Genomic DNA, 57,396 nt, shown 5'->3' with positions numbered 1-57,396 from the left:
TACAAAATAATGCGATAGAAGACTTTAAACGCTATTACCGTTCTGTGGATGCACTCTTAATTGATGATATTCAATTTTTCGCCAATAAAGAGCGTTCACAAGAAGAATTTTTTCATACCTTTAATGCATTGTTAGAGGGTAATCAGCAAATTATTTTAACGTCAGACCGTTATCCTAAAGAGATAAATGGTGTTGAAGATAGATTAAAATCGCGCTTTGGTTGGGGATTAACGGTTGCTATTGAGCCACCTGAACTTGAAACCCGAGTCGCGATTTTGATGAAAAAAGCGGATGAAAACCAAATTCAGTTACCTGACGAAGTGGCTTTTTTTATTGCAAAAAGACTTCGTTCTAACGTCCGTGAGCTTGAAGGTGCATTAAACCGAGTGATTGCTAACGCAAACTTTACAGGTCGTGCGATTACTATCGACTTTGTACGTGAAGCATTACGTGATCTGCTGGCCTTACAAGAAAAATTAGTCACTATCGATAATATTCAAAAAACGGTTGCTGAGTATTATAAAATTAAAGTCGCTGATTTACTGTCAAAGCGGCGATCTCGATCGGTTGCCCGTCCGAGGCAAATGGCAATGGCGCTGGCGAAGGAATTAACAAACCACAGCTTGCCTGAAATCGGGGATGCCTTTGGGGGTCGTGATCATACAACTGTACTTCATGCATGCCGAAAGATAGAGCAATTGCGTGAAGAGAGTCATGACATCAAAGAAGATTTTTCTAACCTAATCAGAACATTATCATCCTAGCGCTATGAAATTTATCATTGAACGTGAACAGCTTCTTAAGCCGCTACAACAAGTAAGTGGCCCTTTAGGTGGTCGTCCAACATTACCTATTTTAGGTAACTTATTGCTTAAGGTAACTGAAAATACCTTATCGTTAACGGGGACTGACCTTGAAATGGAGATGGTGGCAAGAGTTAATCTTAGCCAATCTCATGAAATTGGCGCTACAACTGTTCCTGCGCGTAAGTTTTTTGATATTTGGCGTGGGTTACCAGAAGGTGCTGAAATTAGTGTTGAACTCGATGGTGATCGCCTATTAGTGCGTTCTGGTCGTAGCCGTTTCTCCTTATCAACATTACCCGCATCTGATTTTCCTAATTTAGATGACTGGCAAAGTGAGGTTGAATTCACTTTACCTCAAGCAACATTAAAACGTCTAATTGAGTCCACACAATTTTCAATGGCGCATCAAGATGTGCGCTATTACCTCAATGGTATGTTGTTTGAAACTGAAAATACAGAGTTACGCACAGTTGCAACAGATGGACACCGTTTAGCGGTATGTTCAATGGATATTGGACAATCTTTACCAGGGCATTCTGTTATTGTTCCTCGTAAAGGTGTCATTGAATTGATGCGTTTACTCGATGGTGGTGGTGAAAGTTTACTGCAATTGCAAATCGGTAGTAACAATATACGTGCACATGTGGGTGATTTTATTTTCACTTCGAAGTTAGTTGATGGTCGTTTTCCTGACTATCGCCGAGTATTACCGAAAAACCCAACGAAAACAGTAACGGCGGGTTGTGATATTCTTAAACAGGCATTTTCTCGAGCTGCAATTTTATCTAATGAAAAATTCCGTGGTGTGCGTATAAACCTCACTAACGGTCAATTGAAGATTACAGCTAATAATCCTGAGCAAGAAGAAGCAGAAGAGATTGTTGATGTTCAATATCAAGGCGAAGAAATGGAAATTGGCTTTAATGTCAGTTATCTCCTTGATGTACTAAATACATTGAAATGTGAAGAAGTTAAGCTTCTGCTAACAGATGCTGTTTCAAGTGTTCAAGTGGAGAATGTGGCAAGTTCTGCGGCTGCTTATGTTGTTATGCCAATGCGTTTATAATAGTCACTAACATGATTTTATCCCGTTTATTGATCCGTCATTTTAGAAATATTGAACAAGCGGATCTGCCATTAGCGGATGGCTTTAATTTCCTTGTTGGGCCTAACGGGAGTGGTAAAACAAGTATACTTGAAGCGATTTACACGTTAGGCCATGGACGCGCATTTCGTAGTTCTCAAACTAATCGCGTGATCCAGCATGATGAAAATGCATTTACTCTTCATGGCCGTTTAAGTGCTCTAAATGAAGAGAGCCGTGGTTATGCGATTGGATTAAGTAAAGATCGCGAAGGGAATAGTACAGTTCGTATTGATGGTAGCGATGGCCATAAAATTGCAGAGTTAGCAAAATTGTTACCTATGCAATTAATAACACCTGAAGGTTTTACACTACTAAATGGTGGGCCTAAATATCGTCGCGCTTTTATTGATTGGGGTTGTTTTCATAATGAACCTCGATTTTTTGCTGTATGGTCAGATTTAAAACGCGTATTAAAACAACGTAATGCAGCACTGAGGCAAGCAACGTCTTATCGGCAGCTGATGCCTTGGGATAAAGAACTTATCTTATTAACAGAACAAATAAGTGAATGGCGAACTCAATATACCGAAGATATCGCTAAAGACATTGAAGAAACGTGTCGTCTGTTTTTGCCAGAGTTTTCGTTGAAAGTGAGCTTCCAACGGGGATGGGATAAAGAAACAGATTACGGTGAGTTGCTAGCACGTCAATTTGAACGTGATAAAATGTTAGCATATACCTCACTTGGTGCTCATAAAGCGGATTTACGTATTAGAGCAAATGGCACGCCAGTAGAAGATATGTTGTCACGAGGCCAGCTCAAGTTGCTGATGTGTGCATTGAGGCTGGCACAAGGTGAATATTTCACTCGTAAGAATGGGCAAAGATGCCTGTATCTGCTCGATGATTTTGCTTCCGAATTAGATGCAAGTCGGCGTCAGTTGTTAGCCGAGCGTCTAAAGTCTACGCAAGCTCAAGTGTTTGTCAGTGCGATAACACAAGGGCAAGTGAAAGATATGCTAGATGTAAATAGCAGGCTATTTAGCGTAGAACGTGGCAAAATAGAGGTTAAACCATAGGAATAAAGCGAGAAACGTTGATGTCGAATACATATGACTCCTCAAGTATCAAAGTATTAAAAGGGCTGGATGCGGTGCGTAAGCGCCCGGGGATGTATATCGGGGATACAGATGATGGAACCGGTCTGCATCACATGGTCTTCGAGGTGGTCGACAACGCAATCGACGAAGCCCTCGCGGGTTTCTGTGATGAGATAATTGTCACTATCCATTCAGATAACTCCGTCTCTGTTCGAGATGATGGTCGTGGAATTCCAACCGGCATTCACCCAGAAGAGGGTGTCTCAGCGGCAGAGGTTATTATGACCGTTCTGCATGCGGGGGGTAAATTCGATGATAACTCCTATAAAGTCTCTGGTGGACTTCATGGTGTAGGGGTTTCTGTTGTTAATGCGTTGTCTGAAAAACTTGAACTGACAATCCACCGTGATGGAAATATCCATCAGCAAATTTATCGTCATGGTGTGCCTGATGATCGCTTAAAAGTGATTGGCGATACTGAAAAATCAGGGACATTTGTACGCTTCTGGCCAAGCCTTGAAACCTTTAAAGGCGAAACTGAATTCCAGTATGACATTTTAGCAAAACGTCTTCGTGAGTTGTCGTTTCTAAACTCGGGTGTTTCTATCCGTTTAATTGATAAACGTGACAACCGTGAAGATCATTTCCACTATGAAGGCGGTATTAAGGCGTTTGTTGAATACTTAAGCCGTAATAAAACGCCAATTCACCAAAATGTATTCTATTTCTCAACTGAAAAAGATGGTATTGGTGTTGAAGTGGCAATGCTATGGAATGATGGTTTCCAAGAGAATGTTTATTGCTTTACCAACAATATTCCACAGCGTGATGGTGGTACACACTTAGTTGGTTTCCGTACTGCAATGACACGTACGTTAAACAACTATATGGATAAAGAAGGGTTTAATAAGAAATCGAAAATCAGCGCGACGGGTGATGATGCCCGTGAAGGATTGATTGCGGTTATCTCTGTTAAAGTTCCAGATCCTAAATTCTCATCACAAACAAAAGATAAACTGGTTTCTTCAGAAGTGAAAACAGCGGTAGAAACGCTGATGAATGAGAAACTGGTGGAATATCTGTTAGAAAACCCAAACGATGCGAAAATTGTTGTCGGCAAAATTATTGATGCTGCTCGTGCTCGTGAAGCAGCGCGTAAAGCACGTGAGATGACACGTCGTAAAGGAGCATTAGATTTAGGTGGCTTACCAGGTAAGTTAGCGGACTGTTCTGAACGTGATCCCGCTTTCTCTGAACTGTATTTAGTGGAAGGGGACTCTGCGGGTGGCTCTGCAAAACAAGGGCGTAACCGTAAAACACAGGCAATTCTTCCGTTAAAAGGTAAAATCCTCAACGTTGAAAAAGCGCGCTTTGATAAGATGTTGGCTTCTCAAGAAGTTGCAACGTTAATTACTGCATTAGGTTGTGGTATTGGTCGTGATGAATATAACCCAGATAAACTGCGTTACCACAGCATTATCATCATGACGGATGCGGATGTCGATGGTTCTCACATTCGTACGCTGTTACTGACATTCTTCTATCGTCAAATGCCAGAAATTATCGAACGTGGTCATATCTTTATTGCTCAGCCACCACTTTACAAAGTGAAGAAAGGTAAACAAGAGCAATACATCAAAGATGATGATGCAATGGATGAATATCTGATGTCTATCGCGCTTGATGGTGCGGCACTTTATATTAGTGAACATGCGCCAGCAATGCACGGTCAACAACTTGAAAAACTGGTTGTTGATTACCATGCAGCGCACAAGATCATTCGTCGTATGGAGCGTATCTATCCACTTAGCATGTTAAACAGCTTGGTATATCACTCAACGCTGACAGAAGATGCGTTATCTGATAAAGCTCAGGTTGAAGAGTGGATGAGTGGTTTGGTTAACCGCTTAAACGAAGCGGAAGAGCAAGGCAGTACTTATAGCTACACCATTGTTCAAAACGATGAAAATCGTCTGTTCGAACCAGTATTGCGTATTCGTACTTATGGTGTAGATACAGACTACAAATTGGATTATGACTTTATCCACAGTAGCGAATATCAACGTATTACGCATTTAGGTGACATTATCGGTAACCTAATTGAAGAGGGTGCGTTTATTGAGCGTGGAGAGCGTCGTCAGTCAATTTCAAGCTTTGAAGAAGCACTTGAGTGGTTAACAAAAGAATCACGTCGTGGTCTTGCTGTACAGCGTTATAAAGGTCTTGGTGAAATGAACCCAGAACAATTATGGGAAACCACCATGAATCCAGATACACGTCGTATGATGCAAGTCACTGTGAAAGATGCGATCGCAACCGATGAGTTATTTACCACCTTAATGGGTGATTCGGTTGAACCTCGCCGTGCCTTTATCGAAGAGAATGCGTTGAAAGCGGCAAATATTGATATTTAATGATGTGTAATGTCGCTAAGTAAAAAAAGCCAGCTAATTGAATTAGCTGGCTTTTTTATTTATGGGGGATGTTTTAAGATTAACGCAGAATATTCAACATACGACGTAAAGGCTCTGCAGCACCCCATAGTAGTTGGTCACCGACCGTAAAGGCTGAAATAAATTCAGGACCCATATTCAGTTTACGAATACGCCCTACTGGTGTGCTCAATGTACCTGTGACTGCGGCGGGTGTTAATTCACGCATAGTTAATTCACGATCATTAGGAATGACTTTTACCCAATCATTATGGCTTGCGAGTAACTGTTCAATCTCTGCAACGGGTAAGTCTTTCTTCAGTTTTAAGGTGAATGCTTGGCTATGGCAACGTAACGCACCAATACGAACGCAAAGACCATCGACAGGAATGATATTTGAACCTGTATTTAGGATCTTGTTAGTCTCAGCTTGTCCTTTCCACTCTTCACGGCTTTGGCCGTTTTCTAATTGTTTATCAATCCAAGGGATCAAGCTACCAGCAAGAGGAACACCAAATTGTTCAGTCGGCATTGCGCCACTACGTGTAAAGTGAGTGACTTTACGTTCAATATCTAAGATTGCAGATGCTGGGTTTTCTAGCTCTTTAACCACTTGATTATGTAATGAGCCCATCTGTGACAGTAACTCTCTCATATGGCGAGCTCCTGCACCAGAAGCGGCTTGATAAGTCGATACGCTTGCCCATTCCACTAAATTGTTAGCAAACAAGCCACCTAATGACATTAGCATTAAACTCACGGTACAGTTACCGCCAACAAAGGCTTTAATGCCTTTATTTAAGCTATCTTGGATATGCTGTCCATTAACAGGATCGAGAATAATCACTGCATCATCATTCATACGTAGTGCTGATGCGGCATCAATCCAGTAACCTTGCCAACCAGCTTGGCGCAGTTTTGGATAGATTTCATTAGTGTAGTCACCACCTTGGCAACTAATAATAATATCGAGTGATGCTAAGGTATCAATGTCATAAGCATCTTGCAGAGTGCTACGGTGATTACCATAAGCGGGTGCTGCTTCACCTAATTGAGATGTGGTGAAGAAAACAGGGTTTATCCCATCAAAATCGTGTTCTTCAACCATTCTTTGCATTAAAACGGAGCCGACCATACCACGCCAGCCCACAAAACCAACATTTTTCATTGTAATTACCCTGTCTTTATCTGTAGGAATAGTGAGAGACCTCACACTAACCTGACAAAATATAGAGATAGGTGCAAGTTAATTTATTGATTATTTACCAAAGAATTAGAAGAGTTTCTTATAGTCTTCGTAGAGTTAACAAAAGAAAGCTACAGAACGAACAAATATCAATGAGTTGTTAAAAAAGAAAATGAATTCACCATAAAAGTGTAAGAATATTCTGCTATATCTTATTTTCTTTTTTAGGATAAATAAAAATATATTCTTATTTAAGAAAATAGAGTAAAAATAGAAAAATGTAAAATAGTGTAATATATAAGAAAAACGTATTTACTTTGAGGTGACTCCAAGCTTTATACTGAAAGTCAGCATTCAATAGATGATGTATTTTCATAAATAAAAATAATGATGAATGTTCTTCATTTAATCTAATTTTTATTTTACCTTAATTAAAAGGCACTAGGAGGCGAAGATGGATATATCCACATTCATTCCATTATCTACATACTACTCATATTTAAAGCGGTTTGTGATCTCACCAACCACGATGGGTACTATCGCGCCTTCATCTCGTTGGTTATGTTATGAAATGTTAGATAAACTCAATTGGCAACAGGATCTTCAAGTTGCTGAGTTAGGTGCTGGTACAGGTGTTATTACTCAACAAATTTTAAAAAGAATGTCGGTGAATTCATCATTAGATGTATTTGAAATAGAACCCAGTTTTGCAACAGAATTAGATAAAATTAATGATCATCGATTAAGGGTTTATACCGCATCGGCAGAGAAACTAAATAGTCATTATAATATGATTATTTCAGGGCTTCCTTTTTTATCTATTCCTAAAAAAACAGGGTTAAGAGTTTTAAAACGAGTACATAAAGAATTATTAAAAACTCAGGGGTGTTTTGTATTATTCCAATATACAACTCGATATGAAAAAACGTTATCTCGTTATTTTCATTTAGAAAAAAAATTAGTGATGCGGAATGTTCCTCCCGCTTGGGTTTATTATTGTACGCCCAAAAATAAAATAGGTTAAATGCAAAGCTTGCTCGACATTTATATTGTAAATGACAATTAAGAATAGATGTTATTTATTGAGATAATGTTTTTGCCAGCAAAATAATACTCTTTTCAATTTCAAGTGGATCATGAGCTGCATATCCTAATAATACGCCTTGTTTTGGGTAAGTTTGCATGCAGTAACGTGATAAAGGCTGTATGGCTAATCCAATTTCTCGTGATTTCTTCACAATATATTCTTCTGTATAACCAGCCTGTAGCCAGCAGACAATATGGATGCCAGAGTCTGTTGGTTCAACACAGAAAACATGAGATAAATGTGTTTTTATGGCGTGAATTAACATTTGATAGCGTTCATAACAGGCTTTTCGTATTCGCCTAACATGTCGTGCATAATGTCCTTGAGAAATAAACAGCGCTAATGTTGCTTGCTCTAAAAAGCCAGAATGTGAATCGGTGTAGTATTTAGCGACTTTAAATGCATCAACTAAAGGTAGAGGAACCACTAAAAAGCCTAAACGAAATCCGGGATACATCATTTTTGAGAATGTGCCAGCATAAATAACGCGCTGGTATTTATCTAAACCTTGTAGAGATTGAATGGGTTTAGAGTGATAGCGAAATTCGCTATTGTAATCATCTTCGAAGATCCACACATTGTTGGATGATGCCCATTCTAATAATGCAATACGGCGTGAAAGTGAGAGTGTATTACCTAAAGGAAATTGATGTGAAGGCGTTGTAAAAACAAGTTTTGCTTCAGGATACTGCCTTATTCCTTGAGAAATATCCATTCCATCAATATCTGAATTTATTGGGTGTGATTTTATACCATAAGATGTGAAGATCCCTCGTGCGCTATCATAACCAGGATCATCTAACCAAATAGCATCACCTTCTTTTAATAATACTCTAGTAGTGAGATTAATTGCTTGCTGTGTTCCATTTACAATAATGATTTGTTTAGGTTGGCAATAAAGGCCACGAGTTGATTGCATGTATTGGCATATCATCTCTTTTAATGGTGTATAGCCTGTTGGCGAATTAAATGTTGCGAGTGCTCTTTTTGATTGTCGCCAAACTCGCCCTAATAATCTTCCCCAAAGCTCATGTGGAAACAGATCGACACATCCAACACCAACATGAAATATCGGATTACTATTGATATTCGGTTGTGTTTGTTGCCAAAAAGCTTGTGCTTTTTGCATGTTGGGATTTAGCGTTTCTAATGGGTTTTCAAGTGGTGGTGAAGAAGTAGAGCGGGCTGTTTTGATCCACTTATCTGAAATAATGGCATCAGGGATGGTGCTTGCAACAAAAGTACCTGCACCGCGCCGAGTAAATAAATAACCTTCATCAATTAAACGTTCAAATCCTGCAATAACAGAATTACGGGATATTGACATCATTTCAGCTAGGGTACGGCTTGATGGGAGACGACTACCTGATGTTAAGCGCCCATCTAAAATAGCCGCTCTAATCGCGTGATAAACCTGAGAACCAATAGGACCTTCTTCTAAAACAAGGTTAGGAAAATAAGCTGTTTTTTTCTGTTTCATAAAGTGGATCCTATAAAAACACAAAAAGTGTACCTTATTGAGAACCAAAATTAAACGTACTATGACCACGATTAAAGGCAGGTGATACTTTTTTATAGCATTTATGAAAGGAAGTGAAGAGATGAGCACAACACCCATAACTGTTTCAATTCAGTTTGTTGAACAAGAGCATTATGCTCAATGGTTGCCACATTGGTTAAATTACCAAGCATTTTATAAAGTTGAATTATCAGAAGAGATAACATTAAAAACCTGGGCTCGCTTTTTTGATGAAAAAGAGCCAGTTTATTGTGCTGTCGCGATGGAAGGTGAAAAGGTATTGGGTTTTGTTCATTATCTTTTTCATCGCTCAACATGGGCTGAAAGTGATTTTTGTTATTTAGAGGACTTATTTGTTTCACCAGAGACACGTGGTCGCCATGTGGGTAAGCAACTTATTGAGTTTGTGAATCAACAGGCAAAACAGCGCAATTGTGCTCGTTTATATTGGCATACGCAGGAAACTAATTTACGAGGGCAACGCTTATATAACTGGGTGGCAGAAAAACCGGGTGTGATTGAATACCGTATGGCGTTGTAAAAGAGTGCTAGGTAGAACAGATAGGATATAAAAGAGATGGCAAGACTTGCCCTCTCTTTTCTGAGTTAGGGTTATTTATTCGATTTAATTTGGGTTAATTAAATTCCTGTTGGCAATAAAACTCATTGCCAACTTTTTTTGCCTCTTCACAAGCCTGTTTCATTAATTCGTCAGCTTTTTGTTTATTGGGTTCGATAATATGATATTGACCAGAGAACATAAAAGAAGCCATTGCTTGAGCAAAACCTTCAAAAGTCATTTCATTCGCTTTTGCGAACCACTTATTTGCTTTTTCAGTATCTACAGGCACATTACCAACACCACTATAAAGCACACCTAACCAAATCGGAGCATAAACAAGTTCGGGTTGATGAGTTGTAGCTGCTTCTTCTAATAATACAATTGCTTTTTTGTAATCTGTTTCACCAGATAAAGGTGCTATCAGCGTTGTTGCTAGACTTATTTTTCCTCTTATACTTCCTTTATTTGCGGCGATTGTTGCTAACTTTCTCGCTTCAACATAATGGTTTTTAAAATAAGGATCAGCATTAAATAAATAGAGATCAGCAAGTAATGCATAGGCGTCTGCATAGTCGTTTTTTATGGACTCATTTGCCCACAATTGTGCATTAAGTAAGTTTTTTTCTACACCTGTTCCCATTAAATACATTTCGGCCAATTGATATTGAGCTTGTGCATTGTGATTGAGGGCTTCTTTGCGAGTATCTTCAAATTTTCTTTTGTCTTGTTCTTCAAAATTTGCATGCAAAGAGAAGGAGAAAAAAAGAGTCAGTAGGCTGATAAAGGTTGAAATATATTTCATAAATGTCATTTAGGGTACCGTTTGTAATGATTTTGAAAATCTTACCAATAATAATGGTATAAAAGCAGTTTATTTCTTCGAGTTAATCAAATAAATAATAATATTGGGAGCGAGATAATGGCGATTGACCTTAGCAATCTTGTCACTGAAAGTAGAAATCATAACAGTGAAAATATAGACACACTTTCAACATTAGACATGCTAAAAGTCATTAATAATGAAGATAAAAAAGTGCCATTAGCAGTCGAGGAAGTGTTACCTGAAATTGCTCAATTAATTGATAAAGTTGCAATTGCGTTTTCTCAAGGTGGTCGTCTTATTTATTGCGGAGCAGGCACCTCGGGACGATTAGGGATTTTAGATGCTAGTGAATGCCCTCCAACTTATGGTACACCTCATGAAATGGTCATTGGTTTAATTGCGGGTGGACATAAAGCCATTTTACAGGCTGTCGAAAATGCTGAAGATAACCAAGAACTGGGTGAACAAGATCTACGTCAGCTTAAATTTAATCAGAAAGATGTGCTGGTGGGTATTGCGGCAAGTGGTCGAACGCCTTATGTGATTGGTGCTTTAAATTATGCTAAATCATTAGGGGCTACAACGGGTGCCATTAGCTGTAATCCTGAAAGCCCTATTGCACAAATTGCGGATATCGCTATTACACCGATTGTTGGTGCTGAAGTTATTACTGGTTCATCACGTCTGAAAGCAGGCACGGCACAAAAACTTATTCTTAATATGATCACGACAGGTGCGATGATCAAAATCGGCAAAGTGTTTGGTAATTTAATGGTGGATGTTGAAGCTACCAACGCTAAGCTTGTTGAGCGCCAAGTTCGTATTGTGATGCAAGCCACAGAGTGTGAAAGAGCCATTGCTGAACAAGCGTTATCACAATGTCAGCGTCACTGTAAAACGGCAATTTTGATGATTTTAGCAGGGGTAGATGCACGTCAAGCCATGAAGATGCTTAATCAAAATAAAGGGTTTATTAGAAAGGCGTTGGGTGAATGATTAAATAGTTTTAGTTTTTATCACTTAATTTTCTTAGGTGTTGTGCTAACTGTTGGCTATTTTTAGCTCCTGTGGCTGTATCAACGGTTAAATTTTCCAATACATCATCAACATCTATTATTTTTATACCATTGCGATAAAGAAAAACTATAGTGACAAAAAATACAGTTCGTTTATTGCCGTCATTAAAAATACGGCCTCGAGAAATGGCGATCCAATAGGTTACAGCTAGCTCATAACTATCTGTTATTCCTTCATAATGAGTACGATTTTGTACTTGGTAAATAAGTGCCTAGGCTCTTTCTGGATCTGGCATTCCTGCAACACTAGGAAGTTGTTTTAAGATCTTATCATGAAAAGCAATGACTTCTTTTGCACTTATCCAATTCATCGGTTTGTTAATGCCTTTATTGTATGCCCATGACGTTGCATTATTATATCGAATTCAGCATCCAGTTTTGCGTTTTGGTATGCTTCAAATTCAACCTTACTAATAACTACAGCTGATGTACCATCTGTGCGGGGTATTTTTACTGGCTCACCATAAATAGCGGTGCCTAAAACTTCAGAAATATTAGCCCGAGCTTGAGCCGAGGTATAAGTATGCATAATGTTTTCTCACATTATTTAATGTGCATTTGAGTTGTACATTTCAAGTGTACAATTTTCAATTTATAAAAATGAAACTAACTAAAATTAGAAAATTGGTATAACAAAAAAGCCAGCAAATACAAGGTATCTACTGGCTTAATGATGGGCTGTAAACAGCTAAGAAATCTTACTCAATATTTTGGATCTGCTCACGCATTTGTTCAATTAAAACTTTTAATTCAATGGCTGAATTGGTGACTTCAGTATTAATTGATTTTGACGCTAATGTATTAGATTCACGGTTAAATTCTTGCATCATAAAATCAAGACGACGACCTACCGCTTCTTTTTTAACGAGAATTTTGCGCGTTTCTTTAACGTGAGCTTCTAATCTATCCAGCTCTTCAGCAACGTCTAAGCGTTGCGCTAACATCACTAACTCTTGTTCTAAACGATTATTATCAATTTGAACTTGCGCTTCTTCTAATTTGCTTGTTAAGCGTTCACGTTGCCATTGTAAAATTTCTGGCATTTGTGCTCTTACTTTAATGACTTCTTCGCTAACCGCATCTAAACGCTGTTCAATTAGCGCTTTAAGTGCTTGACCTTCGGTTTCACGGCTCGCAATAAAAGCATCAATTGCCAAATCTAATTCCGCTAAAAGCTCTGTACCAATAGCATCTAAATCTTGCTCTTGTGCTGAAATAACACCCGGCCAACGTAAAATATCAAATGGGCTAATAGTGCCTTCATGGCTGTGGCTTTTTACCCAGTTAGCGGAAACAATCAATTTTTTTGCTAGATTTTCATCAAGATTTAGTTCGCCTTGAAAGCGAGCATTAAGATCAAAACGTAAGTTACATTCAATTTTACCACGCGTTAAGCGATTACGTAGACGTTCACGAATAACAGGCTCTAAACTACGTAATTGCTCAGGCAAACGAATATAAGTTTCAAGGTAACGTTGGTTTACGGAACGCAGTTCCCATGCAGCGCTACCCCAGTCTTTTTTAATGTCTCGGCGAGCAAAAGCGGTCATGCTACGGATCATAATAGGGTCTCAATAATGTAAAAGATGATACGATTATAACCCTATGCATCAATACAAGGATAGGCATAAGCCATTTTAGGTCGTATAATGCGCCCCCAATATGTCAGAGAAAGCGGAGATAACACCATGCGTCCAGCAGACAGACAAGCAAACCAAGTACGTCCTATTACCATTACTCGCCACTATACAAAACATGCTGAAGGTTCTGTATTAGTTGAATTTGGTGATACTAAAGTCTTGTGTAATGCCACTGTAGAAGACGGTGTACCACGTTTTCTGAAAGGACAAGGGCAAGGATGGGTGACCGCAGAATACGGCATGCTTCCTCGTGCAACAAATAGTCGTAATGCTCGTGAAGCGGCTCGTGGTAAACAAACGGGGCGTACTATGGAAATCCAGCGTTTAATCGCTCGTTCATTACGTGCCGCGGTTGATTTAAAAGCGTTAGGTGAATTTACCATCACCGTCGATTGTGATGTTATTCAAGCCGATGGTGGTACACGTACTGCTTCTATCTCTGGTGCTTGCGTCGCATTAGTTGATGCTTTAAATAAAATGGTTGAAGAAGGCAAACTGAAAAAGAGTCCTCTTAAATCAATGGTCGCTGCTGTGTCAGTGGGGATTGTTGATGGTGAACCATTATGTGATCTTGAATATGTTGAAGATTCAGCTGCAGAAACAGATATGAATGTGGTGATGATCGATGATGGCCGTATGATTGAAGTTCAAGGTACGGCAGAAGGTGCACCATTTAGTCATGAAGAATTACTTGCTTTACTCGCCCTTGCAAAAGGGGGATTAGAGAAAATATTTGAAGCGCAAAAAGATGCGCTGAAGCAATAAATTTTATTTTTAAGGCGACTGAGAAGTCGCCTTTTTTATGTCTAAAATTTGTCATCAAGTAACGTAGAGAGGAGAAATAAATGAAAGCCTACCAACGCCGCTTTATCGAACTAGCATTAGCAAAAAATGTCCTGAAATTTGGTGAGTTCACACTGAAATCGGGAAGGGTGAGTCCTTATTTTTTTAATGCCGGTTTATTTAATACAGGGCGTGATTTGGCTTTACTGGGGCAGTTCTATGCGCAAACATTATTAGATAATAATGTGTCTTGTGATGTGTTGTTTGGACCCGCTTATAAAGGGATCCCTATTGCAACTACAACGGCAGTCGCATTGGTTGAGCATCATGATATCGATATCCCTTACTGCTTTAACCGTAAAGAGGCTAAAGATCATGGTGAAGGAGGAACATTAGTAGGAAGCCCATTGAAAGGTAATGTTGTGATTGTCGATGATGTTATTACAGCAGGTACTGCAATTCGTGAATCAATGGAAATCATCAAACAGCATGATGCAACGCTTTCTGCCGTATTATTAAGTTTGGATAGACAAGAGAAAGGGCGAGAAGAACTCTCTGCAATACAAGAGTTAAAACGTGACTATCAATGCCAAGTGTATTCGATTATTACTTTGGATGATTTAATTAACTACCTAAGTGAGAGCGAGACTTTGTCTGAGTATTTACCTGCAGTTAAAGCTTATCGTGAGCGCTATGGCGTGAATTAATAAAGTTAATACGCGATAAATGAGTTGGTCGATTATAGATAAAAAAAAGCCCTCGCCCAATTATGGGCGGGGTGAGTAGTACAATGAATCTTCTGTGACAAATATCACAGATATTGAAATATAAAAAGGACTTTTACTGCAGGGGCAAAGCGAGTTGCTAATGCCACAATGTAGGAACTGCACGAGTGCCATTCCTGATAAATACATTTAGGTAACTATGAGCTAGAAGACGCATGTTAACACAAATAAGAAAAAAACGGCATATCTGTAAATTTCAAATTGTTGAGTTAAATCACGAGTCCATCATTTCATTGTAACTGTGCCAAGATTAATGGCCATCGGGCTTCAAATTCTTGAGTGGGCTGATAGCGAAATTCTGTGCGAACAAAGCGCGCTAGCATACCTTCACAAAAAGCGAGTAGTTGCGACGCAAGTAACGCTTCATCATGCAAGAAAGCACTACCTTCACGAATTTTACGCTCTTTAATGACTTGTCGTAGTTGAACCTCAATGCGCTCATAAAGTTGGTTTATTCGCCCTTGCAATCTGTCTTGTTCAAACATCAATGCGTGGCCAGTCAAAATACGAGATAGCCCTGGGTTTTTCTCAGCAAAGCCGAGGATCAAGATAAGAATTAAGCGAATTCTTGCAACAGCGTCTTTTTCGTCTTTTAAAATCAAATTAATACGGGAGACTAAGCTATCTTCGATAAATTCAATTAGGCTATCAAACATTTTGGTTTTACTTGGAAAATGTCGATAGAGAGCAGCTTCGGATACACCAACAGTGGCGGCAAGTTTTGCCGTTGTGATGCGCTGACTACCATCACTTGATTCCAACATTTGGGCAAGTGACTGTAAGATTTCATCCCGTCTATTTCTTTTCTTTTTGGTTTCTTTTTCTTCTGCCATGACTGATAAGGCCCCTGCTAAAAGCAAAACAAATCAGTAAACCTTTGCACTAAGGTTTTTAGTGCAAAGGGAGTGATATCGTCATTGATATAATTAATGCAAGACGTCTTTATTATTGGCGGCCGGAGTGACCAAAGCCACCGCTACCACGTTCCGTTGCGGTAAAATCTTCAACAATATTAAATTCAGCTTGAACTACAGGTACGATAATCATTTGAGCGATACGCTCACCCGGTTCGATAGTGAATGCTGTTTGACCGCGATTCCAAACTGATACCATCAGTTGACCTTGGTAGTCAGAATCTATCAGTCCCACTAAATTACCCAATACAACACCATGTTTATGACCTAATCCTGAACGAGGAAGCACCATTGCTGCCAATCCTTCATCGGCAATATGTACAGCAAGACCTGTAGGTAATAATTCGGTTTGCCCTGGTTCAAGAACCAATGGTGCATCAAGGCAAGCGCGTAAATCTAAACCAGCAGAGCCTGTTGTGGCATAAGCAGGAAGTGGATATTCTTGACCAATACGTGCATCAAGGATTTTAACATCAATTTTTTTCATCATAATGTTTGGCTATCTCGTCAAGTAGGCGATGGCTAAGTTGTGCTTTACTACTGTGTGGTAAGCGCGTTTCTCCATTAGCCCAAATAAGGTGTAATGCATTGTTGTCACTGTTAAAGCCTTGATTTTCTGCTGAAACATCATTGGCACAGATTAAATCGAGCTGCTTTTGTTCTCGTTTTTTGCGGGCATATTCTTCCACATTCTGGGTTTCGGCTGCAAATCCAACAACAAAAGGACGGTGTTCAACCATTTTTCCGACACTCGCGACAATGTCGGGGTTTTTTACCATAGTGATGGTGACTTCATCACCTTGTTTTTTTATTTTTTCAGTCGCGATAAGTTTAGCGCGGTAATCTGCAACTGCAGCACAACCAATAAAAATATCTTGTGAAGGTACAATTAACATCACTTGTTCATACATTTCTTGTGCGCTTTCAACGTCAATACGTTTAACACAAGCGGGTGTCGGTAATGTGACAGGCCCGGCAATAAGCGTGACATCCGCCCCTCGTAATGCGGCTGCGTGTGCAATAGCAAATCCCATTTTTCCTGAGCTATGATTACTGATAAAACGCACGGGATCTAAGGCTTCACGAGTAGGCCCTGCGGTTATCGTGATTTTTTTACCTGCAAAATCTTGTGGTTGTAAAGCAAGTTGTTTTTCAGCTAATGAGACGAGTGCGAGAGGATCTAACATTCGCCCTGGCCCTACATCACCACAAGCTTGGCTACCAGAGTCAGGCCCCCAAATTAAACAGCCTCGCTGCTCTAAAGCTGATAAATTTTCTTGTGTAATGGTGGCTCTGTACATTTGCTGATTCATTGCTGGCGCAATAGCGATAGGTGCGCTACTCGCTAAACAGAGTGTGGTAAGTAAATCATTTGCCATCCCCACCCGTAAACGTGCAATGAGATCGGCGGTAGCGGGTGCAAGTAGAATTAAATCAGCCCATTTGCCTAATTCAATATGCCCCATAGCGGCTTCTGCTGCAGGATCAAGTAAATCATCAGCAACAGGAAAACCAGAAACGGCTTGTAGTGACAATGGCGTCACAAACGCATGAGCGGCGGGTGTCATTACAACTCGTACAATCGCGCCTTTATCACGTAAACGGCGTACAAGTTCAGGTGCTTTATAGGCTGCAATACCACCACTGATACCAAGAAGGATCTTTTTGTCGTGAAGTGTAGTCATGATGAAATGCCTAAGTACATAAATAATTGCCCATAATTTTACCACAAGGTAATCGTGAATTCGGAATTCTATGTAACTTCATGTTTTATAGATTAAATTTATGCGATTTATCTCGCATAAATTTAATATGTGTCTTTTTTATACAAGATTAGCAGTTTATAGTAAGTTAACTGTATAAAACAACAGTTGTTTTGCGATTAGCATTTAATGATGAGTGATACTTCACCTAAATTTTAATATTTATGTGAATAAATAAAATAGATCATTAATACCACTGCTTTTATGTATTAAGGAGTCCACGGATGGAAAATCAATCGGTTAGTGAACTGTTACCCAGAGAAAAATTGTTACTTTATGGCGTGGAATCACTCACTGATATTGAGTTATTGGCGCTCTTTTTACGCACCGGCACTTATGAAAAATCTGTATTAGAATTGGCAGCTTTTCTACTTAAAGAGTGTGGTTCTCTTTATCACGTTATTAATGCTGATTATGAAACATTAGGGCGTTTTAAAGGTGTCGGTGTGGGAAAGTTTACCCAGTTGCAAGCTATCAATGAAATGGCACAGCGTTTTTCCACAACACAATTTATGTATAAAAATGTCTTATCTTCTTCAGAAGATACAAAGTATTACTTACAAAAATTATTGCATTGGCGAGACAGAGAAGTCTTTGTGGTTCTTTTTCTTGATAATCAAAATCAATTGATTGCATTTGAAGAGATGTTTAAAGGAACAATTAACCGAGTAGAGGTTCATCCTAGAGAAATTGTCCGTCAATCAATAAAAAAGAATGCAACATCTATTATTCTTGCCCATAATCACCCTTCTGGTGTTTGCGAACCGAGTCTCGCAGATAAAGAAATAACAGAAAAAATTTTTCTTGCTTGCCAATTAGTGGGCGTAAATGTACTCGATCACCTTGTGATAGGGCATGATGATTGTGTTTCTTTTGCAGAACGGGGTTGGTTATAGCAAATATTTTTGTAATTATTGTCAATCTTTATTTGTACGGGTCTTGAGCGTTGAGGCCATTGGGCGTATACTACGCCACCTTTGAGGATCTTGGGTTTGGCGAGAAGAGCCTATCTCAGCAAGTTTTTTCTGAGGTGTTTACACAGTTTTTCAATCGTTAAAAGTTGCTGAGATGGGCTCCAAAGCCTGACGAGGCGGTCAAACCTGATATTAAAGCTCGAGCTGATTAGATTTTTGGAGAATAGACATGTCCCGAGTCTGCCAAGTTACCGGCAAGCGTCCTGTGAGTGGAAACAACCGCTCTCACGCATTAAACGCGACTAAACGCCGTTTTCTGCCAAACCTGCACTCTCACCGTTTCTGGGTTGAGTCTGAGAAACGTTTCGTAACTCTGCGTGTATCTGCTAAAGGTATGCGTGTGATTGATAAGAAAGGCATCGAATCTGTATTAGCAGATTTACGTGCCCGTGGTGAGAAGTTCTAAGGAGCTGAAAAATGGCTAAAGGTATTCGCGAGAAAATTAAACTCGTTTCTTCTGCTGGTACAGGTCACTTCTATACCACTACGAAGAACAAACGCACTATGCCAGAAAAACTGGAAATGAAAAAATTCGATCCAGTTGTTCGTCAACATGTGCTTTATAAAGAAGCTAAAATTAAATAATTTTAGTTTTCTTAAAAAACCCGACCTTAGTGTCGGGTTTTTTGTTATCTGGAGCCTACTAAGTATAACAAAGTAAAGCTATTGTGATCTTAGCGTGCTCTTTAGTTATACTATGGCTCTTTTTGAATCATCAGGTGAATGGATTGCGGATGAGTAAGTCAGCACTATCAATATTACATACAGAATCATCTTGTGGATGGGGTGGTCAGGAAATTCGTATACTGACGGAATCTCAAGGTATGATCCGCAGAGGACACCGAGTGGTATTGGTGTGTTGCCCCACATCTAAAATTGCTAAAGCAGCACCTGATTATGGTATTGAAGTTTTCACATTACCCATTGAAAAAAAACGTATTTCATCATTAAAAGCACTTCGCCAATGGCTGAAATTACATCATCACCAATTTGATGTTATCAATACTCATAGTTCAACTGATGCATGGCTAGTTGCTGCTTCTTGTGCCACATTACGCCATTCCCCCGTGGTGGTTCGAACTCGTCACGTTTCTACGGATGTTTCACGCTCATTACCAACACGATGGCTTTATCTTTCATCCTGTGCCCATGTTGTGACAACAGGTGAGAAATTACGCCAGACGCTCCATCAGCATAATAAATTTCCATTAGAAAAAATGACATCGGTGCCTACAGGAATCGATTTGCAACGTTTTTTTCCACAAGATAAACAACAAGCTAGAGAGAAAATTGGAATACCGAATAAACCGACATTAGGTATTGTTGCAACCATGCGTGTGTGGAAAGGACATAAATATTTAGTAGAAGCATGGAAATCATTGCATCAGCAGTTTCCGGATTGGCAATTAATTTTTGTTGGTGATGGGCCTCAACGTAAGAATTTAGAACCGATGGTGAAAGAGGCGGGACTAGAACAAAGTATCTTCTTCCTTGGTAATCGTAATGATGTGCCTGATTGTTTAAATGCAATGGATCTCTTTGCGTTACCCTCTTTTGGTAATGAGGGTGTACCGCAAGGTATTATGCAGGCGATGGCATGTGGTTTACCTGTCGTATCGACGACAGTGGGTGCGATTAGTGAAGCCGTTATTGATGGTAAAACCGGTTTTACATTAGTACCGCAAGTACAAGAATTATTGACCAGTCATTTAGCTAAATTAATGAGCTCAGATAAGTTGCGTGAACAGATGGGAAAAGCATCGCTTGAACATGCCGTTTCACGATTTGGTTTAGATAACATGTTAGATAAGATGGAAAGGATCTTTATTCAGGCAATCAACGATAAAAATAAATCAGTATGATTAATGTTGATAATAAAGTCGTGAAACGATTATCTCTATTATTAACTTGGTGTATTCATCTAATTGATGAATATTTGTAATACTTTTTAGTGTATAGTCTGAAAAGTAAATGTATCATTTAAACCAAATAAAAAGCATATGGATCCAAAAAATATATTGGTTATAGCGGTAGCGCGTTTTGGTGATACATTACTTATCACACCCGTTCTTCATGCTTTAAAGCAGCGCTGGCCCAATGCTCATATTCATGTGTTTGCACATAAACGTAGTGCATGCATTCTTGAGCATAATCCTGATATTGATTGTATTAGGCCTTTTTCTAAAAAAAGAGCGGTTTGGTCTGGGTGGTTACCCCATAAGCCTTATGATTTGGCTTTGGTTTACGGTAATGATAGTGAATTGGTGAACTATGCTCGTCGGCAATCTCATCATACCGTTGCTTTTGCTGATATTTCTCAGCAGCAAGGTAATACGACTTGGGTTGCGCGTCCCACGTCGCCGATGGTTGCACAAAAAGAGCGTGCCTTATTAATTAATGCATTAGGGATTTATCCGAGTTGTTGGCAATTACGTTACTTTATCAATGAGGAAGAAACGGCTTTTGCACAACAGTTTTTAAAAGATAATGCCTTAATTAATAAGAATATTGTTGGTTTTCAACTGCAAAGTTTTCCGGCTAAAGCCTATCGAGATTGGCCTGCGGAAAATTTTCTGCAATTAGCAAAACAGATTATTACCCATGACGAGAGTACGTACTTTTTGCTATTAGGTAGTAAGGAAAGCGAACAATTATCCATTGATTTAGCTAAAAAAATCGGTGAAGCGCATTGTTTAGCCTTAGCGGGTCAAGTTTCAATGCGACAAAATGCGGCAATTATGGCAAATTTATCGCTCTATGTCGGGGTAGATACAGGACCCACACATTTAGCTGGGGCTTTAGATATCCCAATGGTGGCGCTATATCATAGCTATCACCCAGGATGTTATTTAGCACCATTACAACATTCTTGTTGTCAGGTTATCCAACATCCAACATCGTTGGAAAATGCTCACCGTGAAGACAATATGGCTGAAATATCAGTCGAAGAAGTGTGGAATGCTGTGCGTAAAATCATGAATGGAATGAAGGTGAAAAAGTAATCCATGAAGATCGGTATAATTGATGTCACAATCACCATGTCTTATGGCGGGATCCAAACAGCTGTTTGGGAGCTCGCTAAGCAATTGCATGATGCTGGGCATGAAGTTCATCTTTATGGTGGCAATGGCGATATTCGGCACAATCTGGCAGGACGCCAAATACAAGTACACACTTACCCTTATACACCGCGAGATAAAGTTATCGATCTTGGTGGACGTTTTCGCCGTATTGTTGAGCGTTACACTTTTGCACGGCATGCTAAAAAAGATGTTATCAACCAACATTTTGATTGGGTGATTTTAACCAAACCGTTTGATTTTTTTTGGCCTTTTATGATGCCTAAATCATCCTCAACGCGTTTTTGCTATATGAGTGGAGGCACCAGCTTCTTTAAAGGTGATCGTCGGTTAGGTAAGAAAATCTCAGCATGGGTTGCATGTAGCCATTTTAATGCTTGGCAAATCCAACACCATTTTAAGCAATTCCCGAGTGTGATTTATAATGGTGTGGATATTGCAAAATTTAAGCCAATGAGTACCTCATTACGTGAGCAATTAGGGATCAGTCAGTCTACATTTTTACTCTCATTTGCAGGTCGATTAGTGGGTTGGAAAGGCTTAAGTGTGGCGATTGACGCCATTGAAAAGCTAAAAGGTGAAGATGTTAAGCTCTTGATTATCGGCACCGGTGATGATTTAGATAGATTGAAAAGTAAAGCGGTGGCGAAAGGTATTGCTGAACAAGTCATTTTTCATCAACCTGTTGAGCATAATCAACTACCTGAATTTTATGCGGCCAGTGATGCAGGCATTTTCCCAAGTACCGGAGATGAAGCCTTCGGTATTACGATTGCAGAAGCAATGGCGTGTGCTAAACCAGTGATTGCGAGCCATATCGGGGGGATCCCTGAAGTTGTCGGTAATGAAGGCACTGCGGGATTGTTGGTAGCCCCTGGCAATGCAGATGAAATTGTAATGGCGATTAATCATCTTCGCCAATTACCCGATAGAGGAAAAGCCATGGGTGAGAATGCACGTTTGCGTATAGAGACGCGTTATACTTGGCAACATTCTGCGCAACGTTTATTACAGGCATTGGCGTCATAATAATGAAGATTGCCTATCTTGATCCTTACCCGGTTCCTGACTTACGTGTTGCTTCCTTGCAAATCTTGCAAAATGTGGATGCATTTGCTCGAGCAGGTGCAGATGTCACTTTAGTCACACCAAAAGGACAATATCAAGATAGCGATATATTAGGTCGTTCAATTCACACTAATGCGAGTTTAGTTGCTTTAAGAGATATTCGACGTAAATGGTATTTTCCATTTAATTCACAAAAGCTTTTCTCATTACAAATTGCTCGTTGGATAAAGCAAAATGATGTGGATGCGTTGTTTACCCGTAACTTAAAGTTAGCGTGTTATCTTTGTGAAAATTATCCAGAAATCCCCCTCTTTTTTGAAAGCCATGAAATTTTTGCTCAATCTTTTGCTGAGTCTCATTCATTTGAGACAAAAAAGAATCGTGCAAAATACCATAAGCTATTAAAAATGGAGAAATTAGTTTATAGCCAAGCGACGGGTATTTTCGTTCTTACTTCATTATTAAGAGATGATATTGTTTCACAGTATCAAGTTGTTACACCAATAACTGTCGTTCCTGATGGTGTGGATTTACATGCAGTGGCGGAGCATCAGGCTGTTTCCTCTAAATTAAATACAACGACTACTGAAGTGCTCTATTTAGGAAGTTTGCATAAATGGAAAGGTATTCCTACCATGATGCGAGCAATGAAATATCTTGATAATGCACGGTTAAATATCGCAGGGGGAACGCCGGAGCAGATTAGCGGATTAACCTTATTAGCTCAAGAAATGGACGTAAAAGATAAGGTCAACTTTTTGGGGTTTGTTGATCCGAAAAAACGCTTTAGAGCGATTGCTCAGCACGATATCTGCGTACTGCCGCTTACGTTAACCAGTATTGGAAGCCGCTATACTTCACCACTTAAGTTATTTGAATATATGGCGATGGAAAAACCTGTGGTAATTTCAGATTTTCCTTCAATCCGTGATGTTGTAGATGAAAAAGCGGTAAGTTTTGCAGATAGTGGCGATGCGCAGAGTTTTGCAAAACAGATAATGCAGTTAAGAGAAAACCCGCAACGAGCTAGAGAAAAAACCTCTCATGCCCGTTCTCTGGTTGAAAATTATTACAACTGGGATAAACGGGCAGAGATTATTCTAAAAACAATAAAGACGTTAATTAAGTAACCCCTATTGTTGTTTACCTGATGGTGTGACGGATTGATTATTGAGTAAAGCGTGGCGCAATGCCAACATTAGCCCGACCAAAATACCCACTTGATTGATATAGGCATTTTCAAATAATCCTCGCAGTACATATACCCCTAAAAATGACATCAGTAGTACTAAAGCCGCTTGGCGAATAATCCCTGAGTTTTTTCTTATTAGTTGAATACCTTGCGCAATAATTGAGGAACAAAAATAGAGAATACCCAATAGCCCTAAAATACCGCCAGCAAACCAAAAAGCTAAAAAGACGTTATGGGGGCCAATGGAATTTTTAAATATCCAATTAGGATGATCTTTAACGCGCTCATTATAAACATTATGGTAAAGCTGATTACCATAACCATAGCCTTTTATCGGCTGTTCAAAAATAAGATCTAACGCTGACTCTTGGGTACCATTATCAAATCGACTGCCACTATTAGTTTGGGTTAATTTATGTTGAAGTAATTTACTGATAACGGGATTTTCCGGTAAATTTGTGGCCCCGATAAATAACAGAACACAGGTTAACGCACTTATTATCATCAGTAGCCATTGACGATTAATGACCAAGATAAGTAGCGTACTAATTGCTAATGCCACCCATGCACCACGTGCTAAGGTTCCTAACATAATAAAAACAAATGCTAAACAAACAATAGCTAACAGTAACCAATTAATAATAGCGTTACGTTTTTTTAGAGCCCATAATGCCAATATAATAGGAAAGAAAAAAAGAAGAGCGTAGGATATTTCCCTATGAATTAACTGACTTTTTATTGTAAAAGGCCAAATACCTTTCTGATACTCCAAATAATACTGCACTAGTTCCTTAGCCATAATCACCAACAATCCAATGGCAAAAGCTACCATTACCATCTTGGCAATATCAGTTGGTTTTTCTTTATATAATACAATCGGAAAGGTAACAGCAAAAAGCAGTAAGCCATTTAAAATGGGTTTATTAATCTCTTTGATGCTGATACTTGGATCAACTGAGATTAGTATGGAATAACCAATAGTCAGTAATAAAAACAGTAGCGAGAAGGCCAGATTATTTTTAAAAATTTTACAGATAGTTTTAAAATCACGTACCAGATACCACAGTGCTGTTGCACCAATCAATCCCATCACAATATTTTTATAACGGGTGATATCCGGTAAGTAGATCAATATAATGTAAAGCCCAATAATGGATAAATTCCATAGGGATTTTTTACTATAGTCTTTAAACAACATCATAATAATCTGCTATCGTCCTTTATACTTTTGGGGATGCTGATCATACAATAAAAATGATGCTATCGCTGTATCTCTTATCTGATAATCATGGAGTCACCTGTGCCAGAATTGCCAGAAGTCGAAACCAGTCGTCGAGGTATTGAGCCTCATCTTGTGGGTAATGTGTTGCACTACGCCATTGTGCGCAATAGCAAATTACGCTGGCCTGTCTCAGAAAAAATAAAAACCTTATTGGATGAACCTATCTTAAGTGTAAAGCGACGCGCTAAATATTTGCTAGTCGAGCTTAATACAGGATGGATCATTATCCATTTAGGGATGTCAGGAAGTGTACGTATTTTATTAGAGGAACAACCTGAAGAAAAACATGATCATATCGATTTGGTTTTTCGTGATGGCAAGGTACTGCGTTATACCGATCCTCGACGCTTTGGTGCTTGGCTATGGTGCGAAGATTTAGCCACAAGCCCAGTATTAGCCCATTTAGGGCCAGAGCCGCTTTCGGATGAATTTAATGCTGAATATCTCTATCAACAATCGAAAAATAAAAAAACAGCCATAAAGCCGTGGTTGATGGATAATAAATTAGTGGTTGGTGTGGGTAATATTTATGCTAATGAAGCCCTATTCTCATCGGGGATTATGCCAGATAGAAAAGCCAATAGTTTGACATCAGAAGAGTGCTCGGTGCTGGTAACGGCGATTAAACGAGTCTTAACCCGCTCCATTGAGCAAGGTGGCACAACGCTAAAAGATTTTCTGCAATCAGATGGTAAACCGGGGTATTTTGCGCAAGAGCTATTTGTTTATGGACGTAAAGATAAACCTTGCTTGATTTGTGGGCAAGCGATAGAAAGTATAAAGCAAGGGCAACGTAGCACATTTTTCTGCCGACATTGCCAACATGGTGAGAACCAGCGTTAAATCTTACCGAGTTTTTTTAGCATGGCGGTGGTGACAACGTCAGGTAAAAACGTAGAGACATCACCGTCATGGCGCGCTACATCTTTAATTAAAGATGAAGAGACAAATGAAAGATTTTGAGAAGGTAGTAAAAATACGCTATCAAGATCGGGTGCGAAATGACGATTCATATTGGCGAGTTGCCATTCATATTCAAAGTCAGAAACACTGCGGACACCGCGAATTAAAATAGTCGCTTGCTGTTGTTTAGCAAAGTTAGCCATTAGTTCACTAAACCCCATCACTTCAACATTAGGTAAGTGACTTGTTACCTCTCTAGCTAAATTTACCCGCTCTTCTAAGGTGAACATAGGATTTTTACGAGCACTATCAGCAATCGCTAATAAAATGGTATCAAACATACCCGCTGCACGAGTTAATATATCGATATGACCATAAGTGATAGGATCAAAGGTTCCGGGGTAGATAGCTTTATTTTTCATGATTGATAGTCTTCTGGCTAAGTTCCCATAAAGAGGCGTATTTATTAAAAGTATATTGTGCGTTAACAAATGCCAATATCAACCCCTGTTTTCCGTCTAGAAATCCCGCTCTTAACAACCAAGTCTTAAAAAAGGCGCCTAACGTATGAGTTAAGATTGAGCCGAAACTGGTTTTTTTACCTTGTTGATGACGCTCTTTTGCCCAGTCGGAGGCATATTTTAGCTGTTTTTGCTGAAATTCTATTAAATCACGGCAAGTAAGGTGTAAGAGATCACCTTGTAGCGTTTTGACCATTGCACCTTGGGTTTCTAATGATTCATGAACTAAATTATTATTATATTGATAATGTTCACGAGCATATAAACGGGTCACTTTATCGGGATACCAACCACTGTGTTTCATAAAGCGTCCCATAAATAAGTTACGGCGAGCACAGTTATAGACCACATTTTCTTCAGGTTGATGTAATACTGCGAGGATACTGGTTTTGAGTTCAGGTGTGACGCGCTCGTCACTATCGATCATAAAAATATAATCGCCAGTGGCATACTGTTGTGCCAGTTGGCGCTGTTTACCAAATCCCGGCCATTCACTGTTGATAAAGACTTTAGCGCCTTTTTCTTTGGCAATATGGCAGGTGTTATCTTGGCTACCTGAATCTAATACAATGATTTCATCAGCCCATTGTACGGAGTCCAAACATTCACCAATAACATCAGCAACATTTTTACTGATTATCACCACAGAAAGGCGCTTACTTTGGCTCATTAGTGACTCCGAGGAGGAAGATAAGGTGAAAGTAAGGTAAGTAAACGCAGTAACGCTCCTTGATTTTCATGAAGCACTTCAACGGCATGGCGACCATAGTAACGGCGATAATCTTCATCATTAAGCAGTGAGGCAATCGCGGTTGCCATTGATTCACTGTCTGTAACGGTAATTAATCCTTCAGCTTGATCAAGCTTGGCACAGATATTTTTAAAATTAAAAGTATGTGGTCCCATAATCACAGGGATAGCGTGCGCTGCGGCCTCTAAAGGATTATGACCACCACGCTCAACTAAACTTCCCCCCACAAAAGCCAGATCAGCAATACCATAGAGTAACATTAGCTCGCCCATTGTATCGCCAATAACCACCTGAGTTTGTGCATCAGGCACAGCATCTGTGCTTCGTAAGGTATATTTTAACCCAGCTTCGCGAGTTAACTGTTCTGCTTTAGGAAAACGTTCTGGGTGTCGAGGCACTAAGATCAACAAAAGTTGAGGAAATTGTGTTAATAGCTTTTTATGTGTTTCTAAAATAATGGTTTCTTCGCCTTCATGAGTGCTTGTTGCAATCCAAACGGGGCGGTGAGCAGCCCATTGACGACGTAAAGCAACAGCTCTGGCGGCTAATTCTGGGGTAACAGAGATATCAAATTTTAGGCTACCAGTGACATGTAAATGTGAACGTTTTAAACCAAGTTCGATAAAACGCTCACCATCTTCCTGATTTTGCGCGGCAATTAAGGTGATCTTTTGGAGCATTGTTTTAACGAAACTGCCTAATTTCTGATAACCGGCCGCAGAGCGTTCTGATAAACGGGCATTGGCGATAATCAATGGGATTTTTCGTTGGTGAAGTTTTGAAATTAGGTTAGGCCATAGTTCGGTTTCCATAATGATCACCAATTTCGGGTCAACTGTTTTAAGAAAACGATTAACTGAACCGGGTAAATCATAAGGAAGATAGACATGGTAAACATCATCACCAAATGCAGAGCGAACCCGTTCTGAGCCAGTTGGTGTCATGGTTGTGACAGTAATAGGCAAATCAGGATAGTGATGACGAAGGGCACGAACAAGTGGCACTGCGGCAAGTGTTTCACCGACAGAAACGGAATGCAATAATATCCCTTGAGGTACGACTTTGCCTTTGCAAAAGCCATAGCGTTCTCCCCACCGTTTACGGTAGGCGGGTGCTTTACGGCTACGTAATAAAAGACGCAACCAAATCAGAGGTTGAATAAGGTAAAGAAGTACCTGATATAAACGCAACAACATGCTATCAAATTCACTTATCTGGACGAACGCTTATAGTATCACACTGTGTGGGATAAAGTGTGTAAAAACAAACGTTGTGGTATTAAACAACGCGGTATAATGCTTTTTTATTATTTTTAACAGGCTTTATTCAGGAAACTTGATAGAATTTTTTTTATAATCAAATCACATTACTAATTATTCAAGTACATTTGGAATGTTATGAGTGAAAAAATGAAGTTAATACAAAGGGTTCTTATTATTAAGTTACGACATCATGGTGATACTTTGTTGATTACCCCTGTTATTAATACATTAAAAGCTAATTTTCCAAATGCTAAGGTTGATATCTTAATCAATAAAGAAACTATGCCCATGATTGAGCACTTTTCTTCTATTCATCATATCTTTGTATTAGACAAAGCATGGAAAAATGAAGGGAAGCTAGCGAGATTACGTCATGAATGGAAGTTAATAACCGACTTAAGAAATCAACAATATGATGTTGTTATAAACTTAGCCGATCAATGGAATAGTGCAATAATAACGCGTTTTACAGGGGCTAAAATTCGTGTTGGATATGATATTTATAAACGTCAAAGCCCTATTTGGAAAAAATGTTTTACCCACTTGATACCACTAGGCTCTGTAGATAACAAACATATTGTTGAGCAAAATTTAGCGCTCTTGCAACCATTACAGTTACCTAAAATAGATACTCAAGTATCAATGGCATATAGTCATCAAGATAAACATATCGTTACCGAAAAATTAAAAGCGCATAAAGTGTTGGGTAGTTATATTGTTATTCAACCTACATCTCGATGGTTTTTTAAATGTTGGGATGAAAGTAAATGGTCGAAATTAATTGATGCTTTAGAACAAGAAGGAAATCAAATTGTTTTAACATCAGGCCCCGATCCAAGAGAGCAAGAGATGGTTGAAACTATAATTAAAGGGTGTACTTCAAACAGTGTGGTTTCATTATCTGGACAACTCTCTTTACCTCAACTTGCTGCGTTAATTGATAATGCTCGTTTATTTATTGGGGTTGATTCTGTTCCCATGCATATGGCCGCTGCACTTAAAACGCCCCTTATTGCGCTCTTTGGGCCATCAAAATTATTTCATTGGTCGCCATGGAAACATATTGGCGAAGTGTTATGGGCAGGAAATTATGGTGAACTCCCTGATCCTGATGATGTCAATACCAACACAGAAACACGTTATCTCAGTTTAATACCTGTCGAAGATGTACTGAATGCCGTAAGAGGACAACTAAAATGAATTCATTCCGATTGGCTATAGTGCGTCAAAAATACCGACCTGATGGGGGAGCAGAACGATTTGTTTCTCGAGCACTAGAAGCATTAGATAATCAAGCAGTAGAACTTAATGTGATCACGCGTTCATGGATTGGAGCAGTACAACCTCAGTGGCATATTCATATTATCAACCCCATAAAATGGGGGCGGATCAGCCGTGAAAAAGGTTTTGCTCGAGCAGCAAGACAATGTTGGCAAAAAGAAAAATTCGATTTGGTGCAAAGTCATGAACGTATTGCAGGATGTGATATTTATCGTGCAGGAGATGGTGTTCATCACCGCTGGTTATTACAACGTTCGCGCGTTTTAAGCCCATTACGTAGCCAATTATTGCTTAATAGTTGTTATCACCGTTATGTAATGAAAGCTGAAAAAGAGATGTATCATTCACCAGAACTAAAACGCGTTATATGTAATTCAGAGATGGTAAAACGCGAAGTGATGGAAGACTTTGGTATTGAAAGTGAACGTATTAGTGTAATTTATAATGCAATAGATAATCAGCGGTTTTTTCCAGCAACAACACTTTATCGTGAGCAATTGCGCCAGCAATACCATATTCCCATAGAGGCGAAATGCTTTATTTATGTGGGCTCTGGGTTTGAACGTAAAGGATTAAAAGCGGCCATAGAGGCTATGAGTCGCACAAATGCACATTTACTTGTTATTGGGCAAGATAAAGAGCAGAAAAAATATCAGCAATTAGCTCATCGATTAAATAGCCATCATAGAATTCATTTTTTAGGTGTGCAAAAAGACACCTTACCTTTATATCAAATGGCAGATGGTTTATTGTTACCCACTTTATATGATCCTTTTCCTAATGTTGTTTTAGAAGCAATGGCATGTGGTTTACCTGTGATCACCAGTTATACTTGCGGTGGCTCTGAATTTATTGAGCAAGGTGTTAATGGTTTTGTCACTGACGCACTAGATATTTCGGCAATGGTAAGTGCAATAGAAACAATTTCTGCCGATAATCTTGATAATAGAATGTCTAAAGCTGCCCGAAACAAGATACTGCCTTATACGCCAGCGCATTTATCTCAACAACTGATTGGGCTTTACCAAAAGGTTCTTAGTTTATGAAGGAACATATCCTTTTTATTATCGATGGATTACCTGGTGGTGGTGCTGAAAATGTCACTATCAGACTATGTCATGGTTTAAGTCAGCGTGGCTATGCCGTTACGCTACTCTCTTTAGCAGAAAAGTGTGATTATTCTATCCCTGCTAATATCGAATTATTGATTGACGCAGACAGCTACCGTGGGTTATTTCATCGACAAACTGAACTGAAACGTCGAGCAAAATCAATGGACAATACGCTAAAATCGTTATTTATGCGTAAAGGTATTCCATCATTGGTTGTCTCGAATTTGCATAAGACAGATAGAATAGTCGCTTTATCTAAAGAGCTGGCAGATAAAAATACTTGGTATTGCATTCATGGTATTTTTTCCCAATCTTATTTAGGTAATAAAACAGGTTTTTCTCGTTGGCTAAAACAAAAAAAGATCCAAAAAGTATATCAAGGGAAAAGTATTATTACGGTTTCCAATGCGGCTGGACAGGATTTGATTCAAAATGTTGGAATATCACCACAACAATTAAAAACAATTTATAATCCGTTTGATATTCAAGAAATTAGAAAGCTGGCACTAGAGCATAACTCTTATCAGGGACAAGACTATTTACTACATATTGGTCGTTTTCATGAGGTTAAACGGCATGACAGATTATTAGAGGCATTTGCGTTGGCAGATTTACCTTGTAAATTGTTTATTGCAGGGCAAGGCTCTTCTGAAGTGACCTCTAAAATTAAAAATAAAATAGCAGAGCTTAATTTAGAAGGTAAAGTAAGTTTAATTGGTTTTTTAGCAAATCCATTTGCGGTTATTAAAGATGCAAAAGCGGTTATTTTGAGCTCTGACAGCGAAGGTTTAGGTAATGTATTAGTCGAATCCTTGATTTGTAATACCCCTATTGTCAGTACCAATTGCCCTGGTGGTATTGGTGAGATTATGGAAGGTGAGCTTGCGTCCTATAAAGCTGAGTTAAATGTAGCATCCTTAGCGGAAAAAATGCGATTGGTTTATTTTAAGCCACCTAAAATCACATCAGAGATGTACCAAAAATTTGATATTAATGAAGTGATTGATCAGTATGTCTCACTCATTAAACAATAAATTGCTTAATTTATTTTTCAAAAAGGCTGAAGGTGCTTTAATGACTAAACCTGCATTTATTATCACATTAGATACCGAAGGCGATAATCTTTGGGAAAATGAACGTGATATTACTACACAAAATACGCATTTTTTACCCCGCTTTCAGCAACTTTGTGAGCGCTTTTATTTTAAAACCGTTTGGCTAACAAACTATGAAATGGTGATGGATGAAGCTTATATTGAGTTTGCTCGAGATGTAATTGCCCGTAATACAGGTGAAATTGGTATGCACTTACATGCGTGGAATAGCCCACCAATAGTGCCTTTAACAAATGACGATTTACATTATCAGCCTTATCTAATTGAATACCCCAAAGCGCAAATGCGAGAAAAAATCGCATTAATGACAGACTTACTTGAAGATAAACTACAAACTAAAATGTTAAGTCATCGTGCTGGTCGCTGGGCCTTCAATGAGGTTTATGCTCAACTTTTGGTTGAATTTGGTTATCAAGTTGATTGTTCTGTTACGCCTAAAGTAGATTGGCGATTTACTAAAGGTGATCCTGAACAATCAGGAGGCACTAATTATACTGATTTTCCAAGTCATGCTTATTTTATGGATCTAGAGGATATCACTAAACCGGGTAATTCTACGTTGCTAGAAGTGCCGATGAGTATTCAATATAAACATTCGCCTTTAATGAATAAAATTAAGCAGGGTTACGATAAATTAAGAGGCAAACAGCGAGCACCTTCTGTAAATTGGTTACGTCCTAAAGGTGGCAATGCGCAGCAAATGATTGAAGTAGCAGAAAAATCGTTAGCTCAAGGCCACTCTCATATTGAATTTATGTTGCACTCGTCTGAATTTATGCCGGGGGGTAGCCCGACATTTCGTACTGAAAAAGATATTGAAGGGTTATATAACGACTTAGAAACCTTATTTAGCTTCTTATCAGATAAAGTGCAGGGAATGACGTTAGCTGAGTATTATCAAAGTAAGGTGCAGGCAAAATAAGATGAAGTTAAAGAAATTAAAATGGGTACATAACTTCCTAAATATTTATAATCCACTTTTTGGCAAGATGAAAAAAACGGATACATTTTCATCTGATATTCAATTTAACAGTATTCTTATTTTTTCTACGACCGCGCTGGGAGATTTTATGTTTAATACCCCAGCAATAAGAGCGATCCGAGCTCACTATCCTGATGCACATATTACATTGGTTTCAAGTGAGAAGAATAGGTTATTAGTTGAAAACTATGACCAAATAGACAGTGTGGTCTATTGGGATAATAAAATTAGAAATCTACTTCCTATTGCTTTACAGGCCAAAAAATATAAACCTGAATTAGCGGTTATTCTCCATTCTCATCTTCCTTATGATGTGTTATTTGCTGTTGTAGCAGGTTGCCAGTATATCTTACGCAATACTTATGATGTGATCCCTGAATGGTTTAGAAAATGGATTGTTGCAGAATATAAACCACAATCAGGACATTTTATTCAAAGAAAATTAAATTTATTAAAATCATTAGATATTATTGAAAAAGATACATCACCAGAGATGGAGTTAACCTGTAAATACACTCCTTTGGACGATTCTAATAAAGTTATAATTGGATTTCAGTTAGGAACATCTAGCCCAATTAGAACATGGGGTGTTGATAAATTTGTTCAATTAGCTGAGAAGTTAATAGAAAGTAATCCTAATACTATTATAAAGTTGATTGGTTCTTCTAGAGAGCTATCTTTATCATCTGTATTTTTGAATAAAATTAAACCTGAATACAATAATAATATTGTTGATTTAATAGGAAAAACAACATTACCTGAGTTGATTAGTCATATTGAGAATATGTCTGTATTAGTTACTGGGGATACAGGGCCTTTACATATTGCAATTGCCTTAAAGAAGCCAACAGTAAGTTTATTTGTTACTGCTGATCCAAAAATTTCAGGCCCATATCAAGATATGGATATTCATCAAGTTATTAAAAAAGAGTATGATCCAAGTTATGAACATCCAATGGAACAAATAAATACGGATGAAGTATTTAAAGCTATACACAATATATTGTAAGACTTATTACCATAGGAAATAATAATTTGAGTTATTTTTCTTATGGTCTTACTTTTTTGACCCAGCTTCTAATGAATATACGCCATAATAAAAGTCTAATAGATTCATAAATATTTCTTTTGCGCTTTTTTTTATCAAAGTGAGTTAGTAATGCTCTAGGTTCATTAGATATAGTTGAAGCATCAGCATGTTCAGTAAAGGTAATTAGTGGGGGAACAATCGCTTTTATTTTTGCAATATTCTTCTCTCTAATTAGTTTCCATTCATCTGAAACTATCCAAATAGGTTGTAAAAATTTAAGAAGCTCTTCTGCGGCTTTTTGATTTATACAATACCCATATGCACCAACGGAGTCGATAACATTTACTAATGAATAATTGTTATCTAATGGTTTTTTAAAACTCTCAATATATTCGTTTACTTTACCTAAGAGTATTACTTCTGGTTTATTAAAATTATAATAATGTTCTATTAAGTCTAAATATTTTTTTATATCTGAATTGATTTTTACATCATCTTCTAATATTAGAGCAATATTATCATTATTTTCGATTATTTTCTTATAGACTTTTAAATGACTTAAAGCACACCCTAATTCAGGTAATGTGAGGCGAGTTTTTTCAAAATCAGGGCTTAAACGTGAGATTTCCTCTTGAGAAAGTTTTTTTCCATAAACGGCTGAGATAAATTCATAGTCTAAATTTAAGGCATCAAGCTGTGCTTTAATCGATGCTTTTCTTTCAACATCTTTTTCTAAATTAACAATATAAATTTTCATATTACTGTTCATTATTCTTGAGTTTTATAAAAACATCATTTGCTGTGATTTCACCAATATCCCCACCTTCTGCTTTCACTGACATTTGAGCCTTACCATAACCGCCGATTAAACCGGGATCGGTAGGGCCAAAGAGGGTGATATTGGGTTTATCCAGCGCTGCAGTTAAGTGGCTTAACCCTGTATCGACAGATACAACACTTTTCGCTCCCGCAATAACCTGAGCTACTTGTGCTAGCGACATTTTGGGCAATACATCAACATAGTCGAAATCTGCAGCTAAGCGAATGGCACGTTGATGCTCATGCTCTGCACCCCAAGGTAACTTAATGCGCAACCCTGAATCAGCAAGTAGGGCGATTACTTCTCGCCAATGGGATTCTGGCCAGTGTTTTTCATCACGAGTTGTTGCGTGTAAAAAGACTAAATAAGGGCGTTTATCAAAGGATGGCAGTGAGAGGAAATGCTGTGCAATCCCATAATCACCCTGAGATTGTGGAATGGGGTAATTTAAGCTTAAGGCAAATAGTTGGCGAATACGTTCAACCGCATGCATTTTTCTACTAACATCGTGGCGAATATCGTAAAAGAAACTGGCTAAAGGCTCTCGGGCACATTGACGAGAATAGCCGTGTTTAGTGCCTTTGGCGTATCGAGTCACTAAAAATGCACTTTTCAGTAAACCTTGCGCATCAATAACAGCATCATAATGATGGGCTTGAATAGCGCGACGAAATTGCGTACGTTCAGCACGAATGGGTGCACTAAACCAGTTTTTTCGCCAACGACGTATTGCCACTGGAATAACGGTATCAACGGCTTGATGCCAGCTTGGGATCTGTGCAAAACCTTCTTCGACTACCCAATCAAAACAAATATCAGGATACGCATTGATTGCATCAGTTAATGCAGGCAATGTATGTAACACATCGCCCATAGAAGAGGTTTTAACGATTAATACCCGCTTCACACTGATGGCTCCGTTGACAGTAAATTTTCTAATTCAGCAAAAACCTTCTCTGGCTGAATATCTATTAAGCTTTGGTGATAACCTTGTTCTGCATCCCCTTTACGTACTTTGTGATAGCCCGTAATCAAACGGATCACGCGCGCTTTATGGGATAAGGGTGGCGTAAAGTCAGGGCTACTTGGGCCATAAAGGGCAACTAACGGGCGCTCTAATGCCGCCGCCACATGCATTAAACCAGAGTCATTACTGACGACAGCTTTACAAGATGCAATCAAATTCACCGCTTGTTCAAGGCTGGTTTCACCTGCAAGATTAAAACAGGCTTCACGGGCTTCTGGCGTTAAAGCTTGTTTTATCTCTTCACCGGCTTCGTTATCTTTTTGAGAGCCAAATAAGAAGATTTGATACCCTTGTTTTGTAATGAGTTTCTGTGCCAACGTAGCATAATGATAATGAGGCCAACGTTTTGCAGGACCAAATTCAGCACCGGGGCAAAAACCAATCGCAGGGCGTTGGGTAGATAATGAAAATTGGGTCAATGTAGTAGAGATATCATTTTCAGTCACTGATAACTTAGGCCATAACAAAGGCTGAGGTAAATCTGTCGCTTTTTGGACTTTCTGCTTGTCATAAGCCAGCGCCACATAACGCTCAACCATCAGCGGGAAGGCGTCTTTATCTAAAGGGCGTAAATCATTTAATAATCCATAGCGCATTTCTCCACGCCAGCCTGTGCGCTTAGGAATATCTGCAAAGAAAGGGACTAAGGCAGATTTAAACGAGTTAGGTAAGACATAAGCGTGAGTGTAACCATTCGCTCTTAGTTGTTTTCCTAAACGACGGCGTTCACCAATGGCTAAAGCTCCATGACCTAACGGCATTGGAATTGCGTTATCAACTTCCGGCATTTTTTCTAATAATGGACGGCACCACGCTGGTGCCATCACATCAATCGTTGCCGCAGGATGTAATGCTTTCAATGTACGATAAAGACTTTGGGACATCATCATGTCCCCGACCCATGAAGGCCCTACCACAAAGATTTTCATAAACAGCGATTACTTACCTTGATTTAACCATTGCATATAAAGCTCGACACCTTCGGCAACCGTTTTAAATGGTGCGGTATAACCTGCTTTACGTAAATTTGTCAGATCGGCTTGAGTAAAAGCTTGATAACGACCTTTTAATTTTTCTGGGAACTCGATATGTTCGATAGAAAGATCTTTATCTTTATGATGAGCAATAACGGCATCTGCAACAGCTTGGAATGATTCAGCACGACCTGTACCACAGTTAAAAATACCGGATACATTATTGCGCCAGAACCATAAATTGACCGCAGCCACATCACCTACATAAATAAAGTCGCGTTGGAAGGTTTCGCTACCTTCAAATAGTTTTGGATTTTGGCCTGCATTGACTTGGTTATTTAAATGGAATGCAACACTTGCCATGCCACCTTTATGTCCTTCACGAGGGCCATAAACATTAAAATAACGGAAGCCACAAATCATTGATTCTGCTTCAGGTAAAATCTGACGCACATATTCATCGAATAAGAATTTTGAATAACCGTAGACATTTAAAGGTGCTTCGTATTTTCTCTCTTCAATAAAGTTATCTGTGCGACCACCATAAGTAGCAGCTGAAGAGGCATATAAGAAAGGAATTTGGCGATCTAAACAGTAGTGGAGTAGTTCTTTAGAATATTGATAGTTATTATCCATCATATATTTGCCATCCCACTCTGTGGTAGATGAGCAAGCACCCTCATGGAAAACGGCATCAATATCACCAAAATCATCACCTGCAACAACGCTTGCAATAAAATCTTCTTTATCCATGTAATCAGTGATATTCAAATCAACCAAATTCACGAACTTGGTGCCATCTTTAAGGTTATCAACAACCAATATATCGGTATAACCTTCATCATTTAATGCTTTAACAATATTGCTGCCGATAAAACCTGCACCGCCCGTGACGATAATCATGTGGCTACCCCTTCATATAAAAATCTAAAAATTAGCTCTGGGTCTATAATAACACTGAACAGCGTTAACGGTAGTATTCATCACGGAATAACAGGCTGAAATTCTCGAAAAACACAGTGTGTATTAGTGATCTTAATTACACAAATAACATTATTTATTTACATTTGTCGTTTTTAATAGAACAAAGGCATAAAATAAGAAACAGCGTGATTGTATTAAAATCAATTATAACCATAGTCTCTTTTTGTCTCTGTTCAGGAGAAAGTATGTCTAGCCACTCTTTCTATCAACAAATTAATCAACAACTCGAACAAACTCGTCAAGATGGCCTGTTTAAAAATGAGCGCATCATCACTTCTTCACAAAATGCAGATATCGCTGTTGCTGACGGAAGCCATGTTATTAACTTTTGTGCTAATAACTATTTAGGTTTAGCTAATCATCCAAAATTAATTGAAGCTGCAAAAGCAGGTATGGACAGCCACGGATTTGGTATGGCTTCTGTGCGTTTTATTTGTGGTACACAAGATTCACATAAAACATTAGAAAATAAAATCGCTGAATTTTTAGGAATGGAAGATGCCATTCTGTATTCATCTTGCTTTGATGCGAATGGTGGATTATTTGAAACATTAATGGGCCCTGAAGATGCCATTATTTCTGATGCCTTAAATCATGCTTCTATTATCGATGGTGTGCGTTTATGTAAAGCAAAACGCTATCGCTACGCGAATAACGATATGGCAGAACTGCGCACACAACTTGAAAAAGCTAAAGCAGATAATGCTCGCCACATTATGATCGCCACTGACGGTGTATTTTCAATGGATGGCGTGATTGCCGACCTAAAATCTATCTGTGATTTAGCGGATGAATTCGGTGCATTAGTGATGGTCGATGATTCACATGCCGTGGGTTTTGTGGGAGCGCAAGGTCGCGGAACCCATGAATATTGTGATGTGATGGGTAGAGTTGACATTATCACGGGCACGTTAGGTAAAGCATTAGGTGGTGCATCAGGTGGTTATACTGCTGCCCGTAAAGAAGTGGTTGAATGGTTACGTCAACGTTCTCGCCCTTATTTATTCTCTAACTCGTTAGCGCCTGCGATTGTTTCGGCCTCTATTGCTGTTTTAGATATGCTGAAATCAGGTGATGAAATTCGTGCTCGTTTATGGCGTAACGCTTCACTTTTCCGTGAAAAAATGAGTGCGGCGGGTTTTACATTGGCGGGCGCAGATCATGCCATTATTCCAGTTATGTTAGGAGAGGCTAAATTAGCCCAAGAATTTGCAACACGCTTACTTGATGAAGGGATTTATGTCACAGGATTTTTCTATCCTGTTGTACCTCAAGGGCAAGCACGTATTCGTACACAAATGTCAGCAGCACACACTACTGAACAAATTGAGCGTGCAGTGGCGGCATTTATCAAAATTGGCAAAGAACTTAATGTGATTGCATAAGGTTACTCTATGAAAGCATTGTCAAAATTAAAAGCACAAGAAGGTATCTGGATGATCGATGTTCCAGTGCCTGAGCTTGGTCATAACGATGTGATGATCAAAATTCGCAAAACAGCAATTTGTGGCACTGATGTTCATATTTATAACTGGGATGAATGGTCACAAAAAACAATTCCTGTTCCTATGGTTGTCGGTCATGAATATATCGGTGAAATTGTGGCGATAGGGCAAGAAGTTAAAGGCTTTAATATTGGTGATCGTGTCTCGGGTGAAGGGCATATCACTTGTGGCCATTGTCGTAATTGTCGCGGTGGTCGTACGCATTTATGTCGTAATACTATTGGTGTGGGTGTAAACCGCCCAGGCTGTTTTGCTGAATATTTGGTTATCCCTGCCTTTAATGCATTTAAAATCCCAGACAATATTCCTGATGAATTAGCGGCTATTTTTGATCCATTTGGCAATGCTGTACATACCGCATTATCTTTTGATTTAGTGGGGGAAGATGTGCTGGTTTCTGGCGCTGGCCCTATTGGGATCATGGCGGCTGCAATTTGTAAGCATGTTGGTGCTCGTCATGTGGTGATCACTGATGTTAATGAATATCGTCTTGAACTTGCGAAAAAAATGGGGGTTACCCGAGCCGTCAATGTCAGCAAAGAAAACTTAATTGATGTGATGAAAGAGTTAGGTATGACTGAAGGTTTTGATGTCGGTCTAGAAATGTCGGGGGCACCTCCTGCATTTCGTACCATGCTTAATACCATGAATCATGGCGGTCGTATTGCGCTGTTGGGTATTCCACCTTCTGATATGGCAATTGATTGGGGACAAGTTATCTTTAAGGGACTGTTTATTAAAGGTATCTATGGCCGTGAGATGTTTGAAACATGGTATAAAATGGCAGCTCTTATCCAGTCTGGCCTTGATCTCTCGCCTATTATTACACATCAATTTTCTATTGATGAATTCCAAAAAGGCTTTGATATCATGCGTTCAGGTCAATCAGGTAAAGTGATTTTAGATTGGCAGTGATATGTGATTATTAAGCTAAAAAAGAGCCTTTCAAGGCTCTTTTTTATTGTGTTTCTATACGTTATTTTTCAACTTCACCGATTTCGTTCGGAGTTGGCGTATTCGGTATTTTCTTTTTTTCTGATGAACTAAATCCATTGGATAACGTATTAATCAGCGTACTTTTTTTCATCGAAATAATCGCTTTTTGCGCGGGTTTTAACCAAGATGCAGGTTTTGGCTCTTTCGGTTGTTCTGTGGGTGGGACAACTTTAGGTGGTTCAGGTTGTATTGGTTTTTCTGTCTGTGGCTTTAATAGCGTACTTGGTGCAACCAGTTGAATATCAGCAGGTAATAAAGGTAACTGTTGCTGTAATGCTCTAACAGTCGAGGGATGAGGATGGCCGATAGCAATTGCTGCGCCATTTTTGCGCGCTAAAGCAATTGCACGAGCGAGTTGTTGCCTTGTTTCTGCTTCTGTTTGTACGTTATCGAGAAAAACATGGCGACGCAAAGAGGGAACACCGGCGGCTTTGGCAGCAATAGCGGCTTGTGTATTACCAATGGTCACACTATCTAAAAAATAGAGGTTTGAGTGATTAAGCGCTTTAATGACTCTATCCATTGCTTGCCTATCTGATGTCATCGCACTACCCATATGGTTATTCATACCGACAGCGTAAGGCACATTACTGATCGCATGTTGAATAATGCGATTAATTTCAGTCTGATCCATGGACGGTTTTAGAGTATCGCGCTCTAAAGGTTGTTTGCTAATGGGAGCCATTGGCATATGGATCAGAATTTCACGCCCTTGTGAATGTGCTTTTGTCGCGATTTCTTTTCCATGAGGAGAATCAGGCAAAATAGCGATAGAAACCGCAGTAGGAAGTTGTAAAATTTGGTTATCTTCTTTTTTTCGATAACCAAAGTCATCAATCACAATGGCTAATTTGGCTGCAAATGCAGGCGTACTTACAACCAGACTTAGCAACATTAAACTAAGTAAAACCGGACGCTTGCGTTGTAATGTGCCAAGTAATTTCAAACCTACCTCCCAAGCCAAGGAACAGGGTTCACTGCTTTTCCTTGACGTCTGATTTCAAAATAGAGTGCTGAACGCTCTTGCCCACCACTGTTACCAACTAAAGCAATAGGCTGGCCTGCTTTAACCTGTTGACCAACATTCACTAAAGCACTTTGGTTATAACCGTAAAGGCTCATATCACCTTTACCGTGTTCAACTACAACCACTAAACCATAGCCTTGAAGCCAATCGGCTAATAACACTCGCCCATCAGCAATGGCTTTTACTTCTGTGCCTTGTGCAGCTGGTATGACAATACCTTTCCAACGTAATTCACCAGAGCCAGAAATTGATTCACCAAAACGGTGTAATAAAGAGCCTCTGATAGGCCAAATTGCTTGCCCAGCGGGTTTTCCTAATCCACCGGTACGTGACATCAATGATTGCTCTTCGGCTGTTGGTTTATAGGTTGAACCGCGCTGTTGAGCTTCTCGTTGTTTGGCTGCAATGCGTGCTGCTTCTCGGGCTTCACGTTCTGCACGAGCTTTGGCTTCTCGCTCTGCTTGAGCAATTTTATTTCTTAATCGCGCTTCATTAGCTCGCATAGTCGCTAAGTTTTTCTGATCCGCTTTTAAGGTTGATTCAAGTTGAGTCAGCGTTTTTTGTCGAGCGGCTAAGGCATTATCAAGTTTTTGTTTTTCTTGCTGTTGTTTGGTGAGAACCTGTTTTTGTTCATTCTGTTTTGCTTGTTGTGTGGCTTTTTCTGCCTCAAGTTCTTTTGAGGTTTGAGCAAGCTCTGCCATTGTTTCTTTGCGGGCATCATTAATATAGCTGTAATATGCTAAGATACGCTCTTCACGCTGGCCTTCTTCACCACGAAATAGAAGCTCTATACCTTGATGTTTACCTTGGCGGTAAGCCGCATCCATTTGGCGAGCTAATAATTCTTGTTGAGACTGATACTGTTTTTGTAAGCGTGCAATATTTGCGGTAATGGTTTTTATCTCTTTACCCAATGTTTGTAAGCGGTTTTGGGTTTCATGCACCGAGCGACCCGCATTAGAAATTTGGGTTTCTTGTGTTTTTAATTGATTAAGAAGGGCGGTACGTTGTTTTTGTTGTTCTTGAACCTGTTTTTCTTTTTCTGCAATCGTGGTTTGCAGATCTTTTAGCTGATTGCGGTTATCCGTTAATGTGTTAGCGAAAACAGGGGATGCAGAAAACAGAGAGGTGCTAATGAGCAACGTGATTAACGGTAAAGAAAATACACGATAAGACGGATGTGTTTTTTTTTGAAGATCCATTTTCTTTGCCATCTGACCAACGTACCTTTCATAACAGTTTGTAAGATTATTCCATGCCATAAAACAACTGACCAGCTAACACGAAATAAAGCCAAAATTTCAGATAATACCTAACAGGTAATCTATTCAATTAATAAGAGATTATAAAGCAATAATAATCGGAGAGAGGAAAAAAGAGGTATTCTGTGTGACAGCGCAATAGAATATCACGCTGTCCACGAGTGAGATTATTCGACGATAGTACCCCAAAGGTCATATTCGTCTGCATGTTCAATAAGAACACGAACAATTTGTCCCGGTTCTACATCAAATTGCTCATTGAGATAAACCGCACCATCAATTTCAGGCGCATCAGCCATACTACGACCAATCGCTCCCTCTTCATCAACTTCATCAATCATAACAAGCAACACTTTGCCAATTTTCTCTTGCAGGCGTTCAGTCGAAATCTGTTGCTGTAATTGCATAAAGCGATGATAGCGTTCTTCTTTCACTTCTTCAGGCACTTGATCTGCCAGTTCATTTGCTTTTGCACCCTCTACAGGGCTGTATTTAAAGCAACCTACGCGATCTAAACGCGCTTCGGTGAGGAAATCCAATAACATTTGGAAATCTTCTTCTGTTTCACCCGGAAAACCGACAATAAAGGTAGAACGTAAAGTTAATTCTGGGCAAATTTCACGCCAGCGTTTTACGCGCTCTAATGTACGTTCAACGGAACCTGGGCGCTTCATTAATTTTAAAATCTTAGGGCTAGCATGCTGTAATGGAATATCCAAATAAGGCAAAATTTTACCTTCAGCCATTAAAGGAATGACATCATCAACATGTGGATATGGATAAACATAATGTAAGCGAACCCAAATACCTAATTTTGCCAGTTGTTCACATAAACTAACCATACTGGTTTTGACAGGCATTCCATCCCAAAAGCCTGTTTGATGTTTAGTATCAACACCATAAGCTGAGGTATCTTGAGAGATAACCAGTAACTCTTTTACGCCCGCATTAACCAATCTTTTCGCTTCACTTAAAACTTCACCGATTGGACGGCTATCTAAATCGCCTCGCATTGATGGGATGATGCAGAAAGTACAACGGTGATTACAGCCTTCAGAAATTTTTAAATACGCATAATGACGAGGCGTTAATTTTACACCCTGTTCAGGAACAAGGCTGAGAAAAGGGTTGTGATCAGGTTTGGGTACATAGTGATGAATATGAGCTAAAACTTGTTCATAACTATGAGGCCCTGTGATCTCGAGTACTTTAGGGTGCACTTCACGGATTTGGTTCTCTTTTGCACCTAAACAACCAGTGACAATAACTTTACCGTTTTCATCGAGTGCTTCACCAATCGCTTCTAGCGATTCTTGTACTGCGCTGTCAATAAACCCACAGGTATTGACGATGACTAAATCAGCATCATTATAGGTAGGAACAACTTGATAACCTTCTGTACGCAGTTCGGTTAGGATACGCTCAGAGTCCACTAAATTTTTAGGACAACCTAATGAAACGAATCCAATTTTAGGCACTTGATTTGTTTGCGACATGCTCGTGTTCTCAATACTTTTAAATAAATAACAGATAGTTGTTGTATCTCAGACAGGTATAAATCTTACGTAATATGGGCGATTTTATACGTAAGTAGCCACTATTAGGGATGTTGATTTATTAATAGCTTGCCTGAAGAGGGATCCTGTAGAGTAAAAAGGTAAGGCCTTTTCAATTCATCATTTTTCACGGAACCGGCACTAATGGTACATAAATCCGTCAATAAAAAAAATGATTGTTGAGAAACTTTCCGCAAAAATAGAAAGAGAAAAGCAGGAATAGGCTGTAATTGCGCCATGACAAAGGTATACTTTGGCTCTTTGATACTATTTTTAACCAACGAGAGTGATTGCATCCTATGCTGCAAGAAGTAATGCAATTTTTCAACCGGCACACCCTGTTAAGCTTTATTTGGGTCGCGTTGCTGGTGGCGGTCATTGTATTGACCTTTAAAGGGCTTTTTTCTAAGACGAAAAATATTTCCCGTACAGAAGCGATTTCTTTGATAAACAAAGAGAATGCGGTGTGTGTTGATATCCGTAGCCGTGATGAGTTCCGTAAAGGACATATCATTGATTCTATCAATTTAACGCCTTCTGAAATCAAAAATAATAATATTGCTGAGCTGGAGAAATATAAATCACAGCCAGTTATTGTTGTGTCACCATCAGGTATTGAAGGTGCAAAACCGGCAGAAAGCCTAATTAAACTCGGTTTTGAAAAAGTCTTTATTTTAAAAGATGGTCTTTCAGGCTGGAGTGGTGAGAATTTACCACTGGCTAAAGGTAAAAAATAACGAGCGGGCAGATTGAGTTCTATACTTACTGCTATTCAATTAATAAGGATATAAAAAGGTAAGATTATTATGTCAGAACAGCAAAACCAAGAGATGACTTTTCAAATTCAACGTATCTATACAAAAGATATCTCTTTTGAAGCGCCTAATGCTCCACAAGTTTTCCAAAAAGAGTGGCAACCAGAAGTTAAATTAGATCTGGATACTTCTTCTAATACTTTAGCTGAAAACGTCTATGAAGTTATTTTGCGTGTTACTGTAACCGCAACAATGGATAACGAAACTGCATTCCTGTGTGAAGTTCAACAAGCAGGTATCTTCACCGTTGAAGGTATTGAAGGCACTCAATTAGCACATTGCTTAGGTGCATACTGCCCTAACGTTCTGTTCCCTTACGCTCGCGAATGTATCACTAACTTAGTTAGCCGTGGTACTTTCCCACAACTGAACTTAGCACCAGTTAACTTTGATGCGTTGTTTATGAACTATTTACAACAGCAACAAACTGATGCCGCTAATGAAGGGGCTGAAGAAGCTTAATGAACGCTTCTATGACAGTTATCGGTGCCGGTTCATACGGCACCGCTTTAGCGATTACTTTAGCGCGCAATGGTCATGATGTCGTACTTTGGGGTCATGATCCTGAACATGTTGCTGCGTTAGAGCAAGCTCGCTGTAATCAGGCTTTTCTGCCCGATGTTTCCTTTCCTGATAGTTTATACATGGAAGCTTCTTTACAAAAAGCTATCGAAGCTAGCCGTAATATTCTGGTTGTGATCCCAAGTCATGTTTTTGGTGATGTATTGAAACAGATCAAACCCTTTTTACGTCAGGATGCTCGTGTTGTTTGGGCGACAAAAGGACTTGAGGCTCATACTGGTCGCTTATTGCAAGATGTAGCGCGTGAAGTATTAGGTAATGAAATCCCGCTCGCAGTTTTATCAGGTCCTACTTTTGCTAAAGAGCTTGCTGCTGGTTTACCTACCGCAATTTCTGTGGCTTCAACGGATAATGCGTTTTCTGAGGAGCTTCAGCAACTTTTCCATTGTGGCAAAAGTTTCCGAGTATATAAAAACCCTGATTTTATCGGAGTACAACTGGGTGGCGCGGTAAAAAACGTGATTGCTATTGGTGCCGGTATGTCTGATGGTATGGGATTTGGTGCTAATGCGCGTACCGCACTGATCACTCGCGGTCTTGCTGAGATGAGTCGTCTAGGTAAGGCATTAGGTGCAGATGCTGCGACTTTTATGGGAATGGCAGGTTTGGGTGATTTAGTTTTAACCTGTACCGATAACCAATCTCGTAATCGTCGCTTTGGTATGATGTTAGGTCAAGGCCTTGATGTGGATACTGCCCAAGAGAAAATCGGGCAGGTGGTTGAAGGTTATCGTAATACCAAAGAAGTTCGTGCATTAGCCGAACAAGTTGGTGTTGAAATGCCTATCACTGAACAGATCTACCAGATTTTATATCAACATAAAGATGCCAAAGAAGCGGCATTATCTTTATTAGGCCGTGCAACAAAAGATGAGATAGACAGCAATCTATTCTAAGTCTATTTTAGCTATCGCCATGCATTTAAGGTTTTGGTTTAAGATATTAGTTTAAGGTATCTGTTTCGGTTTTAAACATAAGAAGCCTAAGTATTTACTTAGGCTTCAATGTAAAAAGAATGAGAGTGAGTATGTCGCTAGAAGAACTAAAAAGAGTCTGGGATCATATTAAAGATGAAGCAAGATGTTTGGCAGATTGCGAGCCTATTTTGGCGAGTTTTTTCCATGCGACATTACTCAAACATGAAAACTTAGGTAGTGCTTTAAGTTATATGTTGGCAAATAAGCTAGCAACTCAAACAATGCCTGCGATTGCAGTTCGTGAGATTGTTGAAGAAGCATACCGTAGTGATAATTCTATGATTGAATCGGCTGCTTATGATATTTCGGCCGTGCGTTTACGTGATCCTGCCGTTGATAAATACTCTACACCACTGCTTTATTTAAAAGGTTTCCACGCCTTACAAGCTTATCGCATCGCGCATTGGTTATGGAATCAAGATCGCAAAGCGTTAGCGGTGTATCTGCAAAACCAGATTTCTGTGACTTTTGGTGTTGATATTCATCCAGCTGCCCGTATTGGCCACGGTATTATGCTTGATCACGCAACAGGCATTGTAATTGGTGAAACCGCTATCGTAGAGAACGATGTCTCTATTTTACAATCTGTCACCTTAGGGGGAACAGGTAAAACTTGCGGTGATCGCCATCCTAAAGTTCGTGAAGGCGTCATGATTGGTGCAGGTGCTAAAATACTCGGCAATATTGAGATTGGTCGCGGTGCTAAAATTGGTGCCGGCTCTGTGGTATTACATGAGGTTCCTGCACATACCACTGTTGCGGGCGTTCCTGCTCGTATTGTGGGTAAACCAACTAGTGATAAGCCTTCACTCGATATGGATCAACACTTTAATGGTGTAGTACCCGGTTTTGAATGTGGTGATGGCATTTAATGGCATTAACTGAAGTCACTCTTTCTGAACTAAAGGCTTGTTTGCACGCCGAGTATATTGGTGATAACAAGCCTTTTAGTTGGGTAAGACTTTTTCACCGAGTTTTTTTCTGCCAGCGTTCTCGTTATCTATTTTGGTGGCGTGTCGCCCAATTCTTTTATTTCTCTAAAAATCGTTTCCTTAACAAATTAGGCACTCGCATTGGTGCTAAAAATAACCGTAAATATTGCAACGATATCTCACTAAGAACTCGTATCGGTAAAGGCCTTTCATTACCTCATCCCATAGGGATCGTACTGACTAATTACTGTCAATTAGGTGAGAATGTGACGTTAATGCAAGGTGTGACTATTGGAGTAAAAGAAAAAAATGGCAAAGCGGATATTCGAGTTGGAAATAACGTTTATATCGGTTGTAACTCATCGATTATCGGCGGAGAGATAGAGATTGGTGATAATGCGGTAATTGGTGCTCACGCATTAGTATTAAAGGATGTAGGGAAAGGGTGTCGGTATATTACAAAAGTGGTTGCCGAAATTAGACAGGCGCCAGAGTAATAAATAGAGTAATAAATTAAGTTTTTAGTCATTTAAAATTAAAAAAGCGCTGGCTCATTATTTATGATCAGCGCTTTTTGCATTTCAGTCTCTTAATAACGCACCAGGATAACCAAGTTGGCGCCATGCCTCAAAAACCACAACGGCAACAGTATTTGACAGATTCATACTGCGACTATCTGCAAGCATTGGGACTCTGATTTTCTGTTGCGTTGGCATATTATCTAATACATAGGGTGGCAAACCACGTGTTTCAGGACCAAAAAGGAGATAATCACCATCCTGATAACTGACATTGCTATGTGCTGGAGTGCCTTTTGTGGTTAAGGCAAATACACGCGCACCTGATGGTGATTGTGCATTATCAGGGTTTAAACCTTCACTTTCTAAAAAAGCGTAGTAATCATGATGCTGTTTAATATCAGCAAACTCACGATAATCAAGCCCTGCACGACGTAGACGTTTATCATCCCAAGTAAAACCCAATGGTTGGATCAAATGGAGATGAAAGCCTGTGTTGGCACACAGGCGGATAATATTACCCGTATTCGGTGGAATTTCGGGTTCAAATAAGACGATATTGAGCATATAAAGCCTAATACTGGGTATTAAAAATGAGTGTTATTTTAAAACACCTATTTTTTTAGCTAAAGATGGAAATTTAGATCTAAAAAAACCATTGAAAGCATAGTGAGAGAAATAATAAATAGAATGAAAGATATTTAATCTTTCTTCCTCTCTATAAATTCGCCATTGATACTTTGCTGCATTAAGTTTATTGGAAGAGATTGAATTTTCTCTTATATTATAATAACCAAGAGACTCATTTATCCCGTAGGCATAAGGTGTTTGTTTCAGTAGTTTTAGCCAGAGAGCATAATCTTGTCTTTTTCTTATTGATGGCATTGAAAAATCATTAAATTTCTCTTTATCAAACATTACTGTTAAACAACCAATAGAACAGACCTTTAGCATGTCTGAATAACTTACTTTTTCAGGAACCCCAATTTTACAGATAAAAGTGTTATCTTCAGAAACTCTATCATAAGCAGAAAAACAAAAATCTATCTTATTAGATAACATAAAATTAAGCTGTTTTTCTAATTTATCCTCTCGCCAATAATCATCGCTATCTAAAAAGCAAATAAAACGCCCATTAGCAAGTGATAATCCTTTATTACGAGTAATTCCTGCACCTTGGTTAGCTTCATTTTTTAATACTTTGATCCTATCATCTTTGTAAGAAGATACTATTTCAATAGTATTATCATTAGAACAATCATCAATAATGATCAATTCAAAATTTTTATAAGTTTGTCTTAGCACGGAATCTATAGACTTACATATATATTCTCCTGAATTATAGGATGGCATAATGATAGATATTAAAAAATTAGTATTTTTGGATAACATCAGAATTACAGCCTAATCTTAAAGGTAGATATATAATTAATCGTTACCAAAGAGGTCACGAGTATAAACTTTTTCTTCAACATCGTTTAATGCTGATGACATTCTATTGGTAATAATAACATCAGACATTGCTTTAAACTCATTTAAATCACGAACTAATTTTGAGTTAAAGAAGGTTTCTTCTTTCATTTCTGGCTCATAAATCACCACTTCAATTCCTTTGGCTTTAATGCGTTTCATAATGCCTTGGATTGATGATGAGCGGAAATTATCAGAGCCTGATTTCATAATTAAGCGATAAACACCGACGATTTTTGGCGATTTTGCAATAATAGAGTCTGCAATAAAGTCTTTACGAGTGCGGTTTGCTTCCACGATTGCACTAATAATATTATTAGGCACCGAGTCGTAGTTTGCTAAGAGTTGCTTAGTATCTTTTGGTAAGCAGTAACCGCCGTAACCGAATGATGGATTGTTATAGTGATTACCAATACGTGGATCTAAGCAGACACCTTCAATAATTTGTTTTGCATTTAGGCCATAAGATTCGGCATAGCTATCTAGCTCATTAAAGTAAGCAACACGCAGTGCTAGATAAGTATTAGCAAATAATTTAATTGCTTCGGCTTCTGTGGAATCAGTAAAAAGAACATCAATATCTTTCTTTAATGCACCTTGTTGTAAAAGATCAGCAAATTTTTGTGCTCTTTCTGATTGTTCGCCAATCACAATACGAGAAGGGTATAAGTTATCGTAAAGCGCACGACCTTCACGTAAGAACTCAGGGGAGAAAATAATATTGTTCGTATTATATTTCTCTCTCATCTCTTTAGTAAAACCAACAGGAATAGTTGATTTAATAATCATTGTGGTATTTGGATTATATTCTAAAACATCACGAATGACAGACTCTACAGAAGAGGTGTTGAAATAGTTCGTTTTAGGATCATAATCGGTCGGCGTAGCAATGATGACGAATTCGGCATCTTTATAAGCGAATTCTTTATCTAATGTTGCTGTAAAGTCGAGCTCTTTGGTTGCTAAAAACTCTTCAATTTCTTTGTCTGTAATTGGCGAGATTTTTTTGTTAAGTAATTCAACTTTTTCTTTATTGATATCTAACGCAACAACTTTGTTGTGTTGGGAAAGAAGTATTCCGTTAGATAGACCGACATAGCCGGTACCGGAGATGGTGATTTTCATATTATATACCTATATTACTTTCCTAAAATTTTTTATTAAAAAAAGTAAAAAAACAAAATTTCCAATTATTTTTCCAAATATTCTATTGAAACAATGATAGCGAGAAAGTAGTGCATTTTTTGATTTCAATCCTTTTCCTGATGATATTTTAGGATGAGTACAAATTACTTCAGGGATATGAAGTCCAGATATTTTTGAGTTTAAAATTTGCCCAAGAAATACGGGCTCATCACAACAAAAAAGGTATTGTCCTGCCCCCATATCTTCTGGAAAGAAAAAATTAGCACAAAGTTCTCTATTAATTGCAATTTCTATAGTTCCAACTTTCAATATGGATAATTTAGTGTGTTTTTTTGTTTTATTAGGATAATTTTTTAATAAATTACCGTACTCATCTTGGATACTAAAGGTAAGAAAGCCGATGTGATTATATCTATCAAATGAGTTTTTTATTATTTCTAGTGAGTTTTTATTATAAACAACATCATCGTCTGAGAATAATGCAAATTTTGTTTGTAGATTTTTTAATGCAATATTTCTACTTTTTGTTACACCAGTAGTCTCAGTTAAAATAATAGTAATGTTTTTATCAAGATTAAATTTGTTTATAATACATTTTTCGAAATGATTTAATTTTTTATACTGCTGAATAACAATGATAATTTTGATATCATTATTATTCAAACTTTTTATTAATTTATCAACGCCTTGAATTCTACCTGCTATGGTAGAAATTAATAGACTAAATTCACTATAACGCATGGATTTTACTCTTTATAAATTGGTATATACCTCGAGCAGTAATATTATTATAGTCATTATTTATTACGACATATACTATAAATCTAGAAAAAGGTAATTTATTTTTTAATAGCCGATATGAAAGCCAGCATGAAAATCGTAATTTATATATTCTTTTGTTTGCATTTTTTATAATGTGTAATTTATCTGATAAAAAAGAGTCTGAAAGTATTGATTTATAAAAACGGCTTCTCCGATACATTAATTTTGCCATTGATTTAGAGTAAGAATGTGGGTTTATAATAGATACTCCACTTCCTTTTCGGTATTTTACTAACACATTATCAAAGAAATAAATATTTCCTACAGATGCAGCTCGTGCAGTTAAAATTTTATCCTCACTAAAATTGCTTAAACAAAGTAAGTTATTTTTAACTATTGATGCTTTATATCCTGCTGATGCTCCTAAAACCCCTCCTTCATTTAAAATACAGTTAATAAAATTTAAACCACCTAACTTTTCATTTCTTTTATTTAATTTTTTCCCATGATTGGTATTTAATAAATTAGAATTATAATCTATATCAATTGTAGAACTAAAAAAAGCCTTATAGTTTTCATCTGAAAGATATTTATCTGTGATGGATAACCTATTAGGAAGTGATATATCATCTCCAGCCTGAGTAATAAAAAAATCACCATTTATAAATGGTATGGCTTTATTAAAGTTATTAGCTATTCCTTTATTTTTTTTGCTAGGTAATACAATTATATCTTTATTTTCTTTTACTATGTCATTAATTATAGCTAAAGTATTATCTTCACTTCCATCATCACAAATAATTATATTATATCTATCATTGTAATCTTGGTTAATAGCAGAGAGTAAAGACTCTTTTATTGTTTTTTCTTGGTTGTAACATAATATTATTATGTTTGCTTTAATTTTTTCTATATTCATATCTTTTTTTTAAATGCTTATGTAAATATTGTAATATAAATATTGGAATATATCCAAATATAATATAATGTAAAAAATATTTAAAAGACAAAATTTCTGTTAATGATCTAGTTATGGGATAAAATGAAAAAAAAGTAATACTTAAACATAAATAAATAGCATTTTTTTTCATGGCATTGAAAAATACTAAAGTAAAATAGAAAATAATGGACACTATTAGTGGTATGATGAATATTCCTAACCAACCTAAGTATGACCATGTATCACCAAAATAAAATGTGTTAACATTGACTAAAGTATGATTGTTTTCATATAAAGGAATATAAGGTATTACTTTAATATTTGGAGGTAGTGCATTGAACTTTTGGTTAAATAAAGAAGAAAAGTAAAAATCATAACCGAATCCAGATAATGAAGGATCTAAATATTGAAACATATAGTACATCGATTGAATTTGCCCTAATATAACCCTATCGATTATACTATAAATAATATGCAATATATTAGCATTTCCTGATGTTGATATTACTAAGGTAATTAAAGATAATAAAGATAACGTAATCAAGAAAACAAGTTTAATATTTAACTTCTTCAAACTATAATAAATTAAGATTAAATTAGTTATAATAATAAATACAGGTGCTTTTTGCATATCTAATATAAAATATGATATGGAAAAAATAAAACTTATTAAGAAATAAAAAAGATATTTATTATATTTTAAATAACTTATAAAGAACAAGTATGTAGTCAAAGATATGAATATTTTGAATGTTGCACCTATATATGGAATGTCAATAATTAGTTTTTTATTTTGAACTAATTGTCTAGATTGTGCGGCCCCAGTAACATCATTATTTATTATAAAATATAAAGGTGTATTTTTATAATATAATATTAATCTTATAAACAAATAAAGAATAGATAAAAATAATAATAATTTTGATAAAGAGATATCTGAATATGTTAACTCTATATTTTTATTTTTATTTTTATTTTTATTTTTTTTATTTATAATGTAAATAGGGATTAGGAACGTAGATAAAAAATATAGAGAGATAATAGAAACTGATACGCTGGTTTCTAAAGTGATATTTTCAAATCTAGGACTTATGTCATAAATTAAAGGAGAAATAAGTATTCCTGGTAAAATAGTAATACCTAATGAATATATTAATAATGTTTTTAGTTCTATACTAGATTCTTTGATACAACTCTTATAAATAAAAAAGAAAGGAATAAATAAGATTAAGGTGACAATATATAAAATAATCATAAAGTAATAAATCTTAGTTTTTTATTAATGATAAAAAAGACAAAGAAAAAATATAATATATAGCTTGTTATATAAGCGTATATAGCTCCAATTGTTCCTGATTGATTAATAAATAGTATTGATAAACTTGTATAAGAAATGAAAAAGATAATTTCTGAAATAATAAAATATTTCGTCATTGCTTTAGCTAACATTATATATGAAAGTAACCACCCCATTATTTTTATAATATCACCTAATATTTGATATATAAAAAAATTACGCATTGGAAAAAAATCTTTCGAGAAAAGTAATTGTATTATTATATCTTTAAGACCAAATATTAAACTTCCTATAAAAATAATCATTGGTATAATTATTATATACCCTTTTATTATCTCTTTTTTTAAAGATGATATATCCATTAGTTCTGATAGTCGTGGTAAGTAGTATATCCCTAAGGCAGTGGTTATTATAAATAAGTAAGTTGTTGATATATATGACATTCCTTGCCATATCCCAGCTTCTGTTAGACTGATATTTATTGTAATATATTTTCTAATTATAAACTGTGATAAGGGAGTTGCAATTAATGCCACAATTGCCATTTCAGAAAATTTCAATAAATTTAATGCGGTTTTTTTATCAAACTTTTTTTGAAACAAATTAAATTTTAATAAATTATTTTTTTTAATGAAATATAATGATATGAAAAATATAACAGATTGATTAGTTGCAAGTGCTAATAAAGCACCAGTAATTCCAAAGGATATAATAAAAATGGAAGTAAAAACTAATGAATATATACTTTGAATTATATTTATTTTTATAAATGTTTTAATCTCTTTTAAACCATTTAAAATAGATAAAAGTAAATTATTAATAACAAATAGAATAATAGTACAGCCTAATGTAATAAATAGATAAAAATAATTATCATTATCTAGTACAAAAATAGAAAACTGATATGAAAATAAAATTAAAAATAAAGCGATAATTATTGAAGTCAATAAACTGATTTTTAAGCCTGTACTAAATAAATTGCCTAACTCATCATCATTATATGAATGCTCGGCAGTATACTTTACGATACCATTATTTATACCTCCTTGAGCCATAGAAAGTACAATTTGAATAAAATTTTGAAATTGCCCCATCAATGCTAAACCTGATGGCCCAATATATATAGAAATTGCTTTATTGATAACTAAGCCAGATAACATTTTAAAAAAGGTAGCTATTAGGCTTAGTATAGATGTTTTAATTAATGTCATTAGCTGATCACAAATGAATTACATGCGTTAATAACTTGATGTATCTCTTCTTGATTCATAACTGGGCTTATTGGGATACTCAGGACTTCTTTATGGATTTTTTCAGTTATAGGTAAATTAATATGATTATACTGTTTATATGCTTGTTGTTTATGCGGAGGGGTTGGATAGTGAATTAACGTTTGTACACCACATTCGCTCAAGTGTTTTTGTAGTAGCTCTCTATATTCTGTCGCAATAACAAACAAATGCCATACATGATTTTCTTTATTTTTTATATATTCTTTTGCGGGTACTGGTAATTGAATTAGTGAATTTTTGATATTTTCTAGATATATTAAGGCAATATCTTGTCTGATTTTAGTTTCTTTTTCTAAGTAATTTAATTTTACATTTAGCATAGCTGCCTGAATTTCATCTAAACGGCTATTAACACCTTGATATAAATTTAAATATTTTTGATGAGAACCATAGTTGCGTAGCGCTGCCACAATACTGGCTAATTCATCATCATTAGTTGTAATTGCTCCAGCATCACCTAATGCGCCAAGATTTTTACCTGGGTAAAAACTGAAACCAGCGGCATCTCCCCAATTTCCTGCTTTTATTCCATCAATACTTGCTCCATGAGATTGAGCACAATCTTCTAAGACTAAAAGATTATTTTCTTTGGCTATTGCCACAATCTCTTTCATTGGATTAATTTGCCCATAGAGATGCACTGGTAATATAACCTTAGTTTTATCTGTAATAGCTGATTTGATATTTTCTATTGATAAGTTATATGTGCTATTATCAGGTTCAACTAAAACAGGTACTAGATCATTTTCTGTTATAGCCAGAATTGAAGCAATATAAGTATTAGCTTGAATGATAACTTCATCACCAGTTTTTAATTTACCTTGTTCTTTCCATGCACGTAATATAAGCGTTAATGCATCTAACCCATTTGCTACACCAATTGAATGCTTTGTTCCACAGTAACTAGCAAAATTTTTTTCAAAATTTTCTAGTTCTTTACCTGTAATATACCAACCAGAATCAATAACTCTTGAACATGCTTCTTTTAATTCTTTGTCATGTTGTTCATTTATTTTTTTTAAATCTAGAAAATTGATCATTATTTTTTCTCTATTTTATAAAACGAATTATTTTTGCGGGATTGCCAATTACAACTGCGTTAGCTGGAACATCTTTTACAACAACGCTACCTGCTCCAATCATGCAGTTTTCACCTAAAGTGACTCCTGCAAGGATTGTGGCATTAGCACCAATTGATGCACCTTTATTTATTTGAGTTATTAAAAATTTTTCAGGGTATTGTTTAGATCTCGGAAAAATATCATTTGTGAATGTCACGGAGGGTCCGATAAAAACGTTATCAGCAATTCTTATTCCATCCCATATATAAACACCTGATTTTACAGTTACATTATTACCTATTATTACATTATTTTCTATGAGGGTGTGTGCACATATATTACAATTATTACCAATAACAGCATTTTGAAAGATAATGCTATATTGCCATACTGTTGTACCTGAACCAATACAATTACTTTTTACGTCACTTAATGGATGTATCATATTGTTGTTATGCTCTTTTTAAAAGTATCATAATCTCTAATATAATCCGATTCATCATAATGCTCACTTGCTATTACAATTAGTACACAATCTTGCGAAAAATCATGCATTTCTCTCCAAATATTATTTTTAATGTGAAGACCGATATCTGGTGTATTAAGAGTTACTTCCTCTTTCTGGAATCCGTTATCTAAAATAAATTTACAACTTCCTTTAACACATATAATAATTTGCTCAAGTTTTTTATGAGCGTGATATCCTCGAGAAACATTATTTTTCGTATCAAAAATATAATATATTCGTTTTATTTCAAATGGAATATCTATATTTTTTTCTAGTGATATGAGAGAGCCTCTATTATCACCTAATATTTTAAAATTTATAATTTTTATTAATTTATTCATATTTAAATTAAACTCTCTAAATATTTACCGTAGCTATTCTTTTTATACTCATTAGCGGCTTTTTTTATTTGATCTTTTATTAACCATTTTTGTTTATATGCAATTTCTTCTAGGCAGGCTATTTTAAATCCTTGTCTTTTTTCTATTGTCTCAACAAAAGTACCTGCATCAAGTAAGCTATCGTGAGTTCCGGTATCTAACCAAGCAAAACCACGACCCAATAGCTCAACACTTAACTTATTCTGTTGTAAGTAGATTTGGTTAATAGTTGTTATTTCTAGCTCACCACGTTCTGATGGCTTAATTTTTTTTGCAATATCTATAACGTTATTATCATAAAAATATAAGCCAGTTACTGCAAAATTAGATTTTGGTTTTTCAGGTTTTTCTTCAATAGAAATTGCATTTAAATTATTATCAAATTCAACCACTCCAAATCTTTCTGGATCTTGAACCTCATAGCCAAAAATAGTAGCACCATTTTTTTT

General features: G+C 37.4%; 60 protein-coding genes and 1 pseudogene (2 of these 61 running past the window's edge). 29 read left to right on the top strand and 32 right to left on the bottom strand.

Going from position 1 to position 57,396, the window contains the following annotated elements:
* The 4 genes in view from dnaA to gyrB are tightly spaced (at most 20 nt apart) and all read left to right on the top strand, a layout consistent with a single transcriptional unit that may run on beyond the window.
* Positions 1–764, top strand: partial view of a chromosomal replication initiator protein DnaA gene (gene dnaA, locus QSH13_RS11040; RefSeq protein WP_196544005.1) — the 3' portion only. Its footprint begins 637 nt before the window's first position; the window shows 764 of its 1,401 coding nt (coding positions 638–1,401); the start codon falls outside the window, past its left edge; its stop codon occupies positions 762–764.
* Between the two features lie 4 nt (positions 765–768).
* Complete coding sequence (gene dnaN / locus QSH13_RS11035; protein ID WP_109398523.1) at positions 769–1,872, top strand: DNA polymerase III subunit beta; 1,104 nt, start codon at positions 769–771, stop codon at positions 1,870–1,872.
* Between the two features lie 11 nt (positions 1,873–1,883).
* A complete protein-coding gene (recF, locus tag QSH13_RS11030; RefSeq protein WP_109398522.1) occupies positions 1,884–2,972 on the top strand; it encodes a DNA replication/repair protein RecF in 1,089 nt (362 codons plus the stop codon).
* Positions 2,973–2,992: 20 nt separating this feature from the next.
* On the top strand, positions 2,993–5,407 hold the full coding sequence (gyrB, locus tag QSH13_RS11025) for a DNA topoisomerase (ATP-hydrolyzing) subunit B (RefSeq protein WP_109398521.1): 2,415 nt from the start codon (positions 2,993–2,995) through the stop codon (positions 5,405–5,407).
* Between the two features lie 79 nt (positions 5,408–5,486).
* Here the strand turns inward: gyrB and asd are convergent, their stop codons facing one another.
* Positions 5,487–6,593, bottom strand: a complete 1,107-nt coding sequence (gene asd / locus QSH13_RS11020) for an aspartate-semialdehyde dehydrogenase (RefSeq protein ID WP_109398520.1) — start codon at positions 6,591–6,593, stop codon at positions 5,487–5,489.
* A 472-nt stretch (positions 6,594–7,065) separates the two neighbouring features.
* On the opposite strand from asd, the gene QSH13_RS11015 reads away from it, so the two are divergent.
* A complete protein-coding gene (locus QSH13_RS11015; protein WP_109398519.1) occupies positions 7,066–7,635 on the top strand; it encodes a class I SAM-dependent methyltransferase in 570 nt (189 codons plus the stop codon).
* Positions 7,636–7,690: 55 nt separating this feature from the next.
* On the opposite strand, the gene pdxR is transcribed toward QSH13_RS11015, so the two are convergent.
* On the bottom strand, positions 7,691–9,178 hold the full coding sequence (gene pdxR, locus QSH13_RS11010; protein ID WP_109398518.1) for a MocR-like pyridoxine biosynthesis transcription factor PdxR: 1,488 nt from the start codon (positions 9,176–9,178) through the stop codon (positions 7,691–7,693).
* A gap of 121 nt (positions 9,179–9,299) precedes the next feature.
* Between pdxR and QSH13_RS11005 the strand changes: the two genes are divergently transcribed.
* Complete coding sequence (locus tag QSH13_RS11005; RefSeq protein ID WP_286039143.1) at positions 9,300–9,758, top strand: GNAT family N-acetyltransferase; 459 nt, start codon at positions 9,300–9,302, stop codon at positions 9,756–9,758.
* 94 nt (positions 9,759–9,852) lie between these two features.
* Here QSH13_RS11005 and QSH13_RS11000 read toward each other — a convergent pair whose 3' ends face one another.
* Complete coding sequence (locus QSH13_RS11000; RefSeq protein ID WP_109398516.1) at positions 9,853–10,590, bottom strand: tetratricopeptide repeat protein; 738 nt, start codon at positions 10,588–10,590, stop codon at positions 9,853–9,855.
* A 108-nt stretch (positions 10,591–10,698) separates the two neighbouring features.
* Here QSH13_RS11000 and murQ point away from each other — a divergent pair, with 108 nt between their 5' ends.
* On the top strand, positions 10,699–11,598 hold the full coding sequence (murQ, locus tag QSH13_RS10995; RefSeq protein ID WP_196544002.1) for an N-acetylmuramic acid 6-phosphate etherase: 900 nt from the start codon (positions 10,699–10,701) through the stop codon (positions 11,596–11,598).
* Positions 11,599–11,608: 10 nt separating this feature from the next.
* Here the strand turns inward: murQ and QSH13_RS10990 are convergent.
* The 3 genes and pseudogenes from QSH13_RS10990 to QSH13_RS10980 form a co-directional block, all read right to left on the bottom strand.
* A pseudogene (locus tag QSH13_RS10990) lies at positions 11,609–11,989 on the bottom strand (type II toxin-antitoxin system death-on-curing family toxin).
* Positions 11,986–12,207, bottom strand: coding sequence for a type II toxin-antitoxin system Phd/YefM family antitoxin (locus QSH13_RS10985; RefSeq protein WP_286039142.1), 222 nt, complete (start codon positions 12,205–12,207; stop codon positions 11,986–11,988). Before QSH13_RS10985 ends, QSH13_RS10990 begins: the two are co-directional and overlap by 4 nt.
* Positions 12,208–12,376: 169 nt before the next feature.
* Positions 12,377–13,240, bottom strand: coding sequence for a YicC/YloC family endoribonuclease (locus QSH13_RS10980; protein WP_109406971.1), 864 nt, complete (start codon positions 13,238–13,240; stop codon positions 12,377–12,379).
* Positions 13,241–13,366: 126 nt separating this feature from the next.
* Here QSH13_RS10980 and rph point away from each other — a divergent pair, with 126 nt between their 5' ends.
* Entirely contained in the window at positions 13,367–14,083 is a 717-nt protein-coding gene (gene rph / locus QSH13_RS10975) for a ribonuclease PH (RefSeq protein ID WP_286039151.1), read from the top strand.
* Positions 14,084–14,163: 80 nt separating this feature from the next.
* Positions 14,164–14,808, top strand: coding sequence for an orotate phosphoribosyltransferase (gene pyrE, locus QSH13_RS10970; RefSeq protein WP_109398511.1), 645 nt, complete (start codon positions 14,164–14,166; stop codon positions 14,806–14,808).
* 308 nt (positions 14,809–15,116) lie between these two features.
* Here the strand turns inward: pyrE and slmA are convergent, their stop codons facing one another.
* The 3 genes from slmA to coaBC all read right to left on the bottom strand — a co-directional run bounded on the left by slmA (position 15,117) and on the right by coaBC (position 17,485).
* On the bottom strand, positions 15,117–15,719 hold the full coding sequence (gene slmA / locus QSH13_RS10965) for a nucleoid occlusion factor SlmA (protein WP_023583381.1): 603 nt from the start codon (positions 15,717–15,719) through the stop codon (positions 15,117–15,119).
* A 112-nt stretch (positions 15,720–15,831) separates the two neighbouring features.
* Positions 15,832–16,290: a dUTP diphosphatase gene (gene dut / locus QSH13_RS10960; protein ID WP_006534255.1), complete on the bottom strand. Its 459-nt coding sequence runs from the start codon at positions 16,288–16,290 to the stop codon at positions 15,832–15,834.
* Positions 16,274–17,485 carry a bifunctional phosphopantothenoylcysteine decarboxylase/phosphopantothenate--cysteine ligase CoaBC gene (coaBC, locus tag QSH13_RS10955; RefSeq protein WP_109406972.1) on the bottom strand — a complete coding sequence of 404 codons (1,212 nt, stop codon included), beginning with the start codon at positions 17,483–17,485 and terminating at the stop codon, positions 16,274–16,276. Before coaBC ends, dut begins: the two co-directional genes overlap by 17 nt.
* A 302-nt stretch (positions 17,486–17,787) precedes the next feature.
* Between coaBC and radC the strand changes: the two genes are divergently transcribed.
* The 7 genes from radC (at position 17,788) to QSH13_RS10920 (ending at position 23,815) form a co-directional block, all read left to right on the top strand.
* Positions 17,788–18,459: a RadC family protein gene (radC, locus tag QSH13_RS10950; protein WP_109406973.1), complete on the top strand. Its 672-nt coding sequence runs from the start codon at positions 17,788–17,790 to the stop codon at positions 18,457–18,459.
* A 247-nt stretch (positions 18,460–18,706) separates the two neighbouring features.
* Positions 18,707–18,943, top strand: a complete 237-nt coding sequence (gene rpmB / locus QSH13_RS10945) for a 50S ribosomal protein L28 (RefSeq protein WP_036914542.1) — start codon at positions 18,707–18,709, stop codon at positions 18,941–18,943.
* 11 nt (positions 18,944–18,954) lie between these two features.
* The gene (gene rpmG, locus QSH13_RS10940; protein ID WP_006534250.1) at positions 18,955–19,122 is read left to right on the top strand and encodes a 50S ribosomal protein L33; all 168 of its coding nucleotides are present in this window, start codon (positions 18,955–18,957) and stop codon (positions 19,120–19,122) included.
* 149 nt (positions 19,123–19,271) lie between these two features.
* The gene (locus tag QSH13_RS10935) at positions 19,272–20,399 is read left to right on the top strand and encodes a glycosyltransferase family 4 protein (protein ID WP_109406974.1); all 1,128 of its coding nucleotides are present in this window, start codon (positions 19,272–19,274) and stop codon (positions 20,397–20,399) included.
* 138 nt (positions 20,400–20,537) lie between these two features.
* On the top strand, positions 20,538–21,539 hold the full coding sequence (locus QSH13_RS10930; protein WP_249716988.1) for a glycosyltransferase family 9 protein: 1,002 nt from the start codon (positions 20,538–20,540) through the stop codon (positions 21,537–21,539).
* 3 nt (positions 21,540–21,542) lie between these two features.
* A complete protein-coding gene (locus QSH13_RS10925) occupies positions 21,543–22,646 on the top strand; it encodes a glycosyltransferase family 4 protein (protein ID WP_286039141.1) in 1,104 nt (367 codons plus the stop codon).
* Complete coding sequence (locus QSH13_RS10920) at positions 22,646–23,815, top strand: glycosyltransferase family 4 protein (RefSeq protein ID WP_286039150.1); 1,170 nt, start codon at positions 22,646–22,648, stop codon at positions 23,813–23,815. The genes QSH13_RS10925 and QSH13_RS10920 overlap by 1 nt, the downstream gene beginning before the upstream one ends.
* Before the next feature lie 3 nt (positions 23,816–23,818).
* Here QSH13_RS10920 and rfaL read toward each other — a convergent pair whose 3' ends face one another.
* Positions 23,819–25,078 (bottom strand): O-antigen ligase RfaL, encoded by a 1,260-nt coding sequence (gene rfaL, locus QSH13_RS10915; RefSeq protein WP_286039140.1) that lies wholly within the window; start codon positions 25,076–25,078, stop codon positions 23,819–23,821.
* A 99-nt stretch (positions 25,079–25,177) separates the two neighbouring features.
* Here rfaL and mutM point away from each other — a divergent pair, with 99 nt between their 5' ends.
* The gene (gene mutM, locus QSH13_RS10910; RefSeq protein WP_185901512.1) at positions 25,178–26,002 is read left to right on the top strand and encodes a bifunctional DNA-formamidopyrimidine glycosylase/DNA-(apurinic or apyrimidinic site) lyase; all 825 of its coding nucleotides are present in this window, start codon (positions 25,178–25,180) and stop codon (positions 26,000–26,002) included.
* On the opposite strand, the gene coaD is transcribed toward mutM, so the two are convergent.
* Genes coaD through waaA form a run of 3 tightly spaced genes read right to left on the bottom strand, consistent with a single transcriptional unit; the run spans position 25,999 to position 28,530 of the window.
* Entirely contained in the window at positions 25,999–26,484 is a 486-nt protein-coding gene (gene coaD, locus QSH13_RS10905; protein ID WP_109398502.1) for a pantetheine-phosphate adenylyltransferase, read from the bottom strand. The genes mutM and coaD overlap by 4 nt on opposite strands.
* Positions 26,474–27,253: a glycosyltransferase family 2 protein gene (locus QSH13_RS10900; protein WP_286039139.1), complete on the bottom strand. Its 780-nt coding sequence runs from the start codon at positions 27,251–27,253 to the stop codon at positions 26,474–26,476. The genes coaD and QSH13_RS10900 overlap by 11 nt, the downstream gene beginning before the upstream one ends.
* Positions 27,253–28,530, bottom strand: a complete 1,278-nt coding sequence (gene waaA, locus QSH13_RS10895; protein WP_075673244.1) for a lipid IV(A) 3-deoxy-D-manno-octulosonic acid transferase — start codon at positions 28,528–28,530, stop codon at positions 27,253–27,255. Before waaA ends, QSH13_RS10900 begins: the two co-directional genes overlap by 1 nt.
* A 201-nt stretch (positions 28,531–28,731) precedes the next feature.
* Between waaA and rfaQ the strand changes: the two genes are divergently transcribed.
* From rfaQ to QSH13_RS10870, 5 genes are read left to right on the top strand one after another with little or no spacing between them, the layout of a single operon-like run.
* Positions 28,732–29,796 carry a putative lipopolysaccharide heptosyltransferase III gene (rfaQ, locus tag QSH13_RS10890; protein WP_109406980.1) on the top strand — a complete coding sequence of 355 codons (1,065 nt, stop codon included), beginning with the start codon at positions 28,732–28,734 and terminating at the stop codon, positions 29,794–29,796.
* A complete protein-coding gene (locus tag QSH13_RS10885; protein ID WP_286039138.1) occupies positions 29,793–30,923 on the top strand; it encodes a glycosyltransferase family 4 protein in 1,131 nt (376 codons plus the stop codon). The genes rfaQ and QSH13_RS10885 overlap by 4 nt, the downstream gene beginning before the upstream one ends.
* Entirely contained in the window at positions 30,920–32,023 is a 1,104-nt protein-coding gene (locus tag QSH13_RS10880; RefSeq protein ID WP_286039137.1) for a glycosyltransferase, read from the top strand. The genes QSH13_RS10885 and QSH13_RS10880 overlap by 4 nt, the downstream gene beginning before the upstream one ends.
* Before the next feature lie 40 nt (positions 32,024–32,063).
* Positions 32,064–33,026 carry a polysaccharide deacetylase family protein gene (locus QSH13_RS10875; protein ID WP_286039136.1) on the top strand — a complete coding sequence of 321 codons (963 nt, stop codon included), beginning with the start codon at positions 32,064–32,066 and terminating at the stop codon, positions 33,024–33,026.
* A 1-nt stretch (position 33,027) separates the two neighbouring features.
* Positions 33,028–34,095, top strand: a complete 1,068-nt coding sequence (locus QSH13_RS10870; RefSeq protein WP_109406984.1) for a glycosyltransferase family 9 protein — start codon at positions 33,028–33,030, stop codon at positions 34,093–34,095.
* Positions 34,096–34,135: 40 nt separating this feature from the next.
* Here QSH13_RS10870 and QSH13_RS10865 read toward each other — a convergent pair whose 3' ends face one another.
* The 4 genes from QSH13_RS10865 to rfaD are packed head-to-tail and all read right to left on the bottom strand — an operon-like array spanning position 34,136 to position 37,840.
* Positions 34,136–34,873 carry a glycosyltransferase family 25 protein gene (locus QSH13_RS10865; RefSeq protein WP_286039135.1) on the bottom strand — a complete coding sequence of 246 codons (738 nt, stop codon included), beginning with the start codon at positions 34,871–34,873 and terminating at the stop codon, positions 34,136–34,138.
* A gap of 1 nt (position 34,874) precedes the next feature.
* Positions 34,875–35,843 (bottom strand): lipopolysaccharide heptosyltransferase RfaC, encoded by a 969-nt coding sequence (gene rfaC / locus QSH13_RS10860; protein WP_286039134.1) that lies wholly within the window; start codon positions 35,841–35,843, stop codon positions 34,875–34,877.
* Positions 35,840–36,892 (bottom strand): ADP-heptose--LPS heptosyltransferase RfaF, encoded by a 1,053-nt coding sequence (rfaF, locus tag QSH13_RS10855; protein WP_286039133.1) that lies wholly within the window; start codon positions 36,890–36,892, stop codon positions 35,840–35,842. Before rfaF ends, rfaC begins: the two co-directional genes overlap by 4 nt.
* 9 nt (positions 36,893–36,901) lie before the next feature.
* Positions 36,902–37,840 (bottom strand): ADP-glyceromanno-heptose 6-epimerase, encoded by a 939-nt coding sequence (gene rfaD, locus QSH13_RS10850; RefSeq protein WP_109398493.1) that lies wholly within the window; start codon positions 37,838–37,840, stop codon positions 36,902–36,904.
* Between the two features lie 266 nt (positions 37,841–38,106).
* On the opposite strand from rfaD, the gene QSH13_RS10845 reads away from it, so the two are divergent.
* Both QSH13_RS10845 and tdh read left to right on the top strand, forming a co-directional pair.
* Positions 38,107–39,306 (top strand): glycine C-acetyltransferase, encoded by a 1,200-nt coding sequence (locus QSH13_RS10845; protein ID WP_161769954.1) that lies wholly within the window; start codon positions 38,107–38,109, stop codon positions 39,304–39,306.
* Positions 39,307–39,315: 9 nt separating this feature from the next.
* Positions 39,316–40,341 (top strand): L-threonine 3-dehydrogenase, encoded by a 1,026-nt coding sequence (gene tdh / locus QSH13_RS10840; RefSeq protein WP_196543994.1) that lies wholly within the window; start codon positions 39,316–39,318, stop codon positions 40,339–40,341.
* A 61-nt stretch (positions 40,342–40,402) separates the two neighbouring features.
* Here tdh and QSH13_RS10835 read toward each other — a convergent pair whose 3' ends face one another.
* The 4 genes from QSH13_RS10835 to QSH13_RS10820 form a co-directional block, all read right to left on the bottom strand.
* Positions 40,403–41,368 carry a divergent polysaccharide deacetylase family protein gene (locus tag QSH13_RS10835; protein ID WP_286039132.1) on the bottom strand — a complete coding sequence of 322 codons (966 nt, stop codon included), beginning with the start codon at positions 41,366–41,368 and terminating at the stop codon, positions 40,403–40,405.
* Between the two features lie 2 nt (positions 41,369–41,370).
* Positions 41,371–42,663 (bottom strand): murein hydrolase activator EnvC, encoded by a 1,293-nt coding sequence (gene envC, locus QSH13_RS10830; protein WP_109398489.1) that lies wholly within the window; start codon positions 42,661–42,663, stop codon positions 41,371–41,373.
* A gap of 215 nt (positions 42,664–42,878) precedes the next feature.
* Positions 42,879–44,207: a 30S ribosomal protein S12 methylthiotransferase RimO gene (gene rimO, locus QSH13_RS10825; protein ID WP_196543992.1), complete on the bottom strand. Its 1,329-nt coding sequence runs from the start codon at positions 44,205–44,207 to the stop codon at positions 42,879–42,881.
* Positions 44,208–44,311: 104 nt separating this feature from the next.
* On the bottom strand, positions 44,312–44,563 hold the full coding sequence (locus tag QSH13_RS10820; protein ID WP_109398487.1) for a hypothetical protein: 252 nt from the start codon (positions 44,561–44,563) through the stop codon (positions 44,312–44,314).
* 3 nt (positions 44,564–44,566) lie between these two features.
* Between QSH13_RS10820 and QSH13_RS10815 the strand changes: the two genes are divergently transcribed.
* The 5 genes from QSH13_RS10815 (at position 44,567) to QSH13_RS10795 (ending at position 48,070) form a co-directional block, all read left to right on the top strand.
* Positions 44,567–45,004 carry a rhodanese-like domain-containing protein gene (locus tag QSH13_RS10815; protein ID WP_109398486.1) on the top strand — a complete coding sequence of 146 codons (438 nt, stop codon included), beginning with the start codon at positions 44,567–44,569 and terminating at the stop codon, positions 45,002–45,004.
* 69 nt (positions 45,005–45,073) lie between these two features.
* On the top strand, positions 45,074–45,544 hold the full coding sequence (gene secB, locus QSH13_RS10810) for a protein-export chaperone SecB (RefSeq protein WP_006534205.1): 471 nt from the start codon (positions 45,074–45,076) through the stop codon (positions 45,542–45,544).
* A complete protein-coding gene (gene gpsA / locus QSH13_RS10805; protein WP_286039131.1) occupies positions 45,544–46,560 on the top strand; it encodes an NAD(P)H-dependent glycerol-3-phosphate dehydrogenase in 1,017 nt (338 codons plus the stop codon). The genes secB and gpsA overlap by 1 nt, the downstream gene beginning before the upstream one ends.
* 131 nt (positions 46,561–46,691) lie before the next feature.
* Entirely contained in the window at positions 46,692–47,513 is an 822-nt protein-coding gene (gene cysE / locus QSH13_RS10800) for a serine O-acetyltransferase (protein ID WP_075674083.1), read from the top strand.
* Positions 47,513–48,070 carry a serine acetyltransferase gene (locus tag QSH13_RS10795; protein ID WP_161769957.1) on the top strand — a complete coding sequence of 186 codons (558 nt, stop codon included), beginning with the start codon at positions 47,513–47,515 and terminating at the stop codon, positions 48,068–48,070. The genes cysE and QSH13_RS10795 overlap by 1 nt, the downstream gene beginning before the upstream one ends.
* 84 nt (positions 48,071–48,154) lie before the next feature.
* Here the strand turns inward: QSH13_RS10795 and trmL are convergent, their stop codons facing one another.
* The 11 genes in view from trmL to rfbA are tightly spaced (at most 36 nt apart) and all read right to left on the bottom strand, a layout consistent with a single transcriptional unit that may run on beyond the window.
* Positions 48,155–48,658 carry a tRNA (uridine(34)/cytosine(34)/5-carboxymethylaminomethyluridine(34)-2'-O)-methyltransferase TrmL gene (gene trmL / locus QSH13_RS10790; protein WP_006534201.1) on the bottom strand — a complete coding sequence of 168 codons (504 nt, stop codon included), beginning with the start codon at positions 48,656–48,658 and terminating at the stop codon, positions 48,155–48,157.
* Positions 48,659–48,691: 33 nt separating this feature from the next.
* The gene (locus tag QSH13_RS10785; protein ID WP_196543990.1) at positions 48,692–49,483 is read right to left on the bottom strand and encodes a glycosyltransferase family 2 protein; all 792 of its coding nucleotides are present in this window, start codon (positions 49,481–49,483) and stop codon (positions 48,692–48,694) included.
* Positions 49,484–49,519: 36 nt separating this feature from the next.
* On the bottom strand, positions 49,520–50,686 hold the full coding sequence (locus QSH13_RS10780; RefSeq protein ID WP_115064995.1) for a nucleotide sugar dehydrogenase: 1,167 nt from the start codon (positions 50,684–50,686) through the stop codon (positions 49,520–49,522).
* A gap of 9 nt (positions 50,687–50,695) precedes the next feature.
* Positions 50,696–51,448, bottom strand: coding sequence for a glycosyltransferase family A protein (locus tag QSH13_RS10775; protein WP_286039130.1), 753 nt, complete (start codon positions 51,446–51,448; stop codon positions 50,696–50,698).
* A complete protein-coding gene (locus QSH13_RS10770; protein ID WP_286039129.1) occupies positions 51,438–52,388 on the bottom strand; it encodes a glycosyltransferase in 951 nt (316 codons plus the stop codon). The genes QSH13_RS10775 and QSH13_RS10770 overlap by 11 nt, the downstream gene beginning before the upstream one ends.
* A complete protein-coding gene (locus QSH13_RS10765) occupies positions 52,369–53,664 on the bottom strand; it encodes an O-antigen polymerase (RefSeq protein WP_286039128.1) in 1,296 nt (431 codons plus the stop codon). The genes QSH13_RS10770 and QSH13_RS10765 overlap by 20 nt, the downstream gene beginning before the upstream one ends.
* A complete protein-coding gene (locus QSH13_RS10760) occupies positions 53,661–54,917 on the bottom strand; it encodes an O-antigen translocase (RefSeq protein ID WP_286039127.1) in 1,257 nt (418 codons plus the stop codon). Before QSH13_RS10760 ends, QSH13_RS10765 begins: the two co-directional genes overlap by 4 nt.
* Positions 54,917–56,038, bottom strand: coding sequence for a DegT/DnrJ/EryC1/StrS family aminotransferase (locus QSH13_RS10755; protein ID WP_286039126.1), 1,122 nt, complete (start codon positions 56,036–56,038; stop codon positions 54,917–54,919). The genes QSH13_RS10760 and QSH13_RS10755 overlap by 1 nt, the downstream gene beginning before the upstream one ends.
* 10 nt (positions 56,039–56,048) lie before the next feature.
* Positions 56,049–56,504 (bottom strand): acyltransferase, encoded by a 456-nt coding sequence (locus tag QSH13_RS10750; RefSeq protein ID WP_286039125.1) that lies wholly within the window; start codon positions 56,502–56,504, stop codon positions 56,049–56,051.
* The gene (locus QSH13_RS10745; RefSeq protein WP_286039124.1) at positions 56,501–56,908 is read right to left on the bottom strand and encodes a sugar 3,4-ketoisomerase; all 408 of its coding nucleotides are present in this window, start codon (positions 56,906–56,908) and stop codon (positions 56,501–56,503) included. The genes QSH13_RS10750 and QSH13_RS10745 overlap by 4 nt, the downstream gene beginning before the upstream one ends.
* A 2-nt stretch (positions 56,909–56,910) precedes the next feature.
* A protein-coding gene (gene rfbA / locus QSH13_RS10740) for a glucose-1-phosphate thymidylyltransferase RfbA (protein ID WP_286039123.1) crosses the window boundary here: on the bottom strand, positions 56,911–57,396 show its 3' portion. Its footprint extends 375 nt past the window's final position; the window shows 486 of its 861 coding nt (coding positions 376–861); the start codon falls outside the window, past its right edge; it ends in the stop codon at positions 56,911–56,913.

Source organism: Proteus faecis, assembly GCF_030286765.1.
Classification (GTDB): Bacteria; Pseudomonadota; Gammaproteobacteria; order Enterobacterales; family Enterobacteriaceae; genus Proteus; species Proteus faecis.
This window is presented reverse-complemented; position numbering and strand designations above follow the sequence as displayed.

What these genes read in the sequence shown, in the direction of transcription:
- slmA (WP_023583381.1), bottom strand. Translation starts at nt 15,719, where the DNA reads ATGGCAGAAGAAAAAGAAACCAAAAAGAAAAGAAATAGACGGGATGAA.
- QSH13_RS10900 (WP_286039139.1), bottom strand. Translation starts at nt 27,253, where the DNA reads ATGAGCCAAAGTAAGCGCCTTTCTGTGGTGATAATCAGTAAAAATGTT.
- rfaQ (WP_109406980.1), top strand. Translation starts at nt 28,732, where the DNA reads ATGAGTGAAAAAATGAAGTTAATACAAAGGGTTCTTATTATTAAGTTA.
- QSH13_RS10875 (WP_286039136.1), top strand. Translation starts at nt 32,064, where the DNA reads ATGACTAAACCTGCATTTATTATCACATTAGATACCGAAGGCGATAAT.
- rpmB (WP_036914542.1), top strand. Translation starts at nt 18,707, where the DNA reads ATGTCCCGAGTCTGCCAAGTTACCGGCAAGCGTCCTGTGAGTGGAAAC.
- QSH13_RS10845 (WP_161769954.1), top strand. Translation starts at nt 38,107, where the DNA reads ATGTCTAGCCACTCTTTCTATCAACAAATTAATCAACAACTCGAACAA.
- pdxR (WP_109398518.1), bottom strand. Translation starts at nt 9,178, where the DNA reads ATGAAACAGAAAAAAACAGCTTATTTTCCTAACCTTGTTTTAGAAGAA.
- dnaN (WP_109398523.1), top strand. Translation starts at nt 769, where the DNA reads ATGAAATTTATCATTGAACGTGAACAGCTTCTTAAGCCGCTACAACAA.
- trmL (WP_006534201.1), bottom strand. Translation starts at nt 48,658, where the DNA reads ATGCTCAATATCGTCTTATTTGAACCCGAAATTCCACCGAATACGGGT.
- gyrB (WP_109398521.1), top strand. Translation starts at nt 2,993, where the DNA reads ATGTCGAATACATATGACTCCTCAAGTATCAAAGTATTAAAAGGGCTG.
- QSH13_RS10935 (WP_109406974.1), top strand. Translation starts at nt 19,272, where the DNA reads ATGAGTAAGTCAGCACTATCAATATTACATACAGAATCATCTTGTGGA.
- coaD (WP_109398502.1), bottom strand. Translation starts at nt 26,484, where the DNA reads ATGAAAAATAAAGCTATCTACCCCGGAACCTTTGATCCTATCACTTAT.
- QSH13_RS10820 (WP_109398487.1), bottom strand. Translation starts at nt 44,563, where the DNA reads ATGCAATCACTCTCGTTGGTTAAAAATAGTATCAAAGAGCCAAAGTAT.
- QSH13_RS11015 (WP_109398519.1), top strand. Translation starts at nt 7,066, where the DNA reads ATGGATATATCCACATTCATTCCATTATCTACATACTACTCATATTTA.
- QSH13_RS10985 (WP_286039142.1), bottom strand. Translation starts at nt 12,207, where the DNA reads ATGCATACTTATACCTCGGCTCAAGCTCGGGCTAATATTTCTGAAGTT.
- QSH13_RS10770 (WP_286039129.1), bottom strand. Translation starts at nt 52,388, where the DNA reads ATGAATATAGAAAAAATTAAAGCAAACATAATAATATTATGTTACAAC.
- coaBC (WP_109406972.1), bottom strand. Translation starts at nt 17,485, where the DNA reads ATGACTACACTTCACGACAAAAAGATCCTTCTTGGTATCAGTGGTGGT.
- QSH13_RS10750 (WP_286039125.1), bottom strand. Translation starts at nt 56,504, where the DNA reads ATGATACATCCATTAAGTGACGTAAAAAGTAATTGTATTGGTTCAGGT.
- recF (WP_109398522.1), top strand. Translation starts at nt 1,884, where the DNA reads ATGATTTTATCCCGTTTATTGATCCGTCATTTTAGAAATATTGAACAA.
- QSH13_RS10885 (WP_286039138.1), top strand. Translation starts at nt 29,793, where the DNA reads ATGAATTCATTCCGATTGGCTATAGTGCGTCAAAAATACCGACCTGAT.
- QSH13_RS10880 (WP_286039137.1), top strand. Translation starts at nt 30,920, where the DNA reads ATGAAGGAACATATCCTTTTTATTATCGATGGATTACCTGGTGGTGGT.
- QSH13_RS10870 (WP_109406984.1), top strand. Translation starts at nt 33,028, where the DNA reads ATGAAGTTAAAGAAATTAAAATGGGTACATAACTTCCTAAATATTTAT.
- radC (WP_109406973.1), top strand. Translation starts at nt 17,788, where the DNA reads ATGGAAAATCAATCGGTTAGTGAACTGTTACCCAGAGAAAAATTGTTA.
- dut (WP_006534255.1), bottom strand. Translation starts at nt 16,290, where the DNA reads ATGATGAAAAAAATTGATGTTAAAATCCTTGATGCACGTATTGGTCAA.
- QSH13_RS10765 (WP_286039128.1), bottom strand. Translation starts at nt 53,664, where the DNA reads ATGATTATTTTATATATTGTCACCTTAATCTTATTTATTCCTTTCTTT.
- QSH13_RS11005 (WP_286039143.1), top strand. Translation starts at nt 9,300, where the DNA reads ATGAGCACAACACCCATAACTGTTTCAATTCAGTTTGTTGAACAAGAG.
- rfaF (WP_286039133.1), bottom strand. Translation starts at nt 36,892, where the DNA reads ATGAAAATCTTTGTGGTAGGGCCTTCATGGGTCGGGGACATGATGATG.
- QSH13_RS10865 (WP_286039135.1), bottom strand. Translation starts at nt 34,873, where the DNA reads ATGAAAATTTATATTGTTAATTTAGAAAAAGATGTTGAAAGAAAAGCA.
- rpmG (WP_006534250.1), top strand. Translation starts at nt 18,955, where the DNA reads ATGGCTAAAGGTATTCGCGAGAAAATTAAACTCGTTTCTTCTGCTGGT.
- QSH13_RS10925 (WP_286039141.1), top strand. Translation starts at nt 21,543, where the DNA reads ATGAAGATCGGTATAATTGATGTCACAATCACCATGTCTTATGGCGGG.
- QSH13_RS10785 (WP_196543990.1), bottom strand. Translation starts at nt 49,483, where the DNA reads ATGTTATCCAAAAATACTAATTTTTTAATATCTATCATTATGCCATCC.
- murQ (WP_196544002.1), top strand. Translation starts at nt 10,699, where the DNA reads ATGGCGATTGACCTTAGCAATCTTGTCACTGAAAGTAGAAATCATAAC.
- QSH13_RS10755 (WP_286039126.1), bottom strand. Translation starts at nt 56,038, where the DNA reads ATGATCAATTTTCTAGATTTAAAAAAAATAAATGAACAACATGACAAA.
- QSH13_RS10815 (WP_109398486.1), top strand. Translation starts at nt 44,567, where the DNA reads ATGCTGCAAGAAGTAATGCAATTTTTCAACCGGCACACCCTGTTAAGC.
- asd (WP_109398520.1), bottom strand. Translation starts at nt 6,593, where the DNA reads ATGAAAAATGTTGGTTTTGTGGGCTGGCGTGGTATGGTCGGCTCCGTT.
- tdh (WP_196543994.1), top strand. Translation starts at nt 39,316, where the DNA reads ATGAAAGCATTGTCAAAATTAAAAGCACAAGAAGGTATCTGGATGATC.
- QSH13_RS10775 (WP_286039130.1), bottom strand. Translation starts at nt 51,448, where the DNA reads ATGCGTTATAGTGAATTTAGTCTATTAATTTCTACCATAGCAGGTAGA.
- waaA (WP_075673244.1), bottom strand. Translation starts at nt 28,530, where the DNA reads ATGTTGTTGCGTTTATATCAGGTACTTCTTTACCTTATTCAACCTCTG.
- cysE (WP_075674083.1), top strand. Translation starts at nt 46,692, where the DNA reads ATGTCGCTAGAAGAACTAAAAAGAGTCTGGGATCATATTAAAGATGAA.
- QSH13_RS10760 (WP_286039127.1), bottom strand. Translation starts at nt 54,917, where the DNA reads ATGACATTAATTAAAACATCTATACTAAGCCTAATAGCTACCTTTTTT.
- QSH13_RS10795 (WP_161769957.1), top strand. Translation starts at nt 47,513, where the DNA reads ATGGCATTAACTGAAGTCACTCTTTCTGAACTAAAGGCTTGTTTGCAC.
- rimO (WP_196543992.1), bottom strand. Translation starts at nt 44,207, where the DNA reads ATGTCGCAAACAAATCAAGTGCCTAAAATTGGATTCGTTTCATTAGGT.
- QSH13_RS10780 (WP_115064995.1), bottom strand. Translation starts at nt 50,686, where the DNA reads ATGAAAATCACCATCTCCGGTACCGGCTATGTCGGTCTATCTAACGGA.
- rfaL (WP_286039140.1), bottom strand. Translation starts at nt 25,078, where the DNA reads ATGATGTTGTTTAAAGACTATAGTAAAAAATCCCTATGGAATTTATCC.
- secB (WP_006534205.1), top strand. Translation starts at nt 45,074, where the DNA reads ATGTCAGAACAGCAAAACCAAGAGATGACTTTTCAAATTCAACGTATC.
- gpsA (WP_286039131.1), top strand. Translation starts at nt 45,544, where the DNA reads ATGAACGCTTCTATGACAGTTATCGGTGCCGGTTCATACGGCACCGCT.
- envC (WP_109398489.1), bottom strand. Translation starts at nt 42,663, where the DNA reads ATGGCAAAGAAAATGGATCTTCAAAAAAAAACACATCCGTCTTATCGT.
- QSH13_RS10745 (WP_286039124.1), bottom strand. Translation starts at nt 56,908, where the DNA reads ATGAATAAATTAATAAAAATTATAAATTTTAAAATATTAGGTGATAAT.
- QSH13_RS11000 (WP_109398516.1), bottom strand. Translation starts at nt 10,590, where the DNA reads ATGACATTTATGAAATATATTTCAACCTTTATCAGCCTACTGACTCTT.
- QSH13_RS10980 (WP_109406971.1), bottom strand. Translation starts at nt 13,240, where the DNA reads ATGATCCGTAGCATGACCGCTTTTGCTCGCCGAGACATTAAAAAAGAC.
- rfaD (WP_109398493.1), bottom strand. Translation starts at nt 37,840, where the DNA reads ATGATTATCGTCACGGGCGGTGCAGGTTTTATCGGCAGCAATATTGTT.
- pyrE (WP_109398511.1), top strand. Translation starts at nt 14,164, where the DNA reads ATGAAAGCCTACCAACGCCGCTTTATCGAACTAGCATTAGCAAAAAAT.
- rph (WP_286039151.1), top strand. Translation starts at nt 13,367, where the DNA reads ATGCGTCCAGCAGACAGACAAGCAAACCAAGTACGTCCTATTACCATT.
- QSH13_RS10930 (WP_249716988.1), top strand. Translation starts at nt 20,538, where the DNA reads ATGGATCCAAAAAATATATTGGTTATAGCGGTAGCGCGTTTTGGTGAT.